This window comes from Bordetella genomosp. 9 (assembly GCF_002261425.1).
In the GTDB taxonomy this organism is placed as follows: Bacteria; Pseudomonadota; Gammaproteobacteria; order Burkholderiales; family Burkholderiaceae_B; genus Bordetella_C.
In genome coordinates, this window is the sequence record NZ_NEVJ01000003.1 from 3,538,014 (window position 1) to 3,594,724 (window position 56,711).

Annotated in this window: 49 protein-coding genes and 1 riboswitch (2 of these 50 cut by a window edge); of the genes, 16 read left to right on the forward strand and 33 right to left on the reverse strand. The window is 68.4% G+C overall.

Annotation, left to right across the window (positions count from 1 at the left end):
* Positions 1–1,304 carry the 5' portion of an amidase gene (locus tag CAL26_RS27190; protein WP_094849684.1) on the reverse strand. The gene continues 4 nt to the left of window position 1, outside the view, so only the first 1,304 of its 1,308 coding nucleotides appear in the window; its start codon is at positions 1,302–1,304; the stop codon falls past the left edge of the window.
* Positions 1,305–1,503: 199 nt separating this feature from the next.
* On the opposite strand from CAL26_RS27190, the gene CAL26_RS27195 reads away from it, so the two are divergent.
* The gene (locus tag CAL26_RS27195; RefSeq protein WP_094849685.1) at positions 1,504–2,391 is read left to right on the forward strand and encodes a LysR substrate-binding domain-containing protein; all 888 of its coding nucleotides are present in this window, start codon (positions 1,504–1,506) and stop codon (positions 2,389–2,391) included.
* A gap of 78 nt (positions 2,392–2,469) precedes the next feature.
* The gene (locus tag CAL26_RS27200; protein ID WP_094849686.1) at positions 2,470–3,498 is read left to right on the forward strand and encodes an asparaginase; all 1,029 of its coding nucleotides are present in this window, start codon (positions 2,470–2,472) and stop codon (positions 3,496–3,498) included.
* A gap of 493 nt (positions 3,499–3,991) precedes the next feature.
* On the opposite strand, the gene CAL26_RS27205 is transcribed toward CAL26_RS27200, so the two are convergent.
* From CAL26_RS27205 to CAL26_RS27235, 7 genes are all read right to left on the reverse strand, one after another.
* Positions 3,992–4,936 (reverse strand): SMP-30/gluconolactonase/LRE family protein, encoded by a 945-nt coding sequence (locus CAL26_RS27205; protein WP_256988606.1) that lies wholly within the window; start codon positions 4,934–4,936, stop codon positions 3,992–3,994.
* Complete coding sequence (locus CAL26_RS27210; protein WP_094849688.1) at positions 4,920–5,675, reverse strand: ABC transporter ATP-binding protein; 756 nt, start codon at positions 5,673–5,675, stop codon at positions 4,920–4,922. Before CAL26_RS27210 ends, CAL26_RS27205 begins: the two co-directional genes overlap by 17 nt.
* A complete protein-coding gene (locus tag CAL26_RS27215) occupies positions 5,656–7,548 on the reverse strand; it encodes a branched-chain amino acid ABC transporter ATP-binding protein/permease (protein ID WP_094849689.1) in 1,893 nt (630 codons plus the stop codon). The genes CAL26_RS27210 and CAL26_RS27215 overlap by 20 nt, the downstream gene beginning before the upstream one ends.
* Positions 7,548–8,405, reverse strand: coding sequence for a branched-chain amino acid ABC transporter permease (locus tag CAL26_RS27220; RefSeq protein WP_094849690.1), 858 nt, complete (start codon positions 8,403–8,405; stop codon positions 7,548–7,550). The genes CAL26_RS27215 and CAL26_RS27220 overlap by 1 nt, the downstream gene beginning before the upstream one ends.
* Before the next feature lie 15 nt (positions 8,406–8,420).
* Positions 8,421–9,611: an ABC transporter substrate-binding protein gene (locus CAL26_RS27225; RefSeq protein WP_218831582.1), complete on the reverse strand. Its 1,191-nt coding sequence runs from the start codon at positions 9,609–9,611 to the stop codon at positions 8,421–8,423.
* Between the two features lie 76 nt (positions 9,612–9,687).
* Positions 9,688–10,779, reverse strand: a complete 1,092-nt coding sequence (locus tag CAL26_RS27230) for a mandelate racemase/muconate lactonizing enzyme family protein (protein WP_094849691.1) — start codon at positions 10,777–10,779, stop codon at positions 9,688–9,690.
* Positions 10,776–11,894, reverse strand: coding sequence for a mandelate racemase/muconate lactonizing enzyme family protein (locus tag CAL26_RS27235; protein WP_094849692.1), 1,119 nt, complete (start codon positions 11,892–11,894; stop codon positions 10,776–10,778). Before CAL26_RS27235 ends, CAL26_RS27230 begins: the two co-directional genes overlap by 4 nt.
* 219 nt (positions 11,895–12,113) lie before the next feature.
* Here CAL26_RS27235 and CAL26_RS27240 point away from each other — a divergent pair, with 219 nt between their 5' ends.
* Complete coding sequence (locus CAL26_RS27240; protein ID WP_094849693.1) at positions 12,114–13,037, forward strand: LysR family transcriptional regulator; 924 nt, start codon at positions 12,114–12,116, stop codon at positions 13,035–13,037.
* Between the two features lie 5 nt (positions 13,038–13,042).
* Here the strand turns inward: CAL26_RS27240 and CAL26_RS27245 are convergent, their stop codons facing one another.
* The gene (locus tag CAL26_RS27245; RefSeq protein ID WP_094849694.1) at positions 13,043–13,327 is read right to left on the reverse strand and encodes an acylphosphatase; all 285 of its coding nucleotides are present in this window, start codon (positions 13,325–13,327) and stop codon (positions 13,043–13,045) included.
* Between the two features lie 187 nt (positions 13,328–13,514).
* Here CAL26_RS27245 and CAL26_RS27250 point away from each other — a divergent pair, with 187 nt between their 5' ends.
* From CAL26_RS27250 to CAL26_RS27275, 6 genes are all read left to right on the forward strand, one after another.
* Entirely contained in the window at positions 13,515–14,393 is an 879-nt protein-coding gene (locus tag CAL26_RS27250; RefSeq protein WP_094850115.1) for an alpha/beta hydrolase, read from the forward strand.
* Between the two features lie 218 nt (positions 14,394–14,611).
* Positions 14,612–15,517 (forward strand): phytanoyl-CoA dioxygenase family protein, encoded by a 906-nt coding sequence (locus CAL26_RS27255; RefSeq protein WP_094849695.1) that lies wholly within the window; start codon positions 14,612–14,614, stop codon positions 15,515–15,517.
* A gap of 98 nt (positions 15,518–15,615) precedes the next feature.
* Positions 15,616–15,927: a TFIIB-type zinc ribbon-containing protein gene (locus CAL26_RS27260; protein WP_094849696.1), complete on the forward strand. Its 312-nt coding sequence runs from the start codon at positions 15,616–15,618 to the stop codon at positions 15,925–15,927.
* A 77-nt stretch (positions 15,928–16,004) separates the two neighbouring features.
* Entirely contained in the window at positions 16,005–16,928 is a 924-nt protein-coding gene (gene panE, locus CAL26_RS27265) for a 2-dehydropantoate 2-reductase (RefSeq protein ID WP_094849697.1), read from the forward strand.
* Between the two features lie 81 nt (positions 16,929–17,009).
* A complete protein-coding gene (locus CAL26_RS27270; protein ID WP_094849698.1) occupies positions 17,010–17,459 on the forward strand; it encodes a nuclear transport factor 2 family protein in 450 nt (149 codons plus the stop codon).
* 28 nt (positions 17,460–17,487) lie between these two features.
* Positions 17,488–18,015: a nucleoside 2-deoxyribosyltransferase gene (locus CAL26_RS27275; RefSeq protein WP_218831583.1), complete on the forward strand. Its 528-nt coding sequence runs from the start codon at positions 17,488–17,490 to the stop codon at positions 18,013–18,015.
* An 81-nt stretch (positions 18,016–18,096) separates the two neighbouring features.
* On the opposite strand, the gene ribB is transcribed toward CAL26_RS27275, so the two are convergent.
* From ribB to CAL26_RS27290, 3 genes are all read right to left on the reverse strand, one after another.
* Positions 18,097–18,741 (reverse strand): 3,4-dihydroxy-2-butanone-4-phosphate synthase, encoded by a 645-nt coding sequence (gene ribB / locus CAL26_RS27280; protein WP_373454527.1) that lies wholly within the window; start codon positions 18,739–18,741, stop codon positions 18,097–18,099.
* 180 nt (positions 18,742–18,921) lie between these two features.
* A riboswitch (FMN riboswitch) is annotated at positions 18,922–19,077 on the reverse strand.
* 89 nt (positions 19,078–19,166) lie between these two features.
* Positions 19,167–19,655, reverse strand: a complete 489-nt coding sequence (locus tag CAL26_RS27285) for an SET domain-containing protein (protein ID WP_094849701.1) — start codon at positions 19,653–19,655, stop codon at positions 19,167–19,169.
* A gap of 93 nt (positions 19,656–19,748) precedes the next feature.
* Positions 19,749–20,228, reverse strand: a complete 480-nt coding sequence (locus tag CAL26_RS27290; RefSeq protein ID WP_094849702.1) for an Lrp/AsnC family transcriptional regulator — start codon at positions 20,226–20,228, stop codon at positions 19,749–19,751.
* Between the two features lie 94 nt (positions 20,229–20,322).
* On the opposite strand from CAL26_RS27290, the gene ilvB reads away from it, so the two are divergent.
* A complete protein-coding gene (ilvB, locus tag CAL26_RS27295; protein ID WP_094849703.1) occupies positions 20,323–22,146 on the forward strand; it encodes a biosynthetic-type acetolactate synthase large subunit in 1,824 nt (607 codons plus the stop codon).
* Between the two features lie 3 nt (positions 22,147–22,149).
* On the opposite strand, the gene CAL26_RS27300 is transcribed toward ilvB, so the two are convergent.
* On the reverse strand, positions 22,150–23,583 hold the full coding sequence (locus tag CAL26_RS27300) for an aldehyde dehydrogenase family protein (RefSeq protein ID WP_094849704.1): 1,434 nt from the start codon (positions 23,581–23,583) through the stop codon (positions 22,150–22,152).
* A gap of 41 nt (positions 23,584–23,624) precedes the next feature.
* Positions 23,625–26,300, reverse strand: a complete 2,676-nt coding sequence (locus tag CAL26_RS27305) for a DNA topoisomerase III (protein ID WP_094849705.1) — start codon at positions 26,298–26,300, stop codon at positions 23,625–23,627.
* Between the two features lie 61 nt (positions 26,301–26,361).
* On the opposite strand from CAL26_RS27305, the gene CAL26_RS27310 reads away from it, so the two are divergent.
* Entirely contained in the window at positions 26,362–29,112 is a 2,751-nt protein-coding gene (locus CAL26_RS27310; RefSeq protein WP_094849706.1) for a GDYXXLXY domain-containing protein, read from the forward strand.
* On the opposite strand, the gene gluQRS is transcribed toward CAL26_RS27310, so the two are convergent.
* Entirely contained in the window at positions 29,100–29,993 is an 894-nt protein-coding gene (gene gluQRS / locus CAL26_RS27315; RefSeq protein WP_094849707.1) for a tRNA glutamyl-Q(34) synthetase GluQRS, read from the reverse strand. The two genes, CAL26_RS27310 and gluQRS, sit on opposite strands and share 13 nt — an antisense overlap.
* 130 nt (positions 29,994–30,123) lie before the next feature.
* The gene (locus tag CAL26_RS27320) at positions 30,124–30,585 is read right to left on the reverse strand and encodes a DUF494 family protein (protein ID WP_094849708.1); all 462 of its coding nucleotides are present in this window, start codon (positions 30,583–30,585) and stop codon (positions 30,124–30,126) included.
* Positions 30,586–30,837: 252 nt separating this feature from the next.
* Here CAL26_RS27320 and CAL26_RS27325 point away from each other — a divergent pair, with 252 nt between their 5' ends.
* Positions 30,838–31,977 (forward strand): DSD1 family PLP-dependent enzyme, encoded by a 1,140-nt coding sequence (locus tag CAL26_RS27325; protein WP_094850116.1) that lies wholly within the window; start codon positions 30,838–30,840, stop codon positions 31,975–31,977.
* Positions 31,978–32,011: 34 nt separating this feature from the next.
* Here the strand turns inward: CAL26_RS27325 and CAL26_RS27330 are convergent, their stop codons facing one another.
* The 6 genes from CAL26_RS27330 to CAL26_RS27355 all read right to left on the reverse strand — a co-directional run bounded on the left by CAL26_RS27330 (position 32,012) and on the right by CAL26_RS27355 (position 37,163).
* Complete coding sequence (locus CAL26_RS27330; RefSeq protein ID WP_094849709.1) at positions 32,012–32,740, reverse strand: amino acid ABC transporter ATP-binding protein; 729 nt, start codon at positions 32,738–32,740, stop codon at positions 32,012–32,014.
* Positions 32,721–33,377 carry an amino acid ABC transporter permease gene (locus CAL26_RS27335; protein ID WP_094849710.1) on the reverse strand — a complete coding sequence of 219 codons (657 nt, stop codon included), beginning with the start codon at positions 33,375–33,377 and terminating at the stop codon, positions 32,721–32,723. The genes CAL26_RS27330 and CAL26_RS27335 overlap by 20 nt, the downstream gene beginning before the upstream one ends.
* Positions 33,374–34,042, reverse strand: a complete 669-nt coding sequence (locus CAL26_RS27340) for an amino acid ABC transporter permease (RefSeq protein ID WP_094849711.1) — start codon at positions 34,040–34,042, stop codon at positions 33,374–33,376. The genes CAL26_RS27335 and CAL26_RS27340 overlap by 4 nt, the downstream gene beginning before the upstream one ends.
* Before the next feature lie 7 nt (positions 34,043–34,049).
* Positions 34,050–34,832 (reverse strand): transporter substrate-binding domain-containing protein, encoded by a 783-nt coding sequence (locus CAL26_RS27345; RefSeq protein ID WP_094849712.1) that lies wholly within the window; start codon positions 34,830–34,832, stop codon positions 34,050–34,052.
* Positions 34,833–35,158: 326 nt separating this feature from the next.
* Entirely contained in the window at positions 35,159–36,208 is a 1,050-nt protein-coding gene (locus tag CAL26_RS27350; protein ID WP_179283500.1) for a methyl-accepting chemotaxis protein, read from the reverse strand.
* A gap of 268 nt (positions 36,209–36,476) precedes the next feature.
* On the reverse strand, positions 36,477–37,163 hold the full coding sequence (locus CAL26_RS27355; protein ID WP_094849714.1) for a GntR family transcriptional regulator: 687 nt from the start codon (positions 37,161–37,163) through the stop codon (positions 36,477–36,479).
* A gap of 114 nt (positions 37,164–37,277) precedes the next feature.
* Between CAL26_RS27355 and CAL26_RS27360 the strand changes: the two genes are divergently transcribed.
* Entirely contained in the window at positions 37,278–38,540 is a 1,263-nt protein-coding gene (locus tag CAL26_RS27360; RefSeq protein WP_094850117.1) for a M20/M25/M40 family metallo-hydrolase, read from the forward strand.
* Here the strand turns inward: CAL26_RS27360 and CAL26_RS27365 are convergent.
* Positions 38,537–39,844 (reverse strand): hydantoinase/carbamoylase family amidase, encoded by a 1,308-nt coding sequence (locus CAL26_RS27365; protein WP_256988609.1) that lies wholly within the window; start codon positions 39,842–39,844, stop codon positions 38,537–38,539. The two genes, CAL26_RS27360 and CAL26_RS27365, sit on opposite strands and share 4 nt — an antisense overlap.
* 345 nt (positions 39,845–40,189) lie before the next feature.
* Here CAL26_RS27365 and CAL26_RS27370 point away from each other — a divergent pair, with 345 nt between their 5' ends.
* Positions 40,190–41,380: an acetylornithine transaminase gene (locus tag CAL26_RS27370; protein WP_094849716.1), complete on the forward strand. Its 1,191-nt coding sequence runs from the start codon at positions 40,190–40,192 to the stop codon at positions 41,378–41,380.
* Positions 41,381–41,405: 25 nt separating this feature from the next.
* On the opposite strand, the gene CAL26_RS27375 is transcribed toward CAL26_RS27370, so the two are convergent.
* The 5 genes from CAL26_RS27375 to CAL26_RS27395 form a co-directional block, all read right to left on the reverse strand.
* Positions 41,406–43,451 carry an acetyl/propionyl/methylcrotonyl-CoA carboxylase subunit alpha gene (locus CAL26_RS27375; RefSeq protein ID WP_094849717.1) on the reverse strand — a complete coding sequence of 682 codons (2,046 nt, stop codon included), beginning with the start codon at positions 43,449–43,451 and terminating at the stop codon, positions 41,406–41,408.
* A 22-nt stretch (positions 43,452–43,473) separates the two neighbouring features.
* Positions 43,474–45,081 (reverse strand): carboxyl transferase domain-containing protein, encoded by a 1,608-nt coding sequence (locus CAL26_RS27380; RefSeq protein WP_094849718.1) that lies wholly within the window; start codon positions 45,079–45,081, stop codon positions 43,474–43,476.
* A gap of 13 nt (positions 45,082–45,094) precedes the next feature.
* Positions 45,095–46,276 (reverse strand): acetyl-CoA C-acyltransferase, encoded by a 1,182-nt coding sequence (locus CAL26_RS27385; RefSeq protein WP_094849719.1) that lies wholly within the window; start codon positions 46,274–46,276, stop codon positions 45,095–45,097.
* A 147-nt stretch (positions 46,277–46,423) separates the two neighbouring features.
* Positions 46,424–47,602 carry an isovaleryl-CoA dehydrogenase gene (locus CAL26_RS27390; protein ID WP_094849720.1) on the reverse strand — a complete coding sequence of 393 codons (1,179 nt, stop codon included), beginning with the start codon at positions 47,600–47,602 and terminating at the stop codon, positions 46,424–46,426.
* 188 nt (positions 47,603–47,790) lie between these two features.
* Positions 47,791–48,174, reverse strand: a complete 384-nt coding sequence (locus CAL26_RS27395; RefSeq protein ID WP_094849721.1) for a MerR family transcriptional regulator — start codon at positions 48,172–48,174, stop codon at positions 47,791–47,793.
* 70 nt (positions 48,175–48,244) lie between these two features.
* Here CAL26_RS27395 and CAL26_RS27400 point away from each other — a divergent pair, with 70 nt between their 5' ends.
* A complete protein-coding gene (locus tag CAL26_RS27400; RefSeq protein ID WP_094850118.1) occupies positions 48,245–49,324 on the forward strand; it encodes an MBL fold metallo-hydrolase in 1,080 nt (359 codons plus the stop codon).
* A 114-nt stretch (positions 49,325–49,438) separates the two neighbouring features.
* The gene (metC, locus tag CAL26_RS27405; protein ID WP_094849722.1) at positions 49,439–50,641 is read left to right on the forward strand and encodes a cystathionine beta-lyase; all 1,203 of its coding nucleotides are present in this window, start codon (positions 49,439–49,441) and stop codon (positions 50,639–50,641) included.
* A gap of 15 nt (positions 50,642–50,656) precedes the next feature.
* On the opposite strand, the gene CAL26_RS27410 is transcribed toward metC, so the two are convergent.
* From CAL26_RS27410 to CAL26_RS27430, 5 genes are all read right to left on the reverse strand, one after another.
* Positions 50,657–51,283 (reverse strand): LysE family translocator, encoded by a 627-nt coding sequence (locus CAL26_RS27410; protein ID WP_094849723.1) that lies wholly within the window; start codon positions 51,281–51,283, stop codon positions 50,657–50,659.
* A gap of 87 nt (positions 51,284–51,370) precedes the next feature.
* Positions 51,371–52,015 (reverse strand): thiol:disulfide interchange protein DsbA/DsbL, encoded by a 645-nt coding sequence (locus CAL26_RS27415; RefSeq protein WP_094849724.1) that lies wholly within the window; start codon positions 52,013–52,015, stop codon positions 51,371–51,373.
* Between the two features lie 132 nt (positions 52,016–52,147).
* The gene (locus tag CAL26_RS27420; protein WP_094849725.1) at positions 52,148–52,897 is read right to left on the reverse strand and encodes an SPOR domain-containing protein; all 750 of its coding nucleotides are present in this window, start codon (positions 52,895–52,897) and stop codon (positions 52,148–52,150) included.
* Positions 52,898–52,903: 6 nt separating this feature from the next.
* Positions 52,904–54,589: an arginine--tRNA ligase gene (argS, locus tag CAL26_RS27425; protein WP_094849726.1), complete on the reverse strand. Its 1,686-nt coding sequence runs from the start codon at positions 54,587–54,589 to the stop codon at positions 52,904–52,906.
* 157 nt (positions 54,590–54,746) lie between these two features.
* Positions 54,747–56,711, reverse strand: the 3' portion of a protein-coding gene (locus CAL26_RS27430; protein ID WP_143277509.1) for a DUF6531 domain-containing protein. 2,013 nt of this gene lie beyond the right edge of the window; only the last 1,965 of its 3,978 coding nucleotides appear in the window; its start codon lies off the right edge, out of view; the stop codon is at positions 54,747–54,749.

Genomic DNA, 56,711 nt, shown 5'->3' on the forward strand with positions numbered 1-56,711 from the left:
TCGAGCGGCCTGGGCAAGGTGCCCAGCACCGATGTGGCGAAACGCGCGGCGGCCAGCAGGCGGGTGTCCTGGCCGTAGGCGCCTATCAGTTGCGCGCCCAGCGGCAGGCCGCCGGGCCCGATCTCGAGCGGGAAGGACACGCAGGGCATGTGCAGCAGCGTCCAGATGGCGCCGTAGCGCGGCGATCCCGAGTTGGCGTGGCCGGCTTCCGCTTCGCCGTCGGCGGCGGGATAGAGCAGCACGTCATGGTCGGCGAACAGCGTGCTGGCCCGGGCGCGCATCTGCGCCACGTGCTGCAGCAGCCCGGTGTACTCGTCCAGGCCGACGTCGGCGCCGCCGCGCAGGCGGGCTTGCAGGCGCGGACTCAGCTGGCTTTCATTGCGCAGGCGTTCCTGCGCCAGCGTCTGGCGAGCTTCGAAGGCGAACAGCCGCAGCTGCATGGCTTCCAGCGCCTCGAATTCCGGCGGCAGCCAGAAGCGCGTGACCTGCGCGCCGGCCTTGGCCAGCGTGTCGGCGGCGCGCTCGATGGCGGCGATGGTCGACGGATGCGTGTAGTCCCATTGGCGCGACAGGCACAGGCCGATGCGCGGGCGCAGCACGCTGCCGGACATGACGTCGCGCGCGCCGTGCAGGCCCATCGTGAAGAACGCAGCGTCGGCGACGTCGCGCGTGATCACGCCGACCGTGTCCTGCGAGGGGCTGAGCGGCTTCATGCCGCCCGTGGCGATCAGCCCGAAGCTGGGCTTGTAGCCGACCGCGCCGCAGTAGATGGCCGGCCGCACGATGGAGCCGGTGGTCTGCGTGCCGAAGGCCACGGGCACCATGTAGTCGCCCACCGCGGCGCCCGATCCGCTGGACGATCCGCCCGGTGTGTGGGTGACGCGCAGCGGATTGACGGCCTTGCTGGGGGTCTGGGTGGCGAACTCGCCGGTCGCGACCTTGCCGATGAGCACGGCGCCGCGATGCCTGGCCAGCGCCACGCAGCCGGCGTCGGCGACCGGGCGGTGGCCGCGGTAGATGGGCGAGCCGTATTCGGTGGGATAGTCGACGGTGTCAAAGATGTCCTTGGCGGCGAAGGGGATGCCGCGCAGCGGCCGGCCGCCCGGCGCGTCCGCCGCCAAGGCCTCGGCCTGCCGGGCCCCGGCCAGGGCGAGTTCCGGATCGCAGGCGACGAAGGCGCGGATCTCGTCATTGCGTTCGGCGATGCGTTCCAGGCAGGCCTGGACGACGGCGGTGGGCGTGGTCTCGCCGCGCTCGATGGCGGCGGCCGCTTGCCACGCGGTCAGCTGATTCAAAGGTTTCACTGCAACGTTCCGTGGAGGTATACGCGGCGACCCCTGTCCGGGGGCGCCCGGTCGCGTCGATAGGGCGGCGGCTGGCGCGCGCGCTGTCGGCACAGGCCGGCTATCTGGCCTGGCTACTTTATGGAGCGGGGATTGATATGTCTAATACAATCTAAGGCCATCATTAAGATGGATTCTCACCTAATCATTCGGGAAAACGATGCCTCTGATTTCGCGCGCGATGCGGGCCTTCGTGGTGGTGGCCGAGGAGCTGCATTTCGGCCGAGCGGCCATCCGCCTGAATATCAGCCAGCCGCCGCTCAGCCAGCTGATACGCCAGTTCGAGGCCGAGGTCGGCACCGAGTTGTTCGTGCGGTCGACGCGCTCGGTGCGCTTGACCCAGGCGGGCGAAGTGCTGTTGCCGCGGGCGCGTCGGCTGGTCGACGAAAACGATTCGATCCTGCGCGCGGTGCGGCGGGCCGGCAGCGGCGACGCCGGCCGGCTGGCGGTGGGCTTCGTCAGCACCGCGGCCTATCGGGTGCTGCCGGGCGCCATCGCGCGCTACCGGGCCAAGTACCCGGACGTCGAGCTGATGCTGTTCGAGGAGTTGACCGGCACGATCACCGATCGCCTGATGTCCGGGACGCTGGACATCGCGATCTTCCGCCGCCTGCCGCGCGCGACCGAACCGGACCTGATCTTCGAGCGCGTGCATCGCGAGAAAATGGTGCTGGCCATGCCGGCAGATCACCCGTTCCGCGAGCTCCACAAGGTGCCCATGCGCAAGCTGGACGGGCAGGCGATGGTGGGCTTCCAGCGCGAGGCATCGTCGTACTTCAACGCGGTGCAGACGCGCCTGTGCCGCGAGCACAATGTGCGGCCGCGCATCGTGTACGAGAGCGTGCTGCCCACGCTGCTGGCGCTGGTGGAAGGCGGCATGGGCATGGCGCTGGTGCCGGAGTCGGCGGCGGGGCTGCGCAATTCGGTGGTGTACCGGCCCCTGTCCGGCTTGCCGGATGCGTTCGACGTCGACCTGTATTGCGCGCGGCGGCCGGATAACCTGAATCCGACGGCGCAGGCATTTGCGCGGATCCTGCAACAGGGCTAGTGTGTCGCCCGTCGCGATGGCGACGACGCGATCGAGGCTCATGGCGGCATGGGCCATCATCCAAGGGGAGCTTCATTCATGGCAGTCAGTACTACTCTTCCGCGCGTGGCGATCATCGGCTGCGGCGGCACGATCACGTCGCGCGGCACCGGGCCGCTGGACACGATGGACTATCCCGAGTTCGGCACGAAGCTCAGCGTGGCGGACGTGCTGGAAGCGATTCCGGAGACGGCCTCCGTCGCGCGGACGGTGCTGGTACCGTTCCGGGAAGTGAGCAGTTCCGCGATCACCACGCAGGATTGGTTCGCGCTGCGCGCGGCGATACGGCGCATGGCGGCGGAACAGCCGGACTTGGCGGGATTCGTCATCCTGCACGGCACGGCGTCGCTGGAAGAAACGGCTTTCTTCCTGGACCTGACCCTGTCGCTCGAACAGCCGGTCGTCGTGGTGGGCGCGCAGCGGCCCCTCAGCGCGGTCGGATCGGACGCGCCGATGAACGTGATCGCGGCCCTGCGCACCGCGGCGGCGCCGCAGTCGCGCGGGCGTGGCGTGCTGGTGGTCATGAATGACGAGATCTGCTCGGCGCGGGATGTGGTGAAGACGCATACCCTGCGGGTGCAGACCTTCCGGTCGGCGGATTTCGGGGCCTTGGGGGTGGTGGATCCGGATGGGGTCTTCTACTACCGGCGCAACGATGACGCGCGTGCTGCCGCCGCGGATACGGCGCTGCCTGATTTCACGGCGTTGGCGGATGACGTCGCGCTGCCTCGGGTGGATATTCTTTATTCTCATATCGGCGCGGATGGTGCACTGGTGCAGGCCTGCGTGGCCGCGGGCGCACGCGGGATCATCTGCGCGGGAATGGCGCCGGGGATGCCGGCAAAGGCCGAACGCGATGCCTATGAATCCGCGCGTCGTGGTGGCGTGGCATTGGTCCAGTGTTCACGAGCGGGCAGCGGGCGTGTCGCGAATCGGCGGGCGTTGCGGGAGAACGGGTGGATCGCCGGGAGTTCCCTGAGCCCGCAGAAGGCCAGGATACTGCTGGCCCTGGCGCTTTCGTGTACGGATGATCTTGAGGTTATGCGAGGCGTGTTCGCGCGGTTCTAAAGGCGGGTTGCCGATTCGTTGATGGTATTGGCGGTTGGTCTGCCGATGATGGCGGGGTGGTGACGGTGTTTCGCCGATGGTGGTTCTAGTGCTGGTGCCGTCCGTCGGTGCGGTCACCCTGTCGCGTCCATCCCGATCGGCCGGTCCGGCGCGCGGGCGCCGGACTCCCGCTTCGTCTGCCTCGTCCGGCGGCCGAACGTCGTCGGCGTTCTAGCGTCCTTTTTGCCCGGCCGTCCTTCCTTCGTCAGCCCTCGCGCGGCCTCAACGGGCTGGCCCCGACAGGGCGACCACCCCGCCGGACTCTGCTGTGCCGCATTCACGGATGCCGCGACCGTCTGGGTGCTTGGCCCTTCGTGGCGTTGTCGGTTGAGTCAAGAAGGATCTGCCGTTGCCCGGCGCCGCGCGGCCGCCCAGCGCGGCCACGCGGCACCTGCGCGATGTGGCTTGCCGGGGGTGTTTCCTGTGGGGTCGGCGGTGTCGACCATCGACGCATTCAGCGCAGCACCGTCGCGCCCTGCGTGTTGACGTAGACCGAAAACAGCGACTTGCCCGCCGCCATGAACAGGCGGTTTCTTTGCGGCCCGCCGAAGCACAGATTCGCGCAGCGTTCGGGCAGATGGATGTGTCCGATGCGCACCCCATCGGGGGCGAAGACCGCGACGCCGTCGAGCTCTTCGGACCCCATTCCCCACCCGCACCACAGATTGCCATCGACGTCGCACCGTATGCCGTCGGACGTCCCCGGTCCGCAGTCGATATGGACCTGGCCTGTCCCCACGCCGCGTCCATCGGCGGAAACGTCGTGCGCCGTGATCAGGCGATGCGGCGTGGCGCGTGACTGGACCAGGTAGAGGACACGCTCGTCCGGCGAAAAGCACAGCCCGTTGGGTCCATCGGCGCCTTCGATCACCACGGTGAGTTCGCCGGTTTCCGCATCCCACCGGTACACCTGCGCCGGCAGCTCCTGCTTGCCCGGCAGTCCTTCGTACCAGCCGCCAATGCCGAACGGCGGGTCGGTGAACCATACCGAACCATCGGACTTGACCACCACGTCATTGGGCGAGTTCAGCCGCTTGCCCTGGTAGCTGTCGGCCAGCACCGTGATGGACCCGTCATGCTCGGTGCGCGTCACCCGTCGCCCTTCGTGTTCGCAGGTGATCAGCCGGCCTTGCAGGTCACGCGTGTTGCCGTTGGCGTTGCGCGACGGCTGGCGGAAGACGCTGAACGCCCCCGTGGGTTCGTCCCACCGCATGATGCGGTTGTTGGGAATATCGCTCACCAGCAGATAGCGGCCATCGCCGAACCAGATCGGACCTTCCGCCCAGCGCATGCCGTCGCCCAGTTTCTCGACCGCGGCCGAGAAGATCACATAGCGGGAGAACCGTGGGTCGATGACTTCGATGCGCGGATCGGGATAGCGCTCACTGGGTTGCCACACGGCCATGGTCTCCAAAATAGGCGCGCTCCAGGCGCGCGGCCAGGTCGGCTTCGCGGGTGCCGGCCTGCATGGCGATGCGGCCTTGGGCCAGGGCATAGACGCGATCGGCCAGGGCCAGCGCCTTTTCCACCAGCTGCTCCACGAGCACGATGGCCGTGCCCTGCTTGCGCAGCTGTCCGGCCACGGTCAGCACGCGGTCGACCAGGACAGGCGACAAGCCGGCGGACGGTTCGTCAAGGATAAGCAGGCGCGGCCGCTTGACCAGGCCCTGCGCCACGACCAGCATCTGCTGCTGGCCGCCGCTCAGCGCGCCGGCGCGGTCGTTGCGCTTGGCCGCGATTTCCGGGAAATAGGCCAGCGCTTCTTCCACGCGCGTCCTGCGTTCCGCGCCCGGCGCGTCGTAGCCCGCCAGCATCAGGTTGTCGATCACGCTCTGCTGCGTGAAAACGCGGTGGCCTTCGATGACGTGCACCAGCCCCGCGCGCGCGGTCTCGCGCGGCGTCGCGCGGCTCAGGTCCGCGCCGCCGAACGAGATGCTGCCGGCGCTCAGCGGCAGCAGCCCGGAAATGGCCCGCATCAGCGTGCTCTTGCCGGCGCCGTTGGGCCCCAGGATGGCCACGATCTCGCCGGCCGCGACGTCCAGGTCTATGCCGTGCAGGATGCCGATCTTGCCGTAGCCGGTCGCCAGGCCGCGTACCGTCAGCAGCGGCGGGCGGGCGTTATCCTCCGAGATAGGCACTGACCACCTCCTTGTGTTCGCGCACCTGCGCCGGTGTGCCGTCGGCCAGCACGCGGCCCAGGTTCAGCACGGTGACGTGATCGCAGATATCGAAGATCAGGTCGGCGTGATGCTCGACCAGCAGTACGCCGGTGCCGTGCCGCGCGATGTGGCGGATAAGCTCGCCCAGCCGGCGGATCTCCTCGGCGGCCAGGCCGGCGGCCGGCTCGTCCAGCAGCACGAAGGAGGGCCGCAGCATCAGTGCACGGGCGATTTCCAGGAAGCGCAGCTCGCTGTGCTGGAGACGGTCCGCCCGGACCTCGGCCACCGCCGCCAGGCCGACGATGCGCAGCGCGGTGCGCGCGGCCTCGTGCAGCGCGCGTTCGTCGCGGCGATGGCGCGGCAGGTGCAGCATCGATTCGACGAAGGACGCGTGGCCCTGCAGCGTGCCGCCTATCATCACGTTCTGCAGGACCGAGGCCTCGCCGATGATGCGTGGCGTCTGGTAGGTCCGCGCGATGCCGCGCGGCGCGCGCAGCAGCGGCCGACCCAGCGCCAGCGGTGCGCCGTTCAGGGCGAGCGTGCCGGCTTCCGGCGTGCAATATCCGGAGATCACGTTCAGCGTCGTGGTCTTGCCGCTGCCGTTGGGACCGATCAGCCCGTGTATCTGTCCCGGCTCGATCTTCAGGCTCAGGCCATCGATGGCGCGCACCCCGCCGAAGCTCAACACGATGTTCTCCAGCGCGATCCCGCCGGCCGCGGGCGTGGCCGTCAGCAGCTGGGCCAGCGGCGCGGGATCGGGCGCGATGGCGCGATTGGCCGGCAGCGGGCGCCTGTTGCGGAAGTCCAGCAGCGCCGCGATGCCGCCGGGCGCGACCAGCACGATCACCAGCAGCATCAGGGCATACAGGAAGTTCGACCACGCGGCCAGCGGCGCCGCGATCTCCGGCAATACCGTCAGGATCACCGTGCCCAGCAGCGGACCCAGGATGGACCCCCTGCCGCCGATCAGGATGGAGATGAAGAACAGCACCGACAGTTCGAAGGTGAAGGCATCGGGGGTGATGTAGGTCTGCAGCGACGCGAACAGGCCGCCCGCCACCGCCGCCAGCACGCCGGCCAGGACGAAGACCAGCGCCAGCAGCCTGACCTTGGAAATGCCGCTGGCTTCCGCCGCGACCTCGGCGTCGCGCACGGCGATCAGGCCCCGGCCGTAGCGGCTGCGCGCCACGTTCGACGTCAGCAGCGTGCCGATGCCGGCGATCGCCAGGCACAGGTAGTACAGGCCCATCTCGCTGTCGAAGGGCGCCGGCAGCGCCGGCCCCGCCAGCCCGATGCCGCCGCCGGTCACATCCTGCCAGGCCAGCGCGATCTGCGTGACGATGGTGGCGAAGCCCAGCGTGGTCATGGCGAAGTAGAACGTGCGCAGCCGCAGCGCGGGCAATCCCACGATCAGTCCGAAGATGCCGCCGCCCACGCCGGCGCAGGCCAGCGCGACGAAAGGCGGCAGGGCCGGCAGGACGTTGCCCGCCGCCAGTACGCTGGTGATGTACGCGCCCAGCGTCAGCAGCGCCACATAGCCGATGGCCAGCTGCCCGGCGAAACCCACCACCAGGTTCAGCCCGGACACCAGGATCCAATAGATGGCCGCGCGCGTGGCGATCACGGTCCAGTACGTATTGCCGCTGAAGGGCAGCAGCGCCGCGAGCAGGAAGATCGCCAGGAACGGCCACAGCGCATGCAGCCCGGCCATGGCGCTGCGATGCCCCTGCCCCGCCCCGCCGTTGGCGGCCGGCGCGGGCTGGCCCGCCGCGTCATGGCCCGTGCCGCCGAGCGGCGCGATCCTGTCGGCACCGCCCGTCGCCAATCCCTGCAGCCCGCTCTTCGCCGCCATCACACCCTCCGCGCGGTCGAGCCGCCGAACAGGCCTTGCGGCACCGCCAGCAGCACGACGATGAACAGCACGAACACCGCGATGGATGCGAAGACGCCGCCCACGGTGAAGTTGGCGGCCTGCTGGAACAGGCCCAGCGCGAGCCCGCCGACCAGGGCGCCACGGTTATTGCCCAGGCCGCCCAGCGCCACCGGAACGAAACCATAGAAGTTCAGCAGCGTGCCATTGGCGAAGAAGGCGAGCATCAGCTGGCCGCTGGCGAAGCCGGCGATGCCGCCGATGACGGCGGCCAGCACATAGCTCCACACGCGCAGCCGCCGTTCCGGCAGGCCCAGCGCGCGTGCCGCGAAGTTGTCTTCCGCCACGGCCAGGAAGGCCATGCCGACCAGCGTGCGGCGATACAGGTATTCCAGCCCCGCCACGACGAGCGCGCAGGCGACGACCGGCAGCCAGAACTTTTCGTCGGTGACGCCGGAGCCCCAGCCGAACAGGCGCGGGAACGGCTGCGGCTCGGTGCCCCATTCGATGGCGGTCACCTGCTGGATCATCAGCGCCAGCGCCAGCGTGGACAGCACGTAAAGATGCTGGTCCAGGCTCTTCAACACGGGCCGCACCGCCACCAGCTCCGTGACCACGCCCATCAGCGCGCAACCGGCCAGCGTCGCGATGAAGCCCAGCCATGGCGGCAAGCCAAGCTTCAGGATGAACAGCGAGCCCAGCACGCCGCCCAGCATGCCCAGCTGCCCCGCGGTGAAGCTCATGACCCGCGAGGTCGCGAACATGGTGTTGTACGTGATGCCGATGAGCGCGTAGACCGCGCCCATCGCCAGGCCGGATGCGATGATGGAGCCGAGCATCGTGCGTCCTCCGCGTCAGGCGTAGCCCGGCGCCAGCGCGAAGGTGCCATGCTTGGCGGAGTTGGCCGCCGACATGACGACGTCCGCCGTTGGATAGCCGTTGTGCTGTTCGGGGGTGTAGATGTAATTGCCGAAGTAGCCTTGATAGGGATTCAGCGTATTCCAGTAGGCGATGATGTCCTTCGACGTCGCGCCGCTTTCCTGCACGGCCTTGGCCACCATATGCACCGCGTCGTACCCCGCCGTGACCCACCAGAACAGGGTGTCGTCCAGGTTCACCTTGCCCTGCACCTTGTCGACGAATTCCTGCGAGCGCGGCGGCAGCTTGCCGCTGGCGTCGTAGCTGCAGCTGCGGTAGCCGACCGCATAGACCTTGTCCCAGTTCTGCGGCTTGCTGAGCAGGCCGCGGATTTCCCCGGACGCCATGGACGGATGGCCGGCGAAGACCACATCCCAGCCCATCTCGCCGCGCGCATTGAACAGGCGCGCTTCCATGCCGGTGGATACGCTCCAGATCACGATCACTTCCGCGCCGGCATTGCGCGCCCGCGTCATGTCGGGCGTCATGTCCGGCTGCGTGGCGTCGATGTTGTTGCTGTAGACCACGTCGGCGCCATCGCGCTTGAAGTTCGCCACGCTGGCCTTCAGGGCGCTGACGCCGTAGCCGGTGGTGTCGCCGATCACGGCGATCTTCTTCACCTTCAGCACTTTCAGGCAGTAGTTGCGCGTGGCGTCGTCCCATTGCTCATTGGACGGCGCGATGCGAAAGGCGTTGGGAAATTTCTTCGGATCGATCAGGCTGTCGATCACGCAGGGATGGATGTTCGGGACGCGTGCGCGCGCCATGATGGGGGTCACGGCCAGCGATTCGCCGGAATTGGTCGGTCCCCAGATGGCGTCCACCTTGACGGAGTTGATCATCTCCTGCGTGGCGTTCACCGCCTTGGTGGGATCGCCCTGGGTGTCGCGGGTGATGATCTCGATCTTGCGGCCCTTGACGCCGCCCGCGGCATTCAGCGTTTCCGCCGCGAACTTCACGCCGCGGTCGAAGCCGACGCCCGGCGCGGAACTGGGACCGGTCAGCGCGGCCAGCCAGCCTATGCGCAGCGGCTCGCTTGCCGCCCTGGCGAAACGCGGGGCGCCGATGGCTGACGCTCCCAGTATCCCGGTCGTGCCCAGGACGAAATTCCGACGCGATAGAGGCATGGTCTTTTCCTTGCAAAGAGAACCGGACAGCGAAAAGGGACGGCGTGGGGATGCGGTTGCGTGGCGCGCGGGCCGTTCAGCGGCGCGCGTTCTCCAGTTCGGCGATGCGCCGCGGGTCGAGCGTGAAGCCCCAGCCGGGACGCTCGGGCACCCGCGCGTCGCCGTCGACGAATTCCAGCCGCTCGCGATACAGCGTCGAAAACCAGGGCATGTATTCCAGGTAGATGGCGTTGTTCAACGCGCACAGCACCTGGATGCTGGTCTCGGGAAACAGATGGCTGGACACCGGCACGTCGTAGCTTTCGGCCATGTGCCCCACCCGCATGAATTCGCTGACGCCGCCCGCGCGCTGCAGGTCGGGCATCAGCACGTCGGCGCTGCGCAGGGTCAGCATGCCGCGGAAGCCGTAGCGCGTGTATTCGGTTTCGCCGCTGGCGATCGGCGTGTCCAGCGCCGCGGCCACGCGGGCCACGCCTTCCAGGTCCCAGGCGGGCAGCGGTTCCTCGAACCACGTCAGGTCGTAGGCTTCGAGCATGCGGCCCAGGCGGATGGCCTGGGCTTCGTTCAGGCCCTGGTTGGCGTCGGCCATCAGCCGCACGTCCGGGCCGATGGCTTCGCGCACGGCGCGCACGCGTTCGGCGTCCTGGCGCGGGTCCGGCATGCCCAGGCGCATCTTCACCGCCTTGAAGCCCTGGGCCACCATGTCCTGCGCTTCGCGCGCCAGCCCATCGATATCGCGGTCCAGCCACAGGCCGCCGCTGTGATAGGCCGGCAGCCGGTCGCGCGCGCCCCCCAGCAGGCGGTAGAGCGGCATGCCGGCGGCCTTGCCGGCGATGTCCCACAAGGCGCCGTCGATGGCGGAAATGCCCATGACCGGTATGCCCTTGTGGCCGAAGAAATTGATGTCCTTCCAGGCGCGTGCCCAGAATCCCGCGATATGGCCCGCGTCGCGTCCCACCACCAGATCGGCCAGTTCGTCCACCATCTGGCGCAGCACGCCGGTGCGGCGGTCGTTCAGCGTGAAGACCAGATTCTCGCCGACGATGCCGCCATCGGTGTAGGCGTACACCAGCACCACGCCGCAGCTGTCTATCGAGCCCAGCGCGCTTTGGATGGGGCGGTCCAGCGGCAGCGACAGCGCGCGCGTTTCCAGGCGTTCCAGCTTCATGCGTGCGTCTCCCGGATGACATGGCGTTCGCCGACGCGGTAGCGCGCCAGCACCTCGGGGTCGGGGTCGCAGCCCAGGCCCGGGCCCTGCGGCACGGCGACGCGGCCGTCGCGCGCGCGTACCCAGGGATCGAAGGGATTGGCTTCCATGTCCAGCCACAGGACTTCGATCAACGGCTTGTTGGGAAGCGCCGCCGCGATGTGCAGCGTGGCGATGAAGCCCGGGCCGAAGTACGGCGAGTGCGGCACCGTCTGCACGCCATGCATCTGGCACAGCGTCGCCACGCGCATGGATTCGCCGATGCCGCCGATCTTGGTGACGCTGGGCTGCGCGATATCCAGCGCGCCGGCTTCCAGCAGGCGCAGGAAGCCCTGCGGCCCGGCCACATTCTCGCCGGCGGCGATGGGGATGCCGCGCTCGCGCACGCGCGCCAGGCCCAGCGTGTCCTCGGGCGGCCAGACGGGCTCCTCGAGCCAGTACATGCCATCGTCGCGCAGCGTGTCGGCCATGGCGAGCGCGGTGGGCACGTCCCAGGCGCAATTGGTGTCCAGCATGATCGCGGCGCCGCCGCCGGCGGCTTGCGCGGCGCGCACCGAACTGGCGGTGACCTCATGCAGCTTGACGTGGCGATAGCCCTGCTCGACCGCCGCCGCGGTATTGCGCGCGACGAGCGCGTCGTCGCTGTAGTTCAACAGGCTGGCATAGGCGGGCAGGTCGGCGCAGGCGCCGCCGCCCAGCAGGCGATGCACGGGCAGGCCGCTGCGCTTGCCCAGCAGGTCCCACAAGGCAATCTCCACGCCCGACCAGGCGTAGACGTAGGCGCCGTTGCGGCCCAGCAGATGCGTGGCATGCAGCACGGCGCGCGTCATGCCGGCAATGTCGCCGGCATCGCGGCCGATGACCAGCGGCGCGACGATGGTGTCCAGCGCGGCGCGCGTGGACGGAATGGCGGCGTGCCCGAAGGCCTCGCCCCATCCGACCAGGCCGTCTTCGGTTTCCACGCGGACCAGCAGGATGTCGAGCCGGTCCCACAGGGCGCCGGCGAAGCGCTGGTACGGTCCGCCCATGTCGAAGGGCACGGATACGACTTCGGAAGCGACGGACACGATCTTCATGTGCCGCTCCCTTCAGGCCGGGCGCCGCCGCCGGGGGTGGACGCGCCCGGGCCTGCCGCCCGGGTGGTGCCTATGCGAATTGCCATGTTGTCTCCGCGGCGGCCGGCTCTTTTTTCACCGGCGCCTTGTTTTGCGGACCAGAATAGGGAGGCAGGTAGATAAAATCAATTGGGGCGAACTAATTTCCACATAAGCCCGCCTTATGCAGGAGGAGACACGATGTCGCTCACCGTCCGGCAGTTGGAGATCATTCGCGCCGTCAGCGTGCACGGGTCCGTCACCGAGGCGGCCGCCGCGCTCGGCATTTCGCAGCCGGCCATCAGCCTGATGCTGCGCGATTGCGCGTCGCAGGCCGGCTTTCCCTTTTTCGTGCGCAAGCACGGGCGCCTGCAGGCGACGCGGGAAACGCAGGTCATCCTGGCCGAACTGAACCGCATCTTCGACAGCATCGAACGGGTCAACCGTTTGATGGACGATATGCGGGAAATGACGGTGGGCACGGTGCAGGTGGCGTCGGTGCCGACGCTGGCGGACAACCTGCTGTCGCCCACCATCGCCGAATTCCAGAAGTCCTGGCCGCACATCCAGATTTCCGTCTTCACTGTCGACAATCTGGGCGTGTTCGAAAACGTGGTGCAGGAGCGCGTCGATTTCGGCCTGGGGCTGTCGCCGCTGCACCATCGCGACGGCCGCATGGTGAAGGGCCGCATCAGCGATGTCTGCGCCGCCGAACTGGTGTGCGTGGTGCACCCCGACAGCCCGCTGGCCCTGCGCGAATCCGTGTCGCCGGCCGACCTGGCGGCCTACCCGCTGATTTCCTTCGGCAGGACGCAGCCTCTGGGGGCGCTGATCGAAGACAGTTTCCAGCGCGCGGGCGTGCCACGCCGCATCGCCACGGAAGTCACGCTGACCTCGGTGGCCTGCTCGCTGGCGCGGTCGGGCGCGGGCGCGGCCATCATCGACCCTTTTCATCTGTGGGCGCCGCGCGACCATGGCGTGGTGACCTTGCGCTACCGCCCGCGCACCGAGGTCAAGGCGCAGATGCTGCTGCCGAACAATACGCCCCTGTCGCGCTCGGCCCAGCTCTTCGTTTCGGCCTTGCGCCGCACGGTGCGCGACCGTGGCGCGGCCCTGCTTTCGTGACCGCCCTAGAGCTGCTGGAAGCTGCGGTAGCGCTTGTCGATGTATTCGCGCCGCGATTGCACGTCCCTCACCACCGCGCCGGGCGGCCCGCGGCCCAGCCATTCCAGCATCTGGTCGATCTGTTCCGGCGTGCCCTGCACCAGGGCCTCGACCGTACCGTCCTCGCGGTTCTGCACCCATCCGGTCGCGCCCACCATATGCGCGCGCCGTACGGTGGCCATGCGGTAGCCCACGCCCTGGACCTTGCCATGGACTTGGACGAATAGGGTTTCGATGTGCGGATCGGCCATGATGAACGGGGAATTGCGTAACGGATTGCCTATTTTTCCATATGCCGCGCGGGGGCGTCGGCGTGCATTAGTCGTGGCGGGTAACTTATTAAGTCAACCCGGGGTGGTTTATCCGGACGCGGGCATTTCTTATGCTTGCATCATCCTCGAATACGCTCTGCCTGACGCGGGGCATCGGTTGATCGTCATGTCCTGTGATCCTGATATCGCCGCTGGGCGCCCGGTGCGCGCGGCGGGCTCGTCCGCCAATCCGGCTTCCGCCAGTTCGGCATCGTCCGTGGCGCCGCCCCATCGTGTGCGCTTCTACGGGCGCCGCGCCAGCGGGGCGGTAACGCCCGTGGTCGTGCACTTTCACGGCGGCGCCTTCGTGTCCGGGTCGGTGGACGATTCCTCCACGGTGGCGCGGCTGCTGGCGGATGCCGGCGCGGTGGTGCTGTCGGTCGATTACCCGCTCGCGCCGCTGCACCCGTTCCCGTCCGCCGTGGAAGCGGCTTACGCGACGCTGAGATGGGCGCACGAACATCGGCGGCAGCTGGGCGGCAAGGGCGCGGCGCTGTTCGTCGCCGGCGAAGAGGCCGGCGGCTGCATCGCCGCCGCCGTGGCGCTGATGGCGCGCGACCGCCTGGGGCCACCGGTGGATGGCCAGATCCTGTTTTCCCCGATGCTGGACGCCAGCATGGGAACGGCGTCGGTGCGCTGCGCGCAGGGCACTGACGAAGGCGCGGAATGGGCCGGGGGCTGGCGCGGCTATCTGTCATGTGCCTGCGACGCCAGCCATCCGTACGCATCCCCGCTGGCGGGAACGCGGCTGGCCGGCTTGCCGCCCCTGCTGCTGCTCAGCGGTTCGGACGATCCCTTGCGCGATGAGGGCCGCGCCTACGCCAGCCGCCTGCGGGCGGCCGGCGTGCCGGTGATCCGCGAGGCTCGCGAACGCGCTCACGCCTGGCAGGGCGCGGACGCGGGCGACGAGCAGCCGGACAGCGCGGAACTGGACGCGCTGCGGGCGCGCCTGTTCAGCTTCCTGCTGACGCACCCCGGCGGCGGCGCGCCGGCAGCTCCGCTTTAGCGTTTAGACCGAAAGCGCAACGGTGGCGCCCGCGGTTGGCGGGCGTCGCCGCGCCCCATCGGCACTATGCATGAGGTGCGCGTCGCTTCCGTCCTAGGAAGGACGAGCGATAGTTGCTCCGCGTTTGAAAAGATACCTTACGCCGTACATAGCCGCTAACCACTTGAGTTCCCGGGCGGGGACGTGCGGCGAGGTGTCTGACCAGTGCGGAGCGCGATGTGAACCAGGAATACCTTCTTCCGGAAGAAACCACCACAGAATACAAAGCGCGGGGCTACATCTCGCTGGAGGAGATCTGCCCGCCCGATGAAGTGGCCCAGATACGCCAGACCCTCATGCGCATGTTCGAGAACAAGGTTGGCTATGAAGAAGGCGCGCAGTACGACTTCGCCAGCCGTGACGATCCCGACAAGCCGCAGACCTTCCCCAGCCTGCACGACCCTTCGCATTACGCCCCCGAGCTGCTGAAGACCACCTATCACCGGCGTGCGCTCGCCATCGCCCGCCAGCTGCTCGGGCCGGACGCGGCGCTGTACGGCGAGCATGCGCTGTTGAAGCCGGCGCGCGTCGGCCCGGAAACGCCCTGGCACCAGGATGAAGCCTTCCGCTCTCCCGATTTCGAGTACCGCGAGCTCAGCATCTGGCTGGCCCTGCAGCCGGTCGGCGAAGTGAACGGCTGCATGCAGTTCATTCCCGGATCGAACCGCTACGACGTGCTCCAGCATCGTTCGCCGGGCAACGACAAGTCGCTGCATCCCCTGGAATGCTGCGCCGATTTCCAGCGCACCGACGCGGTGCCCGTGCCGCTGCCCGCCGGCGGCTGCACCGTGCACGACATGCGCACGCTGCACTACACGGGGCCTAATACTTCGGATGCCCCGCGTCTGGCCTACATCCTCATCTTCAACGTGCCGCCGGTGTACAAGCCCAACCAGCGCAAGTTCGATTGGCTGGAAGGGCGCCGCACGGACAGCCAGGTGCGCAAGCGCGAATGGCATCGGCGCGGCGGCATCGCCGTGGAAGTCCTGCGGCGGCTGCCGCGGGCGCGGCTGACCAACGGCCGATGGATGGCCTGGGCCGCCATCCGCGCCGTCAGCAAGGTGCTGCACCGGCCGCGCGGATAGGGCCGGCTGGCGAGAGAGGGCATTGAAGGGGGGCGGCGCGGGGAACCATCGCGCCGCCCCTTGGTCTACTTCGTTCAGGAAAGCGTAAGGAGACCGATATGAAATGCCCCAGCTGCAACGAGCCCGACCTGGTGATGTCCTCCCGGCAGAACATCGAGATCGACTATTGCCCGCAATGCCGCGGGGTGTGGCTGGATCGCGGCGAACTCGACAAGCTGATCGAGCGCAGCATCCAGGAAAGCGCCGCCGCCCAGGCTGCGCCGCCGCAGCAGCCCCAGGGCCGGCCGCACCGCGACGACGGCGCCGACCGGCACTATCGCGACAGCGACCATGACCACTACCGCGATCGCGGCCGGGGCCATGACCGCGGCTACCGCAAGAAGTCCTTCTGGCACGAGATCTTCGACTGAGCGCCAACCCGTCCGCGCAGGCGCATAATGCGGGCCTTGGCGGGCGCGCTTGGGCCCCGCCCCGGATGGAGAAAACGATGCGGATGTTGTTTCTGGGCGCGGGTGGCACCGGCGGCTATTTCGGCGGCCGCGCCGCGCAGGCGGGCGTGGACGTGACCTTCCTGGTGCGCGACGCGCGTGCCGCGGCCCTGCGCGACAAAGGCCTGCGGCTGCGCAGCCCGCGCGGCGATGCGACGATCCATCCCGGGATCGTGACGGCCAGCGACCTGGGCGGCGATTACGACGTCGTCGTGCTCAGCTGCAAGGCCTACGACCTGGACAGCGCCATCGCGGCCATCGCGCCGGCGGTCGGGCCGGGCTCTGTCGTGCTGCCCATCATGAACGGCATGGCGCATTACGACGTGCTGGACGCCAGGTTCGGCGCGGACCGCGTGCTGGGCGGCCTGTGCCAGATCAGCGCCACGCTGGGGCCGGAAGGCGAGATCGTCCACATGGGCCAGCATGCCAGCTTCGTGTTCGGCGAGCGCGCCGGCGAGCCGCGCAGCGAGCGCTGCGTGGCCCTGGAAACCGCCCTGGCCCAGGCCGACTATTCCTCCCGCCTGAGCGATTCCATCCATCAGGATTGCTGGGAAAAATACGTCTTTCTGTGCAGCCTGGCGGCCGGCACCTGCCTGATGCGCGGCTCGGTAGGCGAAATCGCCTCGACGGCGGACGGCCAGGCCGTCCTGCTCGGCCTGCTGGACGAAGCCCAGGCCGTATCGGCGTCGGCCGGCTATCCCGTGCGGCCACCGGCCGACGCGGCGGCGCGCAAGCTGTTCACCGATACCGGATCGCCGGTGACGGCGTCGATGTTCCGCGACCTGCGCCAGGGCCTGCGTGTCGAAGGCGACCATATCGTCGGCGACATGATCGCCCGCGGCGCCGCCGGCGGGGTCGCCACGCCCTACCTGCGTGTGGCGTATTCGCATCTGCAGGTCTACCAGAACCAGCGCGACGCCTGAAGGGCCTGAGGTTTTGTTTACACTGGCACGCCGCGGGCGCGCGTGCCGGCCAGCCCGTCTATCCATCAGTCCGGAATCCGCATGAAGCTCAAACCCCTAGCCGCCACCGTCCTGCTCTGTGCGGCCGCCAGCCTGTGCGCCGCCGCCCACGCAGCGCCGGCCGACAACAAGGCGGTGGTGACGGCATTCTTCCGCATGCTCTTCCAGGACAAGAACGTCGACAAGGCGCTGCAGACCTACGTCGCCAAGGACCTGATCCAGCACGATCCCTATCTGCCCGACGGGGCGTCGGCGATGGCGGACTTCTATGGCCCGTACCTGGAACAGCACCCCATGGCCACCGCCGACATCAAGCGCATGATCGCCGAAGACGATCTGGTGGTCGTGCATACGCTGTGGAAGGAGTCGCCGGAGGACACCGGGCAGGCCGTGGTGGATATCTTCCGCCTGCGCGACGGCAAGATCGTCGAGCACTGGGATGTCAGCCAGGACATTCCGGAAAATCCGGCGAACCGCAACACGATGTTCTAGCCGGCGCACGCGGATGTCCGGACACGCAATGAACCAGCCCTTCACGGTCTATCTGGCGGGATTCGACGTCTTCCGTCCGGACGCCGTGGCGTACGGCGCCAGCCTGAAGGCGCTGTGCGAGCGATACGGGCTGCGCGGGCTGTACCCGCTGGACCAGGCCGGCCCCGCCGGGCTGCACGGTCCCGAGTTGGCGGCCTGGATCTGCCGCGCCAATGTCGGGCTGATCCGCCAGGCCGACGGCGTCATCGCCAATCTGAATCCCTTCCGCGGACATGAGCCGGATTCCGGCACGGCCTTCGAAGTCGGCTACGCCGCCGCGCTGGGCAAGCCGGTCTGGGCGTATACGTCCGTGAGGGGCACCATCGTGGAGCAGGTGGCGGTGGGCAGGTCGGCGCAAGCCGATGCGCACCTCGACGCGCAAGGCTATGTCGTCGAGGATTTCGGCATGAGCCTGAACCTGATGCTGGCCTGCAGCGCGACCGTCGTCGTCGGCGACGCGGAAGCGTGCCTGGCCCGCGTGGCGCGCGACGTCGGCGCGGCCGGCGAGCGCGCCTGAGCGCGTGAGCGCCTAAGCCTCCGAGTTCCTAGGTTCCGGTGCCCATGCCGCGATCGCGGCCGGCCCGCGTCACGGGCCGGCTCAGGCCGCCTGCGATTCCAGTTCCGGCGCGGCCGCGCCCTGTGTCGCCAGCCCGCGGCGATGGTCAGCCAGTTCCGCGATGGTCAGCGCCACCAGCCCATGCCTGGCGGCATAGCGGTCGATGGCGTCGCCGCGCGTCATGGTGCCGTCGTCGTTCATCAATTCGCACAGCACGGCGGCGGGGCGCAGGCCGGCCATGACGGCCAGGTCGACCGAGCCTTCCGTGTGGCCGCGCCGCGTCAGGACGCCGCCCGGCTGCGCGCGCAGGGGGAATACGTGGCCCGGGCTGACGATGTCGCCGGCCTGGGCGTTCGGCGCGATCGCGGCGCGGATGGTGGTGACGCGGTCCTTGGCGGAAACGCCGGTGCTGACGCCTTCGCGGGCTTCGATCGACACGGTGAAGGCGGTGCCATGGCGGCTTTCGTTGCGCGCCGTCATGGGCGGCAGCGCCAGGCGGTTCAGGGTATCGTCCTCCAGGCACAGGCAGACGATGCCGCTGCAGTCGCGGATCAATTGGGCCATGACCGGCACCGTGATCTTGTCGGCGGCGACGATCAGGTCAGCCTCGTTTTCGCGGTCGTAGTCGTCCAGCAGGATGACGGGGCGGCCCAGGCGCATGTGGTGCAGGGCCCGCGCCAGGCGCATCGGAAAAGGCTGCGCGAAAATCGCCGGCGTGCGGGATTCGGCACTGAAGGTGTACGAAGTTGCTTGTGACATTGAAACGCTCTCGCGGAAAGTTGGGCGAAAAACGTTTCAGGGCTAATAAGGACAGCCAAACGCAAAACCGCGGACGCGCCATGGGCGCGCGGGGTACGGATTGTGCCGGCACATCTTCTCTCATCCGGACTATGACCGTCGGCTCTGGAATCTGACCAGATCTGCTGACCCCGCCGTCCGTTGCCGGACCGCGGGCGCTCGCGGGCTTGCCACATTGCATGGCCTACCGCCGGTGGGGAATCTCACCCCGCCCTGAAGACGCACTGCATGCCGTGGGTTGGACGGCATCGGGGGATTGTATGCCAGTCCCGGCGGGAAGCCCGCGATGCCCACGGGCGTTGTAGGGCCGAGCCCTATTCCTTTTTCTTCTTTTTCTTCTTGGGCAAGGCCAGCATGGTGCCGCGGCAGTCCGCCGCGCCGCACAGGCATTTGTAGCCTTCCTTCAATGCCTTGGTGATCTTGCCGTCCAGCACCAGGCCGTAGTCGTAAAAGAGCTCTTCGCCGCGTTTGATGTCGCGCAGGGAATAGATATAGACGCGCTTGCCCGCGCTGCCTTCCTGCGATTCGCAGTTGGGCGCGCAGCTGTGGTTGATCCAGCGCGCGTCATTGCCGCCGTCGCCGCCGTCGATGACCTTGCCGGACGAAAGCGAGAAGAAAAAGGTGTGGAAAGGGTCGTCCGGATTGGTGGGATGGCGCCGGTCCGCTTCCTTGGCGCTGATGCGCGTGCCGCCGTATTCCAGGATGCGCGTGCCCGCGGGGATTTTGCGCGCGGCGAAGACGCCGTTGCCGTGCAGCTTGGAGCGCCGTACGACGTGCCAGGGTTTGGAGCTTGCTTCGGTCATGACCAGCCAGGATCCACGCGCATCGCGCGGTAAGGGGAGCACCGATCACGCCGGGCGCGATCGGACGAATTGACGGGGGATTATATCGGCGCGCTATGCCGGCGTGGGCGTGGGCGGCATCAGCGGTAGCATGGATTCCTTCAGCCGGCGCAACACGAAACTGGACTTGCTGTGCCGGATGCCGGGAATGCGGTACAGCTGCTCGCGCAGCAGGCGTTCGTAGTCGCGCGTATCGCGCACCGCGATGCGGATGTAGTAGTCGTAATCGCCCGACACCAGGAAGGCTTCCAGCACCTCCGGGACCTGCGCCAGCGCGCGGCCGAACTCGTAGAGCGTTTCCTCGCTATGGCTTTCCAGCGTGACGTGCACGATGACCGTATCCATGAAGCCCAGCGCGGCCGGATCGATATTGACGGTGTACCCGCGGATCACCCCTTCGCTTTCCATGCGCTTGATCCGGTTCCAGCAGGGCGTGGACGACAAGCCGACCGCCGCGCCGATCTCGTTCAGGCTGGCGCGGGCATTCTCCTGCAGCACCCGAAGAATGGCCAAATCGAATTTGTCGAGACGCATTTTCTGGGTTTCCCGTGTTTTTCAGACAGATTTACCAAGTTTAGGCTGATTCGACAGAAAAACAGGATAAAAATTCCGCCGCGCACGGCCTAAGATGACGTTTATGAACGATCGTCTTCACTCCCAGGCTTTGAATGGCGCCGACGCCGGCGGCGCGCCTCCCGCCCTCAACGGCGCCCGCATTTTGTTGGAAACGCTGATTTCCCATGGCGTGGACACCATCTTCGGTTACCCCGGCGGCGCCCTGCTGCCCTTGTACGACGCGCTCTACGCGGAACCGCGGCTGCGCCATGTCCTGGTCCGCCATGAGCAGGCCGCGGTCCATGCCGCGGAAGGTTATGCACGCACGACCGGCCGCACGGGCGTGGTGCTCGTCACGTCCGGCCCGGGCATGGCGAATACGACGTCCGGCCTGCTGGACGCGATGTGCGATTCCATTCCGGTGCTGTGCATCAGCGGCCAGGTCGCCACGGCCGCCATCGGCACCGACGCCTTCCAGGAATGCGATGCCATCGGCATTTCCCGGCCCGTCACGAAGTGGAATACCCAGATCATGCGGGTGGACGCGGTCGCCGATACCGTAGCGCGCGCCCTGGAGCTGACGCGCCACGGCCGCCCCGGTCCCGTGCTGGTCGATTTTCCCAAGGACATACAGCTGGCCCTGCCGGCGGACCAGGACGATGCCCTGCCGGCCGCGGAACGCCATGGGGTGGCGGCGCTGCGGGCGCGGCGGCAGGCCGCCAAGTCCGCGTTCAAGGTGCCGCAGAGCGCGGTGCGCCGCGCGGCCGACCTGATCGCGCAGGCGCGCCGGCCGGTGTTCTACGGCGGCGGCGGACTGATCAATGCCGGCCCGGCCGCCTGCGAGGCCTTCACCGATCTGGTCCGCCACGTCAACGCGCCCTGCACGCTGACGCTCATGGGCCTGGGCGCCTTTCCCGCTTCCGACCCGCGTTTCCTGGGCATGCTGGGCATGCACGGCACCCTGGAAGCCAACCTGGCCATGCATCACGCCGACCTGATCGTGTGCGTGGGCGCGCGCTTCGACGATCGCATCACCGGCCGGCTGGCGGACTTCTGCCCGCACGCGCGCAAGATCCATATCGATATCGATCCCGCGTCGATCAACAAGGTGGTGCGGGTGGACGTCGCCATGGTGGGCGATTGCCAGCCGCTGGTCGCCGCCCTGCGCCAGGCGGTGGCCGATCGCGCGCCGCCGGCGGCGCAGCTGGAAACGTGGTGGCATCGCATCGAACGCTGGCGCGGCAAGGATTGCCTGGGCTTCGAGCCTCGCGCCGACGCCATCCTGCCGCAGCAGTTGATGCGCCGCCTGGACGCGGCGCTGGCGGGCCGCGACGCGATCGTGTCGACGGACGTCGGCCAGCACCAGATGTGGGCCGCGCAATACCTGCGCTTCGACGGGCCCAACCGCTGGTTGACCTCGGGCGGCGCGGGCACGATGGGCTATGGCCTGCCGGCGGCCATCGGCGCGCAGATCGCCCATCCCGACCGCACGGTGGTGTGCGTCAGCGGCGATGCATCGGTGCTGATGAACATCCAGGAGCTGTCGACGGCCGTGCAGCACGGGGTGCCGGTCAAGGTGGTGTTGTGCAACAACGGCTATATGGGCATGGTGCGGCAGTGGCAGGAGCTGATCCACGGCGGACGCTATAGCCACAGCTATAACGCGTCGCTGCCGGACTTCGTGGCGGTGGCCAAGGCCTTCGGCTGGAATGCCGGGCGGGTCACCGATCCTGCCGGGCTGGACGATGCGCTGGCCGAGTGCCTGGACAGCCCGGGACCCTATTTCCTGGACGTCTGCGTGGCCGAACAGGAAAACTGCTATCCCATGATGCCCGCGGGCCACGGCCACCACCGCATGATGCTGGCCGGTGGCGTCTGGTACGAAGAGGACGTGTGACGGTCAATCGTGCTTGATCGATATCGTCTTCAGCACGGTGAATCCGTACAGCGCTTCGAAACCCTTCTCGCGGCCATGGCCGCTGGCCTTGACGCCGCCGAAGGGCAGTTCGATACCGCCGCCCGCGCCGTAGTTGTTGATGAAGACCTGGCCCGCGCGCACCTTGCGGGCCATGCGCAGCTGGCGTCCGCCGTCGCGCGTCCAGACGCTGGCCACCAGGCCGTAGTCGGTGCCGTTGGCGATGCGCACGGCGTCCGCTTCGTCTTCGAAGGGCATCGCCGCCAGCACGGGACCGAAGACCTCGTCGCGGGCCAGCCTGTGCGTAAGCGGCACGTCGCGCAAGAGCGTCGGCACCTGGTAGAAGCCGGTGGACGGCGCGCCGTCGCTGAGCTTGCCCTGCGCCACGGTGGCGATGCCGTCGCCGCGCGCCTGGGCCAGGAAGTCGGCCACCCGCGCCTGCTGGGTCTTGCGGATCAGGGGTCCGCAATCCAGGTCCTGGTCAGCGGGGCCGGTGCGCAGGGCGGCGAAGGCCGCCCCGACTTTTTCCAGCACTTCTTCATAAGCGTTGCGCTGGATCAGCAGGCGGCTGCCGGCCGAGCAGGTCTGCCCGGCGTTCTGCACGATGGCATTGATGACCACCGGCAGCATGGCGTCGAAATCGGCGTCGGCGAAGACGATCTGCGGCGATTTGCCACCGAGTTCCGTCGTCACCGGCGTGTGGTTCGCCGCCGCGGTCTGCGTGACCAGGATCCCGATGGCGGGCGAGCCGGTGAATGAAATATGGTCGATGCCGGGATGGCGCGCCAGGGCGTCGCCGGCCTCGTGCCCGTAGCCGGTCACCACATTGATCGCGCCCGGCGGAAAGCCGGCCTCGGCCGCCAGTTCGGCGATGCGCAGCACGGACAGGCAGGCGTCTTCCGCGGGCTTGACGACACAGGCGTTGCCGGCGGCCAGCGCGCCGCCGACGCTGCGGCCGAAGATCTGCAGCGGGTAGTTCCAGGGCACGATGTGGCCGGTGACGCCATGCGGCTCGCGCAGGGTCAGGACGGTATAGCCATTCTGGTAAGGCAGGGTTTCGCCGTGAAGTTTGTCGGCCGCGCCGCCGTAGAATTCGAAGTAGCGGGAGATCGCCGTGACGTCGGCGCGCGCCTGCTTGGTGGGCTTGCCGCAGTCGCGCGATTCGATGGCGGCCAGTTCATCGAAGTGGTCCAGCACCAGCCGCGACAGCTTGAGCATCAGGCGTCCGCGTTCCGCCGCGGTCAGGGCGCCCCAGGAGCCTTCGTAGGCCTTGCGCGCCGCGCTCACCGCGCGGTCGATGTCGGCCGCGTTGCCGCGCGGGATGGCGTCGAACTCCTGTCCCGTCGACGGATCGATCACCGGGATGAATTCGCCGGTGGACGACGGCACGGGACGGTTGTCGATGAAATGCTGCTGCATGGCGGGTAGTCTCCTTGGTTCCGCGCGGCCCGGCCGCCGGGTCAGGCCGCGGTCTTCGCCGGCGCTTTCCTGGCGGCCGCCTTCTTGGCGGGTGCTTTCTTCGCCGCCGTTTTCGCGGCGGTCTTGCCAGTGGTCTTGCCGGCGGTCTTGGCAGCGGTCTTGGTGGCAGTCTTGGTAGCGGTCTTCGTGGCTGTCTTCGTCGCGGTCTTGGCCGCGCCCGCGCCGCCCGCCGTCTTGCCGCCCGCTGTCTTGCTGCCGGGTTTCTCCGCGCGCGGCTCGAACTCGAAGCCTATCTTGCCGTCAGGCTGGCGCACCAGGTAAGCCTTGAACTTGCGGTTGGTGCGGCTGGACACGAAGCCGTCCAGCAGATCCGTGCGGCCCTCGGTCAGCAGCTTTTCCATCTGCGCGCGCGAGATCTCCTGCTGCAGGATGACCTTGCCGGAACGGAAGGTGCAGGTCTTTTCGGGACCGACCGACTTTTCGCACACATAGCTCATGCCGTACTCGAATACCCGCGAGTGGCATTTCGGGCAGGGACCGACGGGCGTCTGGCCGGAAAAATCCACCGGTTCGCTGTCTTCGTCGTTGCTCTGGCCGAAGTCGAACTCCAGCTTGTATTCGTCGGTGATGCGCAGGATGGCGGCGAACGGCCGGCCCATCTTGCTGATGAAGCCCTGCAAGGGACCGATCTCGCGCTTGGCCAGCAGTTCCTCGACTTCGGGCAGTTCGAAGGTACGGCCGCCCGGATGCTTGCCGATCGAGAAGTCGCAGTTGGTGCAGGCGTAGCGGCGGTAGTTTTCCTTGACCACGCCGCCGCACTTGGGACACGGCGTCTGCAGGGTCGCATAGTCGCCCGGCACGGTGTCGCGCTCGTATTCCTTGGCCCGCTTGACGATGATCTGCGTCATCTGCGCGATTTCGCGCATGAAGGCATCGCGCTGCAGCCCGCCCTGTTCGATCTGCTTGAGCTTGTGCTCCCATTCGCCCGTGAGTTCGGGCGACGTCAGTTCGCTCACGTCCAGGCCCGACAGCAGCGTCATGAGCTGGCGCGCCTTGGCGGTGGGGACCAGGTCGCGGCCTTCGCGGCGCAGGTAGCCTTCGTTCAGCAGCCCTTCGATGATGGCGGCGCGCGTGGCCGGCGTGCCGAGTCCGCGTTCGGACATGGCTTCGCGCAGTTCTTCGTCCTCCACCAGCTTGCCGGCGCCTTCCATCGCGGAAAGCAGCGTGGCTTCGTTGTAGCGTGGCGGCGGCTTGGTGGCCAGGCCGACGGCTTCGACGTCTTCGGTGCGGACCTTTTCGCCATCCGCGACCGGCACCAGGTTGGCGTCCTCGTCCTGCGCTTCCTTGCCGTAGACGGCCAGCCAGCCGGGGGCGACCAGCACCTTGCCGTCGGTGCGGAAGCGGTGGCCCTGCACGTCGGTCATACGCGTCGTCACGCGGTACTCGGCCGCGGGGAAGAACACCGCCAGGAAGCGCTTGAGCACCAGGTCGTACAGCTTGGCCTCGGCCTCGCTCAGGTCGCGCGGCACCTGCAGCGTCGGGATGATCGCGAAGTGGTCCGACACCTTCTTGTTGTCGAAGATGCGGCGGTTCGGCTTGACCCAGTTTTCCGACACGATACGCGCCGCGTGGCGCGCGCTGGCGCCGGCGGGGCCGCCCTGGGCGTCGGACAGGGTGCGCATGGTGTCGCGCACCGTGTTGATGTAATCCTCGGGCAGGTAGCGCGAATCGGTACGCGGATACGTCAGCGCCTTGTGGCGTTCATACAGCGTCTGCGCCAGCGACAGCGTGGTCTTGGCGGAAAAGCCGAAGCGGCCGTTGGCTTCGCGCTGCAGGGACGTCAGGTCGTACAGGGCGGGCGACAGCTGCGTCGACGGCTTGGATTCCTCGGTGACCGTGCCGCTTTGTTCGCGGCAGGCCGCGACCACGCTCTGCGCGGCCGCCAGCGACCACAGGCGCGATTCGCGCTTTTCCGGATCGCGTTCATCCTTCTTGAAATCGGGATCGATCCAGCGGCCTTCATACAGTCCGGCGGCGGCGACGAAGGTGGCGCGTACTTCCCAATAATCGCGCGATACAAAGGCGCGGATGCGGCTTTCGCGTTCGTGGACGATGGCCAGCGTCGGCGTCTGCACGCGGCCGACCGGGGTCTTGAAGAAGCCGCCGTCCTTGCTGTTAAAGGCGGTCATGGCGCGCGTGCCGTTGATACCCACCAGCCAGTCGGCTTCGGCGCGCGACCGCGCGGCGGCTTCCAGCGGCTTCATGATGCTGTCGTCGCGCAGGTTGGCGAAGGCGTCGCGGATGGCGGCCTGCGTCATGGACTGCAGCCAGAGCCGCTGGATCGGCTTGTTCACCCCGGCATATTGGATGATGTAACGAAAGATCAGTTCACCTTCGCGGCCCGCGTCGCAGGCGTTGATGATGCTGTCGACGTCCTTGCGCTTGGCCAGCCGCACCAGCAGCTTGAGCCGCTCGCTGGAACGCTTGTCGGTGGGATCCAGTTCGAACTTCGGCGGGATGACGGGCAGGTGCGTGAAGCTCCATTTTCCCTTCACCGGATCGTTGGGGGCGACCAGGCTCAGCAGATGGCCGACACTGGACGCCAAGACGTAACGTTCGCTTTCAAAGTAATCCCCCTCACGCGCGAACCCTCCCAGGGCGCGTGATATATCCAGGGCGACCGAGGGCTTCTCGGCAATAATCAACGTTTTGCTCATGAGTATCCAATGGCGGCAGGCCGCCGCAATAGCGCGGATGATAAGAGGGGAGAATCGCCACATGCAAGTCGACGCCCGTATGCCGGCAGGATCGGAATTGCACGCTTGGCGCGCGTTTCTGGCGCGCGCGACGCTGGCGCTCGGGTTATTGCTGCTGGCCAGCGCCGCGGTTTGCTGGGTCGCCGCGAACTGGGCGGCGATGAGCAAGGTGCAGCGTTTGGCGGGAACGCAGGCACTGTTGGTAGCAAGCGCCTTGCTCGCCGCCTTCCTGTATGTGCGGCCCGCGCGCACCGCCATTGCCGCGCATGGCCGGGCCTGCGTGGTCGGATTGGCCGGGGTACTGCTGGGCGCGCTCCTGGCCCTGGTCGGCCAGACCTACCAGACCGGGGCCGATACCTGGGAGCTGTTCGGGCTGTGGGCGGCCTTGATGCTGCCCTGGGCCCTGGCGGCGCGCAGCCAGGGAGTATGGCTGTTCTGGATCGTCTTGGCCAATATCGCGTTGGCCTTGTTGCTGGGCGAACGGGTGTTGTCCTGGTGGGTGGTCTTCGGCGGCCCCGGTTTTGCCAGCCTGGTGGTGGCCGCCTTTAATATATTGATGCTGGCCGTCTGGGAATTCTGCGCCTGGCGCGGGCACGCCCGCACCGGCGTCGGCCCGCGCGTGCTGGTGCTGCTGGCGGTGGGCGTGCTGGCGCTGGCCTTGATGTTCGGCGAGTCCATCGTCGAAGGGTTGGGGACGTATACGGGCGTGGCCTGGGTGGGCGCCACCCTGGTGCTGGGGTTCTTCTACACACGCGTCCGGCGCGACCTGGTCGTGCTGGCCTTGCTGGCGGCCGGCGTCATCTGCGTGTCCCTGCGCGTGGTCGGCGAATGGCTGCTGAGCATCGATCCGGGCGTGTGGGTGGCCTTGCCGCTGGCCGCCCTGCTGATGGGCGAAGCCGTGATCGCCGCGCGCTGGCTGCGGCGGCTGGCCGCCAGCCAGCCCGAGGCTGCGGTGGCGCCCGATGCCGCGTATCTGCAGCCGGCGGATGCCGCCCAGGCCCAGGCCCCGGCGATCGCGCCGACCGGCCTGCCGGCGGCCGCGGCCGTGCCCGTCCCGCCCGCCGCGGATCCGGCCGCCCAGGCCCCGGTTGTCGCGGCCGGAAAGGCGCCGACCGCGCCCGAAGCCGTGCCCTCCGCCGGCGCGGACGTCGAGCCCGCCCCGGTGATCCAGCTGGGTCCGCAGACCACGCACCGCACCCACACGCCGTGGTACGTGCAGGGGCTGCTGGCCCTGAGCGCCTGGTTCGCCACCACCCTGCTGCTGGTTTTCCTGCTCGCGTCCGGCATCGTGCCGTCCACGTCGGCGGCCCTGGTGCTGGGCCTGGTGCTCTGCGTGGCGGGGGTGGCGGTGGCGCGCAATGCCCAGCAGTTGTTCTGGCGCCAGTGCGCGACCGCGCTGGCGTTCTCGGGCCTGATCCTGGTGGCCGTGGGGCTGTCGATCACCAATTCACCCACCGGCTCGGCCCTGCTCATCCTGGTGCTGGCGGCCGTGGTCTACGTGCTGGCGCCGGACGTCATCCTGCGCTTCCTGAGCGCGCTGATGATGGCCATGGCGCTGTTCATCCTGACGACGTTCTCGGCCGACACCCAGGACCTGTATGACCACGTGCTGACCTGGATGGGGTTCGACGTGGTGCGCGGGCTGACCATCTGGCTGCCTGCCTGCGTCTGCGCCGCTTGGCTGGCCGCGGCGGCCTTCCTGGCGCGCGAGCGCATGTCCGCGGCCCGCCGCGACCTGCTGCAGCCCCTGGCCTGGGCGTTTTCGCTGGCGGCGCAGGCGGGCGCCCTGCAGGCGGCCGGCGCGCCGGTATGGGAGCTGCCGGCCCTGTGGGCGCTGCATCCGCCCGCCGCCGTCTTCCTGGTCCTGGCGGCCCTGCTGCCTGTCGCCGTGGCCTGGGCCCTGATCCGCCGCCGCCGCGCGGTACTGCCGCGCAGCCTGCGCATCGGCGTACCGGTGGGGCTCCTGATCCTGGGCGTCTGCTGGTTGCCGGCGCCGGGTATCGCTTTCGCGCTGGCGTGGATCCTGCTGGGCTTCGGTCTGGGCCGGACCCGTTTGCTGCGCTGGGGCCAGATCGTCCTGCTGGCCTACCTGGTTCTCTATTATTACCAGCTGACGGTGCCGCTGCTGCAGAAGTCCGTGTGGCTGGCCGGCGCGGGCGTGCTGCTGTTGCTGATGCGGCTGGTCGCCTGGCGCCTGCCGCGCCTGCTGGAAGGCCGTCCGGCGGTGGCGCCCGTGGCGCTCGCGTCGCCGCGCCGTCCGCTCTGGGCGGCGGTCATGATGGCGGGGCTGGCCGCGGTGCTGGTCGTCGTCAACACGGGCATCTGGCAGCGCGAAAAACTGCTGGCCGGCGGCCATGTCGTGCGGCTGGCCCTCGCGCCCGTGGATCCGCGCTCCCTGATGCAGGGCGACTACATGGCCCTTCGCTTCGCCGCCGCGCGCGACATCGTGCGCCTGGAGGACGGCCGCGATCCCGGGGTGGCCCGCTTGTGGGGCGGCCCGCGCACCGACGGTTACCTCGTGCTGGCGCCCGACGCCCAGGGCGTGGCCCAGCCCGTGCGCGTGCAGCCGGCGCCGCAGCCCCACGACGGCAGCGAAGTCGTACTGCGCTATCGCCTGCGCGCCGACGGCGTGCGCCTGGTCACCAATGCGTATTTCTTTCCGGAAGGCGAGGCGGAACGCTACCAGGATGCCCGCTACGGCGAGTTCCGCGTCGGCGACGACGGCACCGGCCTGCTGGTGCGCCTGCTGAACGCCGACCTTCAGCCTTTATAGCGGCGCGCCCACTGGCGGGTGGCCTCGGCCAGGAACGAGGCGGGCCGATCGGCCGCGATGGGGCCGAAGCCCAGGGCCCGCCAGGCCAGCGCCAGGGCCTCCAGCGGCCGCGTGAGGTCCAGCGCCGGGGCGTGGTTCTGCTTGGACAGCTTCAGGCCCGTGGCGGGGTCCAGGACGAGCGGCACGTGCATCACCCGCGGGGGGCGCGCGCCGAGCATCCGCGCCAGCACGCGCTGGCGCGCCGTCGAACTGAGCAGGTCGGCGCCGCGCACCACGTCCGTCACGCCCTGCGCGGCGTCGTCGACCACCACCGCCAATTGGTAAGCCCACATCCCGTCGGCCCGCTTCAGGACGAAGTCGCCGACGGCATGGGCCACGTCCTGCCGCTGCGGCCCCAGCCAGCGGTCGACGAAAGTTTCTTCGCCCGGCGGCACGCGCAGGCGCCAGGCACGGGCCTGCCTGCCCGGCGGCAGGTTATCGCGACAGGTGCCCGGATAGGGCCGTTCGCCGTCCAGCAGGGCCACGGGAGCGCCGCGCGCGCGTTCCAGCGCCGCATGGCTTTCCATGATTTCGCGCCGCGTGCAGGCGCAGCCGTATACCAGGCCGCGCGCCGTCAGGTCGTCCAGCGCCTGCCGGTAAGCCGCGTCGCGCCGGGATTGCCATATGACTTCGCCGTCCCATTGCAGCCCCAGGCTGCGTAACTGGCGCATGATGACGCGATCGGCGCCCGCCACCGTGCGCGGCCCGTCGATGTCTTCCATGCGCAGCAGCCAGGCGCCGCCTTGCGCGCGCGCATCCACGTAGCTGGCCAGGGCGGCCACCAGCGACCCCGCGTGCAAGGGACCGCTGGGGCTGGGAGCGAAACGGCCGATGTAGGTCATGGGAAAGCACGGGCCCGGGGGGATGCGCCGTCAGCCGGGCCAAGGTCGATACGATGTGGACATCAAAGCGATGCGGATACCAAAGCAAAACCGGCCCGAAGGCCGGCGGTGTGGCGGGAAGCCGACGGTTTCAGTGCAGGCAGCGCACGTCGCCTTCGTCGTCCAGCAGTTCTTCCAGTACCAGGTTGTCGATGTCCGCTTCCTGGCTCCACAGCACCATGAGCGCCGTGATCTTCAGCTTGGAAAGGGGGACAGGCGATTCGGGCGCGGCCAGCGCGCGGTCGATGACGATTTCGCGCAGCGGCGCGGGCAGGACACCGGCGGATTCCAGGAAGGTGATGAAGCCGATGGCTTCGCTGCCCAGCTGGCGGTATTCGCCATCGGTATAGATGCGCGTGCCCGTGGCGGGCTGCTGCGCCAGGTCGACACAGCGTTCCGTGGTCTCGGCCAGGCCATACAGCCAGCCCAGTGCGTCGTCAATGTCTTCGTGTTCGAAGCCCGCCGCGGCCAGGCGTTTCGCCAATACGTCAGCCGCGGGACAGGCTTGCGGCGTGTAGTAATTTTCAAAAAGATAGACGAGGATATCGAACATAGGGCGCAGCATTTAGGCCAGTTTGCCCAGTCGGCCCGCATATCGGCAAACCAGCAAACATGAATTCACTTTACGCTTATTCAAGTTCCGGGGCAACCGGCCGCCGCCGACGTTATGCACACGCGGCGGACGTAGCGCGTGGATCGCGGAAATAGTCACGGAATTCAGTCGTTATTCAGGTCTGATCGCCCACTGTCACAGGCTGTCGCGGGTATGCATGAGGAGAACCGTTTGGACAATACCGAGTTGGATATGAGCGGCGCGGCGACGCCCGTTCCGGAGCTGGCGCCGCCCGCGAGTATCGGCGATACGCTGGAGCAGGTGGACACCCCCAGCCTGGTGGTGGACCTGGATGCCTTCGAGCACAACCTGCGCGTCATGCAGGACTGGGCCGACCGTTCCAAGGTCGCGCTGCGCCCGCACGCCAAGGCGCACAAATGCCCGGAAGTCGCCTTGCGCCAGGCCGCGCTGGGCGCGCGCGGCGTGTGCGTGCAGAAAGTCAGCGAAGCCCTGCCGTTCGTGGCCGCCGGCATCCGCGATATCCACGTCAGCAATGAAGTCGTCGGCGCCGCCAAGCTCGAGCTCCTGGCGACGCTGGCCAGGCAGGCAAGGATCAGCGTGTGCGTCGACAACGCCGGCAATGTCGCCGACCTGTCGCGCGCGGCGGCGCGCCACGATGCGCGTATCGACGTGCTGGTGGAACTGGACGTCGGCCAGGGCCGCTGCGGCGTGGCGTCGGCCACCGCCGCGCTGGAGCTGGCGCGCCGCATCGAAAGCCTGCCGGGGCTGCGTTTCGCCGGGCTGCAGGCCTATCACGGCACGCTGCAGCATCGCCGCGGCCACGCCGAACGCGCGGCCGCCTGCCGCGAAGCCGCCGCCCGCGCCAAGGAATGCGCCCGCGTTCTGGCCGAACATGATTACGCCTGCCCGATCATCACGGGCTCCGGGACCGGCACCGCGGAATTCGACGCGCCGGGCCGTGTCTACACGGAATTGCAGGCGGGAACCTACCCCTTCATGGATGTGGACTACGGCGACAACGAATGGGCGGGCGAGCTGCGCCTGCGCAACAGCCTGTTCCTGCTCACGACCGTGATGAGCACGCCGACCGCCGATCGCATCGTGCTGGACGCGGGGCTGAAATCGACCACCATCGAGTGCGGGCTGCCGCGCCTGCATGAGCAGCCCGGGCTGACCTATGTGGCGGCCAACGACGAGCATGGCGTGGTGCGCGTGGCGGCCGGCGCCGTCGCGCCGGCGTTGGGCGCCAAGCTCCTGCTGGTGCCGTCGCATTGCGATCCCACCTTCAACCTGCACGACACCCTGGTGGCGACGCGCGGCGGCGTGGTGGAAGGCCTGTGGCCGATCGCGGCGCGCGGCCTCAGCCGTTGATGCCGGCCGGGGTGCCCGCGCCGGCTCGTCCGCGCTAGTTTCCCAGCCCCAGGAAATGGCGCAGCTCCGGCGTCTGGGGATTGCCGAACACCGTTTCGGGATCCCCGGTTTCATGCACGCGTCCTTCGTGCATGAAGACCACCCGGTCGCAGACTTCCCGCGCGAAGCGCATTTCATGCGTCACCATGATGAGCGTCATGCCTTCGGCCGCCAGCGCGCGCACGACGGACAGCACTTCGTTCACCAGTTCGGGGTCCAGCGCGGACGTGATCTCGTCGCACAGCAGCGCGATCGGCTGCATGGCCAATGCGCGCGCGATCGCGACGCGCTGCTGCTGGCCGCCCGACAACTGGTCGGGCCAGGCGTCGAACTTGTGCCCCAGCCCCACGCGCTCCAGCATCTGCCGCGCCAGCACGGCGGCTTCGGCTTCCGGCATTTTGCGCGTGACCATGGGCGAGAGCATGACGTTGCGGCCGGCGCTCAGGTGCGGAAACAGGTTGAACTGCTGGAAGATCATGCCGACTTTCAGGCGCAATGCGCGCAGGTGCAGGTCGTCGTTCACCAACTGCGCGTCGGCCACCATGATGGAGCCGTCATCGATCGTCTCCAGGCCGTTGATGCAGCGTAGCAGTGTGCTCTTGCCCGAGCCGCTCTTGCCGATGATGGCGATGACTTCGCCCGGTTCCACGCGCAGCGTGACGCCCTTCAGGACTTCATTGGATCCGAAGCGCTTGCGTATTTCTTCAAGTGCGATGAGCGGCATGCAGCTTCCTTTCCAGCGCCTTGCTGGCGCGCGACAGCGGCCAGCACAGGACGAAATAAATGAGCGCGGCCACCGCATAGACCGTGAAGGGATTGAAGGTGGCGTTGGTAATGATGGTGCTGGCCTTGGACAGTTCCGTGAAGCCGATGATGGACGTCAGCGCCGTGCTCTTGACGATCTGCACGGTAAAGCCCACCGTCGGCGCGACCGCGATGCGCAGGGCTTGCGGCAGGATCACGTGGCGCATCTGCTGCGCGTACCCCATCGCCAGGCTGGATGAGGCTTCCCATTGCCCGCGCGGAATGGCGTCGACGCAGCCGCGCCAGATTTCCGCCAGGTAGGCGGCCGACCACAGCACCAGGGCGGTGCCCGCGGCCAGCCAGGCCGGTACGTCCACGCCGGCCAGCGACAGGCCGAAGAAAGCCAGGAACAGCTGCATCAACAGCGGCGTGCCCTGGAACAGTTCGATGAATGCCCAGGCGGCGCGGCGCGGCCAGGGCGCGCGCGCCGTGCGCATCATCAACACGCACAGCCCCAGGATGGCGCCGCCCGCGAAGGCGACCGTCGCCAGCACCACGGTCCAGCGCGCCGCCAGCAGCAGGTTGCGCACGATGTCCCACAGCGAAAACTCGATCATCGCGCGCTCCTGCCGAACATGCGTTTGCCCGCGTAGCGCAACAACTGCCGCAACAGGATCGCCAGCACCAGGTAGATCACCGTGGTCACGATGTAGACCTCGAATGGCCGGAAGTTGCGCGACTGGATGAAGTTCGCGGCAAAGGACAGGTCTTCCGCCGCGATCTGCGAGCACACGGCAGAACCCAGCATCACGATGATGATCTGCGACGACAGCGCGGGCCAGATGCGTGACAGCGCCGGCCGCAGCACGACGTGGCGGAAGACCTGGATGCGGCTCATCGCCAGGCTGAGCCCGGCCTCGTATTGGCCGCGCGGCGTGGCGTCGATGCCGGCACGTATGATCTCGGTGCTGTAGGCGCCCAGGTTGATCGCCATCGCCAGGCAGGCGGCCTGCATTTCGCCCATCTGCACGCCCAGCGAGGGCAGGCCGAAGAAGATGAAGAACAGCTGGATCAGGAAGGGCGTATTGCGGATCAGTTCGACGTAGGCCGTGACCGGCGGACGCGTCCAGCGCGGGCCCTGGGTGCTGGCCCAGGCGCCGGCGATGCCGATGGCCACGCCCGCCACCGCGCCGACGGCGATCAATTCCACCGTCACGCCCAGGCCCTTCACCAGGACCGGGGTGTAATCGGCGATCGCCAGGAAATCGAAGCGGTAGGCCATGGGACGCCTACAGTCCCGCCGGCAGGTCGGCGCCCAGCCACTTGCGGGAAATCGCGTTCAGCGAGCCGTCCTTCTTGGCTTCCGCCAGGATCGCGTCGAGCTTGGCCTGCAGCGCCGGCTCGTTCTTGTTCAGGCCGATGAAGCACGGCGAGTTCTTGATCAGGAACTTGGTTTCGGGCTTCTTGGGCGGGTTCTTGGCCAGGATGGCGGCGGCGACGACATTCCCGGTGGCGATCAGCTGCACCTGGCCCGACAGGAAGGCCGAGATGGTGCCGTTGTTGTCCTCGTAGCGCTTGATGGTCGCGCCTTCGGGGGCGATCTTGCTCAGCTCGATATCCTCCACCGCGCCGCGCGTGACGCCGATGGTCTTGCCGTTCAGGTCTTCCGGCTTGCTGGCCTTGATGTTGGCGGGGCCGAACACGCCGTTGAAGAAGGGCGCGTAGGCGGCGGAGAAGTCGATCACTTTCTCGCGCTCGGCGTTCTTGCCCATGCTGGAGATGACCAGATCGACCTTGCCGGTCTGCAGATAGGCGATGCGGTTGGCGCTGGTGACCGGCACCAGTTCCACCGTGACGTTCAGGCGGCTGGCGATCAGCTTGGCGGTGTCGATGTCGTAGCCGACAGGCTTGAGATCCGGGCCGACCGAACCGAAGGGCGGGAAGTCCTGCGGCACCGCGACGCGTATGGTTCCTGCCTTCTGGATGTTCTGCAGGGCGTCGGCGCTGGCGGTGCCGGCGGCCAGGACGGTGGCGGCGGCACACACTGCCAGCAGAAGATGTCTACGGTTCATGGGCTTCTCCGGTATTCGTGCCGATGGGGCACGGCTTGTTTGCACACTAAAACGGTATACAAAACCGAATGCAAAATGCGTGCCATGTGTTCGACCGGGGTGGTTCGGGGCGCGCGTGCCCGTGGATGCGCCTGCGGGCGTACTCGCGGCCCGCGATGCGCACCCACGTGGTGCGCGAGCGCACCAGAACGATGCGCATGACCGACGCATGGCCGGCGCGGAGCGGCGCCGCGCGACTGTTGGAAAATTACGTCAGGCGGCGTACCGCGGTCGCGGACCGCGAACGTCGACGCGCGATGCCGGGGCGCCCGGCCGCCGATGGCCCGCTACGCCGGCTTGTCCACCACGACGCCGTGCCACCCCATGCCCGGGTAGGTCTCGTAGCCCGGCGTGCGCGCGTAGCCGCACAGGGTCGCGCCGTCGGCGTAGTACCCGCTGGCGTCGTCCATGCCCGCGCGCAGTTCGAAGCGGTCGGTCAGCAGGCCCTTGCCGTCGGTGCTGGCGATGATGCGCTGGCGCGCATCGACGATCATGCAGCGCACCGCTCTGCCCGGCTCCGGCGCCAGCCGCACGTTGGCCAATACGCCCGCCGCCTGTTTGCGCCAATCGAAAAAGACGGCCAGCACGCCCACCGGGCCATTGTTCGCCCCGCCGTCGTAGACCCCGGCGGCATAGATCGCCGCCTGTGCCCCGCCCAGCGCCGGCACGCACTCGATGTCGCAGCTGGCGTACTCCTCCGGCCCGCTGCTGGCCATGGCCTGGCGGAACCAGACCGTGGACGCGACGTTCTTGTTGGCGGCGTCGGGATAGACGTCGGGCCGTCCGTTGCACAGCACGCGGCCGGCGGGATCGACGATCCAGATGTCCAGGTAGACGGTATAGGTGTCCAGGATGATGCCCAGCCGCTGGGCCGCATGGCGCGCGGTATCGGCGCCCGGGTCGCACAGCGCCGCCGTGACGGCGGTGTCGGCGGCCCACCAGCGCACGTCGCAGGTGCGTTCGTACAGGTTGCGGTCTATGGTTTCGATGGCGTTCAGCGCCAGGTCGGCCAGGCGCTGGCCGCGGCTGCGGCGCAGTTCGTTCGTGACGCTTTCGCCCAGCTGGCGCAGTTCGCTCTGCAGCGAGTTGGCCAGGGCCTCGACCCGCTCGGAAACCTCCCGCACGCGGCCGGCGACGATGGCGAAGCCGCGTCCGGCCTCGCCCACGTGCGATGCCTCGATGGCCGCGTTCAATCCCAACAGGCGGGTCTCCAGCGTGATTTCCTTGATGTCGCGGATCTTGCCGCTGGTGATCTTGCCGATCCACTGCGACAGATCCGCGATGGTCTGGGCTTCTTCCATGGTATTTCCGAGCGTTTTCGGGCCGGCGGCCGCCATGCCACGCCGGGCGCCATCGCGCCACGGCCCCTGGAGTGAAGTGCCGGGGATGACGCGGCCCACCGCGCGGCTGCGCGCGGTCCCTTCCCCGGGTTTGTCCTTCGATGACTACGTTTAGAAATACTATGAAATATCGTTGTGACAGAACAGCTTTTTTTGCGATCTGGCGATGGAAAAGCCGAATTCCGTCCGCGGCGGCGTGGCAAACGCGTCGCGGCGGTGCCTGCGAACGGACGCCATGCACGGAATCGTGCGTGGATCGCCGTGTTCAGGTCAGCAGTGCCGCGACCAGGTCGCTGTCGCCGTCCGCGTCGGCCTGGAAGTCCAGGCCCTGCTCCACGTGATCCAGGTGTTCGATCATCAGCTGGCAGGCGCGCTCGACGTCGCCCTCGCGGGCGGCCGCCAGGAAGGCGTGGTGTTCGTCGGACGAGCAGGCGGCGTCCACCGTGGACTGGTACAGCACGGTGATGATGGCGCTGCGGGCTGACAGTTCGCGCAGCATTTCGGTCAACACGGCGTTGCCCGCGACCTCGGCCAGCAGGGTGTGGAAATCGGCCAGGAGCCGGTTGCGCAGCTGGACGTCGTTGCCCGCCACTGCCTTGCGTTCCTGCTTCAGGTGCTGCTCGATGCGCTTGAAGTCCGCCGGCTTGGCGCGGGCGATGAATTCGCGCGCCATGGCGGTTTCCAGGATGCGGCGGACGGCGAAGATTTCCCTAGCCTCGGCCGCGCTGGGCTTGCTGACGAAGGCGCCCTTGTCCGGCACGGTGCGGATGAGCTTGTCCTTGGACAGCATCAGCAGCGCGGCCCGGATCTTGGTCCGGCTGACGCCATAGGCGCGCGCCAGCGCTTCTTCTCGCAGGCGGGTGCCCGGCGGCAGGCGATGGGCGACGATGGCCGCCGCGATGTCGCGGGCGATGTGCTCGGTGCTGGTGTCGGCGGCGGTCGATGCGGGCATTGGGGGCAGGATCGTTGCGTAACGGGCCGGCCCGTGCGCCGGCGATCGCCAAGTCTAACCAATTTCAGGCCACATAGATTGCATACAAAATTTACATGCATTAGAGTGGTCGGCATGACTTCCGACACTGCATCGCTGATTTCCTTCATCGACGGCCAGCACGAACGCCAGACGGCTTTCCTGCGCGAGCTGGTTCGCGTGCCCTCCGACAATCCCCCCGGTGATTGCGCGCCCATCGCGCGGCGCGCCGCCGCCTTGCTGGGCGAGCTTGGCCTGCAGGTCGAAGCCTACGAGGTGCCGCAGGAGCTGGTGCAGGGCAATGGCATGAAGTCGGCGGTCAACCTGATCGTGCGCCATCGCTTCGGCCCGGGCGGTCCCGTGATCGCCTTGAACGCGCACGGCGACGTGGTGCCGCCGGGCGAGGGCTGGCAACGCGACCCTTATGGCGGGCAGATCGAACAGGATCCGCGCCATGGCCCGGTCATGTACGGCCGCGGCGTCGCGGTATCCAAGTCCGATTTCGCCACGTATACCTGGGCCTTGCTGGCGCTCATGCAGGCGCAGCAGGCGGGGGCCGCCCTGTGCGGCTCGGTCGAGCTGCACTTCACGTTCGACGAGGAAGTCGGCGGCGAGATCGGCCCGCGCTGGCTGCTCGACCAGGGATACAGCCGGCCGGACTATGCCTTGTCGGCGGGCTTCGGTTACGCGATCACGTCGGCGCATAACGGCTGCCTGCATGTGGAAGTCTCCATCCAGGGCCGCCAGGCGCATGCCGCCATGCCGGAGACCGGCGCCGATGCGCTGGAGGCCGCCACGCACGTGCTGCAGGCGCTGTACGCCTTTCGCGCCGAACTGGCCGGCCGGCGTTCCGCCACGCCGGGCATAGGCGCGCCCACCCTGAACGTCGGCCTGATACAGGGCGGCATCAATACCAATGTGGTGCCCGACCGCGTCAGCTTCCGCATCGACCGCCGCATGATTCCGGAGGAAGCGGGCCATGACGCGGAAGGCGAACTGCGCCGCATCGTCGATGGCGCCATCGCGCAACGGCCCGGCTGCGCCGCGACCGTCCGGCGCATCATGCTCGCGCAGCCGCTGACGCGGCTGCCTGGGGCGGAGCGCCTGATCGAGCCATTGCGGCGCCATGCCGAGGCCATCATGGGCGCGGAGATTCCCGTGCATGGCGTGCCGCTGTACACCGACGCGCGGCACTACACGCAGCGCGGGATACCCACCGTGCTGTACGGCGCGGGGCCGCGCACCCTGGTCGAAGCCGGCGGACACAACGCCGACGAAAACCTGCGCCTGGAAGACCTGCGCAAGGCCACCCAGGTAGTGGCGCTGACGCTCGCGGACCTGCTGGACGCCGGCGGCTAGTTTCCCGCCAGGGTCGCGTCCAGGCCCAGCAGGAAGGTCTCGGTCACCTGCGCGGCCAACTGCACGTCCTGTTCCGTCACGGTCTCCAGCGGATTGTGGCTGATCCCGCCATTGCCGCAGCGTACGAACAGCATGCTCACCGGCGCGGTCTTGGCGACCATCATGGCGTCGTGTCCGGCGCCCGACGACAGCTCATGCACCGGCACGCCATGGGCGGCGATCGCCGCCGACCATAGCGAACGCTGCGCGCCCGCGCAGGGCGTCGCCGGCACGCGCATGATCTCTTCCATCGCATGGCGCACACCCCGGCGCGCGCAGACGGCGGCGATCTCCGCGTCCAGGTCGGCCAGCGCGGCGTCGCGCACGGCATCGTCGGGCGCGCGCACGTCCAGCGACAGCCGGCAGCAGCCGGGGATGACGTTGACCGAGCCGTCCGGGACCTCCAGCCGGCCTACGGTCCCCACCAGCCCGTCGCCCCGCGCGCAGCGCCGCTCCACGGCCAGCACGATTTCGGCGGCGGCGCAGGCGGCGTCGTGGCGCATGTTCATCGGTGTGGTGCCGGCATGGCCGGCCTGGCCTTCCAGCGTCAGCAGCCGCCGCACGCCACCGGCGATCGCGCTCACCACGCCCACCGCCAGGCCGCGCTGCAGCAGGACCGGACCTTGCTCGATGTGCACTTCGAAGTAATGCGCCAGGTCCGCGTCACCCGCCGCTCCCGTGACGTGCCGAACGTCCGCACCCGCCTGGCGAGGGGCGCGGTCGCGCAACGCATCCGGGTCGAAGCCGGCGTCGCGCAGTGCGTCGCGCATCGCGATCCCCTGCGCATCGAGGCGGTCCAGCGTGGACATATCGAAACGTCCGACATAGGCGGACGAGCCCAGGAAGGTGCTGCCGAAGCGCAGGCCTTCTTCCTCGGCGAAACCGACGACCTCGAAATCGAAGGGCAGGCGGCGACCCTGCGCGTGCAGGTCGGCCACGATGGCGATGGGCAGCAGGATGCCCAGCCGTCCGTCGTAGCGGCCCCCGTTGCGCACGGTGTCGTAATGGCTGCCGGTCGACACGAGCCGCGCCGGCTGCCGTTCCGGCGCGGCGCGATAGCGGCCGATCACGTTGCCCACCGCGTCATGCCGAACTTCGTCGAAGCCGGCCTCGCGCATCAAGGTTTCCAGCGCGGCGGCCACCGCGCGATGGGCGGGGGTCATGTAGGCGCAGGTCAGGTGGTCCGGGTGATCGGAATGCCGGGCCAGGGCGTCGGCCCAGCGCAGGATGCGTTCGCCGCAAGGGCGCAAGGCGGTAAGGGACATGGAGAATTCCGCGCGCTGTGGAGAGCCTGCATTTAACGCCAATACACAAACTTTGTATACAGGACCCGCGGGGCGGGTGGTTGCCGCGGTCGGGGGCGCCCCGGCGCTCCGGCGGCGGCTATCGCACCCGGGTCGCACTACGATCGGACGCGGCATCTCTGCCTGGCACGCGGCCCGCGGCTTCGATCGCCTGGCGGCAGCCTTCAATGATGCTTTTTTACCGCGCACCGCAAATTCCCGGCCCCCCGACACCTGGGCGGCCGCACCAGGGTGATAAATTTAGCCTCTTGCCCGCCGATATCCACCGCGGTGCGAGATTTCTTCTTCCTTCAACCAGGAACAGCCATGGAATTCAGCCAGTACAACGTCAACACCCTCATGGAGATCACTTCCCGCCCGGACCTCGTGTTCGTGCGAGGACAGGGATCCTGGCTGGAGGACAACGCGGGCAAGCGATACCTGGACTTCATCCAGGGCTGGGCGGTGAACTGCCTGGGCCATGGCGCGCCTGAAATGCTGCGGGCGCTGAACGAGCAGGGCGCCAAGCTGATCAACCCCTCGCCGGCGTATTTCAACGAACCCTCGCTGAATCTGGCCCAGCGCCTGACCCAGGCTTCGGTGTTCGATCGTGTCTTCTTCGCGAACAGCGGCGCCGAAGCCAACGAAGGCGCCATCAAGCTGGCGCGCAAGTGGGGCAAGGTGAACCGCAACGGCGCCTACAAGATCATCACCATGGACCACAGTTTCCATGGCCGGACGCTGGCGACCATGTCGGCGTCGGGCAAGCCGGGCTGGGGCACCATGTTCGCGCCGCAGGTGGACGGCTTCCCCAAGGCCAACCTGAACGACCTGGATTCGGTGCACAAGCTGATCGACGCGCAAACCGTCGCCATCATGCTGGAACCGGTGCAGGGCGAAGGCGGCGTGATCCCCGCCACGGCGGAATTCATGCAGGGCCTGCGCAAGCTGGCGGACGAGCACGGACTGCTGCTGATCGTCGACGAAGTGCAGACCGGCATGGGCCGCTGCGGCACCATGTTCGCCTACCAGCAGTTCGGCGTCACGCCGGACATCATGACGCTGGGCAAGGGCATCGGCGGCGGCGTGCCGCTGGCCGCCTTGCTGGCGCGCCAGGACGTCAGCGTGTTTTCGCACGGCGAACAGGGCGGCACGTATAACGGCAACCCGCTGATGACGGCCGTGGGCGTGGCGGTATTCGACGTGCTGAACGCGCCGGGCTTCATGGATACGGTGCAGGCGCGCGGCCGCCAGTTGTCCGAAGGCCTGCTGAAGCTGTCGGCCAAGTGGGGCATGCACGGCGAACGCGGCGCCGGCCTGCTGCGCGCGCTGGTCATGGACCGCGACGACGGCCCGGCCATCGTCGACGCCGCGCGCAAGCTGGAGCCGCAGGGCATGCTGCTGAACGCGCCGCGCGCCAACCTGCTGCGCTTCATGCCGGCGCTGAACGTGACCGAGCAGGAGGTCGACCTGATGCTCGACACCCTGGACGGCATCATCGCCAGGATGCGCGGCTAGGCGCTCGCCCTTCGGGCGCGGTGCTTCACTTGAGTGATATGAGCACCGCGCCTTCGGGCACCTGGTCGCCGACCGCGTAGAACAGTTCCGCGACTTCGCCATCCGCGGCCGCGGCGATGGTGTGTTCCATCTTCATGGCTTCCATGACCAGCAGCGCCTGGCCCTTGCTGACGGTATCGCCGGCGCTGACGCCGATGGAAATGATCTTGCCCGGCATGGGCGCGCTCATGTCGCCGCCGTGTTCGCCGTGGTCCTGGCCCGCGCGCGCCAGCGGATCGTCCAGCAGCAGCTGGCGCGTCTCGCCGTCGTGGAAGACATGGACGCCATCGCCCGACCACACCGCCGTGCCGCGGATTTCGCGTTCGCCCAAGACCACGCGCAGCTCCCACGCCTGGCCGAGCGCGTCGCCCGGCGTCGCCTCGGTATGCAGCGGCGCTTCGCCGCCGATGTCCAGGGTCCAGGCGCCATGTTCGCGCTTGAGCAGGACCGTGCGCGGCCCGTCGGCGGCGCCGGCGGGCTGGTCCAGCCAGTGGACGGCACGTTCGTAGCGGCCGTCCACGCGCCAGCCATCGCGCAGGTCCCAGGGATCCGCCGCGTGGCTGGCGGCCGCCGTCACCGATGCCGCCGTGGCTGCCGACACGCCCTCGCGCGCCAGCAGCGCCGCCGTCGCCAGCGCCAGCATCTCGCGTGACGCGGGGTGAGCGGCAGGCAGCAGCGTTTCGTGCCGGCGCTCGATCAGCCCGGTGTCCAGGTCCGCCGCCGCGAAGGCGTCGTCCCGCATCAGGCGGCCGAGGAACGCCGTGTTGGTGTGCACGCCCACCACCCGCACCTGTTCCAGCGCCTGCGCCATGCGCACCCGCGCCTCGTCGCGGTTTTCGCCGTGCACGATCAGCTTGGCGATCATGGGATCGTAGTAAGGCGTGATCGCATCGCCGGTGCGCACGCCGCCGTCCACGCGCACCGCGGCGCGCGTGAAGGCGCCATGCGGCGGCAGCGCCAGGTACCGCAGCGTGCCGATCGACGGCAGGAAGCCGGTATCCGGATTCTCCGCGTAGATCCGCGCTTCGATGGCATGGCCGCGCAGCCGCAGGTCCTGCTGCCTGGCGGGCAAGGGTTCGCCGGCCGCCACGCGCAATTGCCACTCGACCAGGTCCACGCCCGTGATCATTTCCGTCACGGGATGCTCGACCTGCAGCCGCGTATTCATCTCCATGAAGTAGAAGCGGCCATCCGGCTCGGCGATGAATTCGACGGTACCGGCCCCCACATAACCCACGGCGCGCGCGGCGGCCACCGCGGCGTCGCCCATGGCCTGGCGGCGCTCTTCCGTCATGCCGGGCGCGGGGGCTTCCTCGATCACCTTCTGATGGCGCCGTTGCACCGAGCAGTCGCGTTCGAACAGATAGATGCAGTTGCCCTGCGCGTCCGCGAACACCTGGATTTCGATGTGGCGCGGCTTCTGCAGGTAGCGTTCGATCAGCACCCGGTCGTCGCCGAAGCTGGAGGCGGCCTCGCGCCGGCAGGACGCCAGCGCGTCGGCGAAATCCGCGCCGTCGCGCACGATGCGCATGCCTTTGCCGCCGCCGCCGGCGCTCGCCTTGATCAGCACCGGATAGCCGATGGCGTCGGCCTGGCGCCGCAGGAAATCGGCATCCTGGTTGTCGCCGTGGTAGCCCGGCACCAAGGGAACGCCGGCCTTTTCCATGAGTTGCTTGGCGGCCGACTTGCTGCCCATGGCGGCGATGGCGTCGGCGGGCGGACCCACGAACACCAGCCCCGCCGCCGCGACGCTTTGCGCGAAGCCGGCGTTTTCCGACAGGAAGCCATAGCCGGGATGGATGGCCTGCGCGCCCGTCGCCTGCGCGGCCGCCAGGATGAGATCGCCGCGCAGATAGCTGGCGGCCGGCTCGGCGGGCCCCAGGCGCACGGCCGTGTCGCAGGCGGCCACGTGGGCCGCTCCCGCGTCGGCGTCGGAATATACGGCCACCGTCCGTATGCCCAGGCGGCGCGCGGTCGCGGCGACCCGGCAGGCGATTTCACCGCGATTGGCGATAAGCAGAGTTGAAAACACGCGGGCTCCCGATCACAGACAACTACATGCGGAACACGCCGAAGCGGGTTTCCGGTATGGGCGCATTCAGGGCGGCCGACAGGCCCAGGGCCAGCACGCGCCGCGTATCCGCGGGCGCGATGATGCCGTCGTCCCACAGCCGCGCGGTGGCATGGTAGGGATGGCCTTCGCGTTCGTATTGCTCGCGGATGGGCGCCTTGAAGGCTTCTTCCTGTTCGGCCGACCACGTGCCGCCCTTGGCCTGGACGCCGTCGCGCCGCACCGTCGCCAGCACGCTGGCGGCCTGTTCGCCGCCCATGACGGAGATGCGCGCGTTGGGCCACATGAACAGCAGGCGCGGCGAATACGCGCGCCCGCACATGCCGTAATTGCCGGCGCCGAACGACCCGCCGATCAGCACGGTGAACTTCGGCACCGCGGCGGTCGCCACGGCGGTGACCATTTTCGCGCCATGGCGCGCGATGCCTTCATTCTCGTACTTGCGGCCCACCATGAAGCCGGTGATGTTCTGCAGGAACACCAGCGGAATGCGCCGCTGCGCGCAGAGCTCGATGAAGTGCGCGCCCTTCTGCGCCGACTCGGAAAACAGGATGCCGTTGTTGGCGACGATCCCCACCGGCATGCCGTGCACGTGCGCGAAGCCGGTGACCAGCGTCTGCCCGAAGCGCGCCTTGAATTCGTCGAAAGCGGAGTCGTCGACGATGCGCGCGATGACCTCGCGCACGTCGTAGGGCTTGCGCGTGTCCGCCGGGATGATGCCGTTCAATTCCTGCGGGTCGTAGCGCGGCTCGCGGACCGGCTGCAGCGCCAGCGGCCGCGGCTTGTTCAGGTTCAGCCGGGCCACCGCGTCGCGCGCCAGCCGCAGCGCGTGGTGGTCGTCCGCCGCCAGGTGGTCGGCCACGCCGGACAGCCGCGTATGCACGTCGCCGCCGCCCAGGTCTTCCGCGCTGACTTCCTCGCCGGTGGCGGCCTTGACCAGCGGCGGGCCGCCCAGGAAGATGGTGCCCTGGTCGCGCACGATGATGGACTCGTCGCTCATGGCGGGCACGTAGGCGCCGCCGGCCGTGCAGGAGCCCATCACGACCGCGATCTGCGCGATGCCGTCGGCCGACATGACGGCCTGGTTGTAGAAGATGCGGCCGAAATGGTCGCGATCGGGAAAGACGTCTTCCTGCCGCGGCAGGTTGGCGCCGCCCGAGTCCACCAGGTAGATGCAGGGCAAGCGGTTCTGCGCGGCGATCTCCTGCGCGCGCAGATGCTTCTTGACGGTCATCGGGTAATACGTGCCGCCCTTCACGGTCGCGTCATTGCAGACGATGACGCATTCCGTGCCGGATACGCGGCCGATGCCGGTGATCAGGCCGGCCGCCGGCGCTTCGCCGTCGTACATGCCATGCGCGGCCAGCGGCGACAGCTCCAGGAACGGCGAGCCTGGATCCAGCAGGTGTTCGACGCGCTGGCGCGGCAGCAGCTTGCCGCGCGCCACGTGCTTGGCGCGGGCGGCTTCGCCGCCGCCCTGCGCGGCAGCGGCCATCCGCGCCCGCAGATCTTCCAGCAAGCCTGTCATGACGCGGGCGTTGTCCTGAAAGTCCTGCCCGCGCGGGTTGATGCGCGATTCGATGATGGCCATCGCCGCGCGCGCCTTACAGCATCTCGATGGCCATGGCCACGGCTTCGCCGCCGCCGATGCACAGCGTGGCGACGCCGCGCTTGCGCTCGTTCTTGCGCAGCGCGCCGACCAGCGTGGCCACCAGCCGCGCGCCGGAGGCGCCGATGGGATGGCCCAGCGCGGTGGCGCCGCCGTGCACGTTGACCTTGCTGTGCGGGATGTTGAATTCTTTCATCACGCCCATCGTGACCACCGCGAACGCCTCGTTCACTTCATAGAGGTCGACGTCTTCGGCACGCCAGCCGGTCTTCTGGAACAGGTTCTTCAGCGCGCCGATGGGCGCCGTGGTGAACCATTGCGGTTCCTGCGAATGCTGGGCATGGGCGACGATGCGCGCCAGCGGCTTCACCCCGAGCTTGTCGGCGGTGGACTGGCGCATCAGCACCATGGCGGCGGCGCCGTCGGAAATCGACGCGGAGGTCGCGGCGGTCACCGTGCCGTCCTTCTTGAAGGCGGGCTTCAGGGTGGGGATTTTTTCCGGCATGGCCTTGGTGGGGGCTTCGTCGATGTCGATGACGGTGTCGCCCTTGCGTCCGGCCACCGTCACCGGCGTGATTTCCCATTTGAAGCTGCCGTCTTCCGTGGCCGCGCGGGCGCGCCGCAGCGATTCCGTGGAAAACGCATCCTGTTCTTCACGCGTGAACTCGAAGCGCTTGGCGCAGTCCTCGGCGAACACGCCCATGGCGGTGCCGCGCTGGTAGGCGTCTTCCAGGCCGTCCAGGGCCATGTGGTCATACACGGTGGAATGGCCGTAGCGATAGCCCTGGCGGCCCTTCATCAGCAGGTAAGGCGCGTTGCTCATGCTTTCCTGGCCGCCGGCCACCACGACCTGCGCCGAGCCCGCCGTCAGCAGGTCGTGGCCCAGCATGGCCGCCTTCAGGCCGGATCCGCAGACCTTGTGCACGGTGGTGCAGGCCACGCCTTGCGGCAGGCCCGCGCCCAGCGCGGCCTGGCGGGCCGGGGCCTGGCCCTGGCCGGCCTGCAGCACGTTGCCCATCAGGACTTCATCCACCTGCTCGGGCTTCAGCCCGGCGCGTTCGACGGCGGCCTTGATGACGACGGAACCCAGCTCGTGCGCGGCCAGGCCGGACAAGCTGCCCAGCATGCCGCCCATGGGGGTGCGCGCGACGGAAACGATGACGATGGGATCGGACATGATGGACTCCTGTTCAGCGGGGCGGCCTGGCCGCCGTCATGGATGCGCCCTGGCCTTGCGGCAGCGGCGCGGGTTCGTTCGGGGGGTGTCGGGTTCTGTTCTGACTGAATCTGGATCGGGCGGCCGGCAAGCCGTGCCGGCGCGGGACTACACGGTTTCGTTGAAGAGTTCGCGCCCGATCAGCATACGGCGGATTTCGCTGGTGCCGGCGCCGATCTCGTACAGTTTGGCGTCGCGCCACAGGCGGCCGGTGGGAAATTCGTTGATGTAGCCGTTGCCGCCCAGGATCTGCACGCCTTCGCCGGCCATCCAGGTGGCCTTTTCGGCGGTGTACAGGATCAGCGCCGCGCAATCCTTGCGGATCTGCCGCACGTGGCCCGCGCCCAGGCGGTCCAGGTTGCGGCCGACGGTGTAGCAGAAGGCCCGGCTGGCCTGCAGCCCGGCGTACATATCGGCGACCTTGCCCTGGATCAGCTGGAATTCGCCGATGGCCTGGCCGAACTGCTTGCGGTCGTGGATATAGGGCACCACCACGTCCATCACGGCCTGCATGATGCCCAGCGGGCCGCCGGCCAGGACGGCGCGTTCGTAGTCCAGCCCGCTCATCAGCACCTTGACGCCGCCGTTGATCTCGCCAAGCACGTTTTCCTCGGGGACTTCGCAATCCTGGAACACCAGTTCGCCGGTGTGGCTGCCGCGCATTCCGAGCTTGTCCAGCTTCTGCGCGACGGAAAAGCCGGCAAAGCCCTTTTCCACCAGGAAGGCGGTGATGCCGCGCTGCCTGGCTTCCGGATCGGTCTTGGCGTAGACGACCAGCGTGTCCGCGTCGGGACCGTTGGTGATCCACATCTTGCTGCCGTTCAATACGTAGCGGTCGCCTTTCCTGTCCGCGCGCAGGGTCATGCTGACGACGTCCGAGCCCGCGCCGGGCTCGCTCATCGCCAGCGCGCCCACATGCTCGCCGGAGATCAGCTTGGGCAGGTAGCGCTGCTTTTGCGCGTCGGTGCCGTTGCGGTTGATCTGGTTGACGCACAGATTGGAGTGGGCGCCGTAGGACAGGCCCACGGAGGCGCTGGCGCGGGAGATTTCCTCCATGGCCACCATGTGCGCCAGATAACCCATGTCGGCGCCGCCGTAGGCTTCGCTGGCGGTCATGCCCAGGACGCCCAGGTCGCCGAGCTTTTTCCACAAATCCATGGGGAACTGGTCGCTGCGGTCGATTTCCGCCGCCCGGGGAGCGATCTCCGCCTGGGCGAAACGGCGCACGCTGTCGCGCAGCAGGTCCAGGTCTTCGCCCAGATCGAAACTCAGGCCGGGAATTTCCATGCATGTCTCCTCAGAGGGTGCGCCCGCACTCTTCGGCCGGACCGCGCGCCGTGGCCATCGGCCATCTTGCGCCAGCCGCCCGGCCGGATGCAATGCTGCGCCGCTTATATTACGTTTACGTAAACGTGAGATCAATACGGCATTTCTACGGTCTTCGCGGTGGTCGTCTCAGGGCCGCAGGGCCGCGGTCAGCTCCGGCTCTCCAGCAGGCGGCGGCATTCGGCTTCCTGCGCCGCGATCTCGCCCAGGGTTTCCTCGATGTCCAGCCGCTGCTGCTCCAGCGTGTCCCGGTGGCGGGTCAGCACGGCCAGGTACTCGCGCAGCTGCTGCGCCTCGGTATCGCCCGGACCGTCGTACATATCGATCAGGGTACGGATTTCCGACAGCTGCAGGCCCAGCCGCTTGCCGCGCAGGGCCAGCTTGAGCCGGGTGCGGTCGCGCGCGTCGTAGACCCGATTGCGGCCCTCACGCGACGGGCTGACGATGCCCTGGTCCTCGTAGAACCGGATCGTGCGCGGCGTGATGTCGAACTCGCGGGCGAGTTCGGAGATGGTCCAGGAAGCGGGCGGCATGGCGTTGGCAGCTTACGTAAACGTCAATTATGATGGCCTGAACGCCACCGTCAAGCTGGGAGTAGCCGTTATGAACCCGAATGAGCACAAGCTGGAATATCCCTGGGGCGACAGCCAGCCCGAAGCCGGCATTGCCCGCGAGCTGGCGCCGGGTGTCCGCTGGGTGCGCATGCCGCTGCCGTTCGCCCTGGACCACATCAACCTGTGGCTGCTGCGCGATGAAATCGACGGCCGCCAGGGCTGGACCGTGGTGGACACCGGCATCAGCCGGGATGAAGTGAAAACCCTGTGGGAAAGCATATTCGAGCGCCAGCTGGACGGCCTGCCGGTGTTGCGGGTACTGGTGACCCACATGCATCCGGACCACGTCGGCCTGGCGGACTGGATCTGCCGGCGCTGGAAGGCCCCGCTGTGGATGACGAATACGGACTATGCCGTGGCCTGCCTGTTCTCGCGCGGCGGCACCGCCACCAGCGGCGGCGCCGGGGCGGGCGGCGATGACGCCGTCGCCCATTTCGCCCGGCACGGCCTGGTCGATCCGGACGCCCAGCAGCAGATACGCGAGCGCGCCGGCTACTACCCCAATCTGGTGCCCGGCATGCCGTCGCGCTTCACGCGCATCATGGACGGCGACCTGATACGCATCGGCGGCCACGAATGGCGCGTCATCGTCGGCTACGGCCATGCGCCCGAACACGCCTCGCTCTATTGCGCCGCCCTGAATGTGCTGATTTCCGGCGATATGGTGCTGCCGCGCATTTCCACCAACATCAGCGTCTTCAACTACGAGCCCGAATCCAACCCGCTGCCCCTGTACCTGCGATCGCTGGACGGTTACGCCGGGCTGCCGGCCGACGCGCTGGTATTGCCTTCCCATGGGCGCCCTTTCAAGGGCCTGCACGAGCGCATCGCCCAGCAGCATGCCCACCACGCCGATCGGCTCGCCGAGGTCGTGGACGCCTGCGCCGAACCGCGCAGCGCCTTCGACATCGTGCCCGTGCTGTTCAAGCGCAAGCTGGACCTGCATCAGATGACGTTCGCGATGGGCGAGTCGCTGGCCCATCTGCACGCGCTGTTTTTCGACGGCAGCCTCACGCGGCAGACGGGCGACGACGGCATCGTGCGCTTTTCGGTGGCCACGGGCAGGTAGCCACGGGCGGTCAGCCACGGGCGGTCAGCCACGGGCGGTCAGCCACGGGCGCCGTCCATGCCTCGCCGGTGAAGATGGCATCATAGGCGGACTGGCAACCGTTTCATCCGTCTCATGGCTTCCGATTCCAAGCACCTCGACACCCTGCTGCAGCACACCGGCATCGCCGGATTCGATCCCGCCACCGGCGCCGCGCCGGTCGGGCTGCCGCCGGTGCGCACCAGCACCGTGCGCTTCCAGAGCCTGGCCGCCCTGGAAGAAGCGGAACGCCGCAAGGCGGCCGGCGAACGCGTGGTGGCCTATGGCCGCATGGGCCTGGATACCCACGTGGCGCTGGAAGACGTGTTCAAGCACCTGGAGCAAGGCACGCATTGCTACCTGGCGCCATCCGGCCTGTCCGCCATCACGCTGGCGTTCATGTCGCTGCTGTCCGCCGGCGATCATGCCCTGGTCGCCGACAACGTCTACGGCCCGGTGCATTCCCTGGACCAGGCGGTGCTGAACCGGATGGGCATCCAGCTCACGTATTTCGCGCCCAATTACGACGATATCGATGCCCTGGTGCGGCCGAACACGCGCCTGCTGTACGTGGAATCGCCGGGATCGCTGTTGTTCGAAATGCTGGATATCCCGGCGCTGGCGGAAAAGGCGCGCCGCCACGGCCTGGTGCTGGCCACCGACAACACCTGGGGTTCGGGCTACATCTACCAGCCGCTGGCGCTGGGCGCGCAGGTGTCGGTGGTCGCCGGCACCAAGTACGTCGGCGGCCATTCCGACCTGATGCTGGGCGCGGTGGTCACCAACGACGAAGCGCTGGCGCAGCGTATCAACAAGACCCAATACGCCATGGGCTATTCGATCAGCGCCGACGATGCCTGGCTGGCCTTGCGCGGCGTGCGCACGCTGCCGCTGCGCATGGCTCAGCATGCGCGCAATGCGCTGCAGGTGTGCGATTTCCTGTCGACGCGGCCGGAGATCGCCCGGCTCTATCATCCGGCGCTGCCGTCCGACCCCGGGCATGCCTTGTGGCGGCGCGATTGCACCGGATCCAACGGGATGATGGCCGCGGCGCTGCGCCTGGCGCCCGCCCAGGCGCGCGTCTTCGTCGACAGCCTGAAGCTGTTCAGCATCGGTTATTCGTGGGGCGGTTTCGAAAGCCTGGTGCAGCTGGTGTCGCCCGACTATCTGTCCGGGCATCGTTATTGGCAAGGCGATGCGCCCGCCCTGGTGCGCCTGCATATTGGCCTGGAATCACCGGCGGACGTGATCGACGACCTGGCCCAGGCGCTGGATCGCGCGTCGGCCTCGGCTGCTTAAGGGTAGGGAAGCGGGTCAGCGCACCGACGTCGCCAGCCGCAGGGCGAGTCCGGCGAACACCAGGCCGGCGCAGATGTCGAGCGCGCGGCGGGCGCGCGCCGAACGCTGCAGCATTGCCCCCGCCGCGCCGGAAAACACCGCGATCGCGCCGAAGACGAGCAGGGTGGCCAGCATGAAGACCGCGCCCAGCACCACCACCTGCAGCCCGACCGGTCCGGCGGCGGGCGTGGTGAACTGCGGCAGGAACGCCAGGAAGAACAGCAGGACCTTGGGATTGGTCAGGTTCATGACGATGCCGCGCGCATACAGCGCGGCCGGACGCAGCCGGGGCGGCTCGGCGCCCGCGGCCGTTGCCGCCGGGGCGCGGAAGGCCTGCCACGCCAGATAGGCCAGGTAGATCGCGCCGGCCCACTTCAACACGGTGAAGGCCAGCGGCGACGCCGCGAACACCGCCGCCAGGCCGGCCGCCACGGCGGCCATATGGCCCAGCAGCCCCGTGCACAGGCCCAGCACCACCATCAGCCCCGCCGACCGGCCCGAACGCGCGGACTGCATCAGCACGAACAGGTTGTCGGGGCCGGGCGCGAGCGCCAGCAGCGCCGCGATGCCGAAGAAGCTGGTCAGGGTATGGATGTCCGGCATCGCCGATCCGATCCGGTCCAATCCGGTGCGCCGCCGGCGGCGCGGCCGGCAGGCGCGCGTCCGCGTCGAGGGCGTGCGCCGTTGGACTTACTTGCCGTCGCGCGCCATCGGGATCAGCTTGTTCACTTCATCCAGCGCGCCCTGGTAGCTGTTGCCCGCCATGACCGGCGACGTCAGGAACTTGCCGCCGACCAGATAGGAAGGCGTGCCGTCGATGTTCGCCTGCTTGGACAGCTGCGTGGCGCGCTCGGTCTGGGTATTGACGGAGAAGGAATCGAACACTTCCTCGAACTTCTTGCGGTCCACGCCCTGCGCGGCGACCCAATCGGCCATGGCCGACTTGGTGAACAGCTGCTTGTGTTCCTGGTGGATGGCGACGAACACCTTGTCGTGCAGGTCCGGGCGGTTCAAGGCCTGCAAGGTGTAGTACAGCTGCTGCAGGGGCTTCATGGCCGCGTTGAAGGCGATCGGCACCTGGACCAGCACCACGTCCGCCGGCGCGGTCTTGGCCCAGCTTTCCACCATGGGTTGCATGGCGGCGCAGTGCGGGCAGGTGTAGGCGAAGAACTCCATGACCTCGATCTTGCCCTGGTGGTCGCTGGGGATGGGCGGGTTCACCACCTGGTAGGGCTGCGCGCCTGCCTGCGGCGCCTGGGCATGGCTGGCGGGCGCGAACAAGGCCGTGGCGGCGAGGGCGGAAACCGCCAGCAGGCGGCTAAGCAATTTGGTCATGTCGGTGTGGATCCCGGGTTGAGGTCTGAGGAGTGTGCTGCCGGCGCGGCGGCATGTGCGGGACATGCCGCGTGCGCGCGGGAAGGTCTGGACAGTAGAGACAGGCGCGCGGGAAACGAGTTCCGCTGCGCCCTATTGGCGGACCACCGCCACTTCGATCTTGTTTTCTCCCAGCCGGGTGCGGGCGCGGTTCATATCGTCCAGCCGGGCGAAGGGCCCGACCCGCACACGATTGATGGGCTTGCCGTTGACCTCGGCGCGCTGCACGGCGACGGGCAGGCCCAGCAGCAGGATGCGCGCCCTGAGCGCCTCGGCGTCGTCGGCGGCGCGGTAGGCGCCGGCCTGCAGGAAATACTTGCCCCCGGCGTCCTTGGCCGTGTCACGGGCGGCCGGGCTGGCGCTGGCCACCGCGGGCGGCTTGGCCGCGGCCTTGTCCGCCGTTTTTTCGGCTGGTTTGTCGGCGGATTTTTCGGTCGCGCGCGCCGCCGGCTCGGGCGTCGACGGCAGCGTCGCGATCAGCGCGCCCAGGTCGTCCGCGCCCTGTGGACCCGCCCCCGATTCGGGCGCGGATGGCGTGGCGCCCGCCGATGGCGGCTGCGTGGCCGTCGGGCCGGTGGGCGCGGTGCCGGCCGCGCCATCGCGGCCGTACAGCCCGGCGTTGGGATCCGGCGCATTGCGCACGTCCGGCAAGGGGCTCTGGTCGGCGTTGCGCGAGGCGCGATCGACGAAGGGGACCGGTGCGCGGGTCACGTAAAAGGCAACGCCGGCGGCGACGATCAGGCCGATCAGCAGGCCGGTCAGCACGCCATACAGCGTGCTGCCGCGTTCGGACGATCGCTTGGCGGATTTGCCGGTCTTGCGGGGTTTGCGTGCGGCGGCCATGTGAACCTACATGCGCTGGGGCGCGGTGACGCCCAGCAGTGCGAGCCCGTTGGCCAGCACCTGCCGGGTGGCCGACGCCAGGCGCAGGCGGGCGCGCTTCAGGGCGATGTCGTCGACCAGCACGCGTTCGGCGTTGTACCAGGCGTGGAAATCGGCGGCGCAGTCGCGCAGCCAGAAGGCGACGTGATGCGGGGCCAGTTCCTGCGCGGCGAGCTGGATGACATTGGGGAATTCGGCCAACCGCTGCATCAGCGCGAATTCGGTCGGCGCCGTCAATCGTTCGATGCCGGCGGCGGCGATGTCCTGCTCGCTTTCGCCCGATTGTCCGACCATCGAGCAGATGCGCGCGTGCGCGTACTGGATGTAATAGACGGGGTTTTCGTCGCTTTGCGACAGCGCGAGGTCGACGTCGAAGACGAATTCGGTATCGGCGCGGCGCTGGATCAGGAAATAGCGCACGGCGTCGCGGCCGACCCAATCGATCAGGTCGCGCATGGTGACGTAGCTGCCGGCTCGCTTGGAGATCTTGACCTCTTCGCCGCCGCGCATCACCTTGACCATCTTGTGCAGGACGTAGGCGGGATAGTCCTTGGGGATGCCCAGGTCCAGCGCCTGCAGGCCGGCGCGCACGCGGGCCACGGTGCCGTGGTGATCGCTTCCCTGGATGTTCACCGCGCGGTGGTAGCCGCGTTCCCATTTGTTGACGTGGTAGGCCACGTCGGGCACGAAATAGGTATAGCCGCCTTCACGCTTGCGCATGACGCGGTCCTTGTCATCCCCCGTGCCCAGTTCCGTGGTGCGCAGCCACAGCGCGCCATCCTGTTCGTAGGTATGGCCGCTGGCGACCAGTTTGGCCACCGTCTGTTCGACGCGGCCGCTGGTGTACAGCGAGCTTTCCAGGAAGAAATTGTCGAAGGTCAGGTCGAAGGCCTGCAGATCGCGGTCCTGCTCGCGCCGCAGATAGGCCACGGCAAAGCGGCGGATGGCGTCGAGGTCGTCGACGTCGCCGCTGGCGACGGTTTCCTCGCCGTCGGCCGCGCGGACGGCGGCGCCCGCCATGAAGTCCCTGGCGATGTCGACGATGTATTCGCCCTTGTAGCCGTCTTCCGGCCAGCCTTCGGCGTCAGGGCCGACGCCCTTGGCGCGGGCCTGCACGCTGATGGCCAGGTTGTGGATCTGGTTGCCGGCGTCGTTGTAGTAGAACTCGCGCATGACGTCGTGGCCGGCGGCGTCGTACAGGCGGCAGATGGCGTCGCCCAGCGCGGCCTGGCGCGCGTGGCCGACGTGCAGCGGTCCGGTGGGATTGGCGGAAACGAATTCCACCAGCACCTTTTCGCCGTGGCGCGCGGCGCGGCCGAAGGCGTCGCCCTGTTGTGCGATGGCGGCCAGCACGGCCTGCCGCGCGGCCGCGGTGATGCGGATATTGATGAAGCCGGGGCCGGCGATTTCCGCGGCGTCGACGATGTCGCGCGCGCGCGGGTCGGCGGCCAGCGCGTCGACGATGGCTTGCGCCAGTTCGCGCGGATTGCGCTTGGCGGCCTTGGCCACTTGCATGGCCACGTTGGTGGCCACGTCGCCGTGGGCCGCGACCTTGGGGCGTTCCAGCAGGATGGTGGGGCGCGCCTCGGGCAGCAGGGTGCCGACGGCGTCTTGCAGCAGGGAAACGAGTAGGTGCTGTTGCTCAGGGAGCATGGGGACTCGGAAAAGACGGGAAAACAGGCGGCGGGACGCAATGCCGCGAATTACGGGATGATACCGTGATTTAACCCCGCGCCGCGCCGCGCGCCGGGTCCCGCGCCGGGGCGCGGGGGTGGTCCGGACGCGGGGGCGCCGGGGGCCATCCGTGCCCTCAATGCGCGATGTCCAGGTCCAGCGTGCGGCGCAACCATACGCGATATGCCGGCATGTCCACCGTGCCGACCACGGGGTTGCCGCCGTGTTCCCAGCCGTCCACGCGACGGATAAAGGCTTCCACCTCGGCGCGCGCGGCGTCCCCGTACCGGGGATGCAGCCCCTGATGCGGCACCACGCGATGGCCGTCGGCGCTGCTGACGGAACGGTCGTCGTTGTTGGCGCGGCCGCGTCGGCCGCGCTCGTCGTGCACCAGGGGATTGTCGACCCGTTGAAACGCCGCTGGCGGCGGCAGGAACGCCGCGCCGGCCGATTCCGCCTGCTTGAGCATCCAGGCCAGCGCGACGTCGGACAGATCGCCTCCGGGGCGCGCGGTATCCGCATCGGCGCCGCGCGGCAGGTAGCCGCCGCCGATGTCGCCATGCGCGCCGATGAAGGGCGCGGTGACCCGCATGCGGCCGTGGCCGGCGCCGGCCCTCTCGGGCTGGACGATCAACGGAAAAACGGCGCGATGCTCGTGCAACGCGATCGCATGCGAGATCCAGCGCCATTCGGCGGACGCCGCGAAGTTGTAGTCCGCATTCCCCGATCCCAGGAAACCGAACTGCGCCACCGTGTCGAACAGGCCGATGAACCGCAGGTCCGCGCAGGCGGTCACCGTACCCTGCACCGGGTCGCGCACCCAGAACCGTCCATTCCGATAATGATCGGCGATCATGTTGCTGAAATGCAGGGCCAGGGCCGCCCCGCGCGAATAACCCAACAGGTCGATCGCCACGCCCGCCTGCCCGTTCCATGCGACGTGCCGCAGCAACGCGGCCCACTGGGTTTCCAGGATAGCGGGCGCGGATCCCGCCGTGGCGGCGTCCACCCAGCGCGGTGACGTGAAACCGGGTCCGTGGTGATAGAAGATGGGACCGTCGCGGTACCAGTTCCTCATCAGTCCGACGTTGGTGCGCGCCGGGATATCGCGGCTGGTGCCGTCGAAGGCGAACAGCAGCAGGCCGAACGGGTCGACGTGGCGGCGCGGCTGTTGGTCCGCATACCCATAGGCCTGGGTGTCGGGGCGCGGCCCCGCCGGATCCGGCTCCAGATAATGCCCGGCGCGCGGATCGTAGGTGCGCAGGTAGTTGTCATGCAGGCCCGTCGCCGGGTCGTGGATATGGCCCGGCTGGCGCAGGGGCATGGCAAGGTCGCCGTCGGTCGCCAGGATGGCGCCGGTGGGCGACCACATTGCGCGCCAGCGCAGCCGGCGCGATGCATCGGTGACGGCGTGCGGCAGGCCGATGGCATCGGCGTGGATGGCATGGAAGACCGGCGCGGCGGTCGCGCGCGGACGGGTGCCGGCGCGTCTGCCCGTGCTCGTGCCCGTGCCCGTGCTCGTGCCCGTGCGTGTGCCCGTGCGTGTGCCGGCGCCGGGGCCGGCGGTGCCGCTCAACGGACGCGGCTGTGGATAGTCGATCATGGCGATCGGCACCCAGCCCGCGTACACGAAACGCCGCGTGACGCCGACACCGCCCGCCGGCAGCGGTTGGGCGATCGCCGCCAGCCGGTTCGACACGTATAGATAATCCTCGATGCCCCCGCCAGCGCGCCGGCGTATGCGTTCGCCATAGGCGTTGTGCGTATAGCGCGCCAGCTCACGGCCGCCGGTCACGCTGGCCAGCCTTCTGTCCGGACCATAACGCAGGCGCAGATCGCCGTGCGCCGTCGGCAGGCCGCTGGCATCGCGCCGTGGGCGATGCACTTGCGTGCCGGCGTCGTCTTGCACCGCGTAGGCATCGCCCGTTCCGCGCCAGGCCAGGCGCCATGCGTGCTGCGTGCCGGCCTGGTCCTCCTTGTGCAACGTCGCCGTGGCGGCCAGCAGCTGGCCATCCGCATCGCGTCCATAGCCGTAGGCGCCCTGCCAGCCGGCCACCCGCAGCGTTTCTCCCGCGATGCGTCCCGCCGCGTCGTAGCGCAG

Bases quoted from the DNA above. Each gene is read 5' to 3' on its own strand.
- ribB (WP_373454527.1), bottom strand. From the start codon at position 18,741: ATGCGCCTGGCGCGGGCCCTGCACCACATGCGCCTGGGCCGCCCCGTC.
- CAL26_RS27420 (WP_094849725.1), bottom strand. From the start codon at position 52,897: ATGGCCGCCGCACGCAAACCCCGCAAGACCGGCAAATCCGCCAAGCGA.
- CAL26_RS27365 (WP_256988609.1), bottom strand. From the start codon at position 39,844: ATGTCCCTTACCGCCTTGCGCCCTTGCGGCGAACGCATCCTGCGCTGG.
- CAL26_RS27275 (WP_218831583.1), top strand. From the start codon at position 17,488: ATGAACCAGCCCTTCACGGTCTATCTGGCGGGATTCGACGTCTTCCGT.
- CAL26_RS27345 (WP_094849712.1), bottom strand. From the start codon at position 34,832: ATGAACCGTAGACATCTTCTGCTGGCAGTGTGTGCCGCCGCCACCGTC.
- CAL26_RS27300 (WP_094849704.1), bottom strand. From the start codon at position 23,583: ATGCAGCAGCATTTCATCGACAACCGTCCCGTGCCGTCGTCCACCGGC.
- CAL26_RS27385 (WP_094849719.1), bottom strand. From the start codon at position 46,276: ATGTCCGATCCCATCGTCATCGTTTCCGTCGCGCGCACCCCCATGGGC.
- metC (WP_094849722.1), top strand. From the start codon at position 49,439: ATGGCTTCCGATTCCAAGCACCTCGACACCCTGCTGCAGCACACCGGC.
- CAL26_RS27215 (WP_094849689.1), bottom strand. From the start codon at position 7,548: ATGGCGGCGAAGAGCGGGCTGCAGGGATTGGCGACGGGCGGTGCCGAC.
- CAL26_RS27380 (WP_094849718.1), bottom strand. From the start codon at position 45,081: ATGGCCATCATCGAATCGCGCATCAACCCGCGCGGGCAGGACTTTCAG.
- ilvB (WP_094849703.1), top strand. From the start codon at position 20,323: ATGACGTTTATGAACGATCGTCTTCACTCCCAGGCTTTGAATGGCGCC.
- panE (WP_094849697.1), top strand. From the start codon at position 16,005: ATGCGGATGTTGTTTCTGGGCGCGGGTGGCACCGGCGGCTATTTCGGC.
- CAL26_RS27260 (WP_094849696.1), top strand. From the start codon at position 15,616: ATGAAATGCCCCAGCTGCAACGAGCCCGACCTGGTGATGTCCTCCCGG.
- CAL26_RS27250 (WP_094850115.1), top strand. From the start codon at position 13,515: ATGTCCTGTGATCCTGATATCGCCGCTGGGCGCCCGGTGCGCGCGGCG.
- CAL26_RS27245 (WP_094849694.1), bottom strand. From the start codon at position 13,327: ATGGCCGATCCGCACATCGAAACCCTATTCGTCCAAGTCCATGGCAAG.
- CAL26_RS27240 (WP_094849693.1), top strand. From the start codon at position 12,114: ATGTCGCTCACCGTCCGGCAGTTGGAGATCATTCGCGCCGTCAGCGTG.
- CAL26_RS27235 (WP_094849692.1), bottom strand. From the start codon at position 11,894: ATGAAGATCGTGTCCGTCGCTTCCGAAGTCGTATCCGTGCCCTTCGAC.
- CAL26_RS27335 (WP_094849710.1), bottom strand. From the start codon at position 33,377: ATGATCGAGTTTTCGCTGTGGGACATCGTGCGCAACCTGCTGCTGGCG.
- CAL26_RS27400 (WP_094850118.1), top strand. From the start codon at position 48,245: ATGAACCCGAATGAGCACAAGCTGGAATATCCCTGGGGCGACAGCCAG.
- CAL26_RS27415 (WP_094849724.1), bottom strand. From the start codon at position 52,015: ATGACCAAATTGCTTAGCCGCCTGCTGGCGGTTTCCGCCCTCGCCGCC.
- CAL26_RS27220 (WP_094849690.1), bottom strand. From the start codon at position 8,405: ATGCTCGGCTCCATCATCGCATCCGGCCTGGCGATGGGCGCGGTCTAC.
- CAL26_RS27285 (WP_094849701.1), bottom strand. From the start codon at position 19,655: ATGACCGAAGCAAGCTCCAAACCCTGGCACGTCGTACGGCGCTCCAAG.
- CAL26_RS27320 (WP_094849708.1), bottom strand. From the start codon at position 30,585: ATGTTCGATATCCTCGTCTATCTTTTTGAAAATTACTACACGCCGCAA.
- CAL26_RS27330 (WP_094849709.1), bottom strand. From the start codon at position 32,740: ATGCCGCTCATCGCACTTGAAGAAATACGCAAGCGCTTCGGATCCAAT.
- CAL26_RS27360 (WP_094850117.1), top strand. From the start codon at position 37,278: ATGACTTCCGACACTGCATCGCTGATTTCCTTCATCGACGGCCAGCAC.
- CAL26_RS27340 (WP_094849711.1), bottom strand. From the start codon at position 34,042: ATGGCCTACCGCTTCGATTTCCTGGCGATCGCCGATTACACCCCGGTC.
- gluQRS (WP_094849707.1), bottom strand. From the start codon at position 29,993: ATGACCTACATCGGCCGTTTCGCTCCCAGCCCCAGCGGTCCCTTGCAC.
- CAL26_RS27200 (WP_094849686.1), top strand. From the start codon at position 2,470: ATGGCAGTCAGTACTACTCTTCCGCGCGTGGCGATCATCGGCTGCGGC.
- CAL26_RS27410 (WP_094849723.1), bottom strand. From the start codon at position 51,283: ATGCCGGACATCCATACCCTGACCAGCTTCTTCGGCATCGCGGCGCTG.
- CAL26_RS27350 (WP_179283500.1), bottom strand. From the start codon at position 36,208: ATGGCGGCCGCCGGCCCGAAAACGCTCGGAAATACCATGGAAGAAGCC.
- CAL26_RS27270 (WP_094849698.1), top strand. From the start codon at position 17,010: ATGAAGCTCAAACCCCTAGCCGCCACCGTCCTGCTCTGTGCGGCCGCC.
- CAL26_RS27290 (WP_094849702.1), bottom strand. From the start codon at position 20,228: ATGCGTCTCGACAAATTCGATTTGGCCATTCTTCGGGTGCTGCAGGAG.
- CAL26_RS27310 (WP_094849706.1), top strand. From the start codon at position 26,362: ATGCAAGTCGACGCCCGTATGCCGGCAGGATCGGAATTGCACGCTTGG.
- CAL26_RS27325 (WP_094850116.1), top strand. From the start codon at position 30,838: ATGAGCGGCGCGGCGACGCCCGTTCCGGAGCTGGCGCCGCCCGCGAGT.
- CAL26_RS27195 (WP_094849685.1), top strand. From the start codon at position 1,504: ATGCCTCTGATTTCGCGCGCGATGCGGGCCTTCGTGGTGGTGGCCGAG.
- CAL26_RS27305 (WP_094849705.1), bottom strand. From the start codon at position 26,300: ATGAGCAAAACGTTGATTATTGCCGAGAAGCCCTCGGTCGCCCTGGAT.
- CAL26_RS27390 (WP_094849720.1), bottom strand. From the start codon at position 47,602: ATGGAAATTCCCGGCCTGAGTTTCGATCTGGGCGAAGACCTGGACCTG.
- CAL26_RS27230 (WP_094849691.1), bottom strand. From the start codon at position 10,779: ATGAAGCTGGAACGCCTGGAAACGCGCGCGCTGTCGCTGCCGCTGGAC.
- argS (WP_094849726.1), bottom strand. From the start codon at position 54,589: ATGCTCCCTGAGCAACAGCACCTACTCGTTTCCCTGCTGCAAGACGCC.
- CAL26_RS27355 (WP_094849714.1), bottom strand. From the start codon at position 37,163: ATGCCCGCATCGACCGCCGCCGACACCAGCACCGAGCACATCGCCCGC.
- CAL26_RS27395 (WP_094849721.1), bottom strand. From the start codon at position 48,174: ATGCCGCCCGCTTCCTGGACCATCTCCGAACTCGCCCGCGAGTTCGAC.
- CAL26_RS27225 (WP_218831582.1), bottom strand. From the start codon at position 9,611: ATGCCTCTATCGCGTCGGAATTTCGTCCTGGGCACGACCGGGATACTG.
- CAL26_RS27370 (WP_094849716.1), top strand. From the start codon at position 40,190: ATGGAATTCAGCCAGTACAACGTCAACACCCTCATGGAGATCACTTCC.